59 protein-coding genes and 1 pseudogene (1 of these 60 running past the window's edge) are annotated in these 53768 nt (G+C 64.1%); 31 read left to right on the forward strand and 29 right to left on the reverse strand.

What is annotated here, in order from left to right; translation table 11 throughout:
* Positions 1 to 158: 158 nt before the first annotated feature.
* Complete coding sequence (locus NLM32_RS22815; RefSeq protein ID WP_254135397.1) at positions 159 to 755, forward strand: L,D-transpeptidase; 597 nt, start codon at positions 159 to 161, stop codon at positions 753 to 755.
* Positions 756 to 912: 157 nt separating this feature from the next.
* Positions 913 to 1134 carry a hypothetical protein gene (locus NLM32_RS22820; RefSeq protein WP_254131125.1) on the forward strand — a complete coding sequence of 74 codons (222 nt, stop codon included), beginning with the start codon at positions 913 to 915 and terminating at the stop codon, positions 1132 to 1134.
* On the opposite strand, the gene NLM32_RS22825 is transcribed toward NLM32_RS22820, so the two are convergent.
* Complete coding sequence (locus NLM32_RS22825) at positions 1131 to 1571, reverse strand: hypothetical protein (RefSeq protein WP_254131126.1); 441 nt, start codon at positions 1569 to 1571, stop codon at positions 1131 to 1133. The two genes, NLM32_RS22820 and NLM32_RS22825, sit on opposite strands and share 4 nt — an antisense overlap.
* Before the next feature lie 186 nt (positions 1572 to 1757).
* A complete protein-coding gene (locus tag NLM32_RS22830) occupies positions 1758 to 2216 on the reverse strand; it encodes a MarR family transcriptional regulator (protein WP_254131127.1) in 459 nt (152 codons plus the stop codon).
* A 103-nt stretch (positions 2217 to 2319) separates the two neighbouring features.
* Here NLM32_RS22830 and NLM32_RS22835 point away from each other — a divergent pair, with 103 nt between their 5' ends.
* The 5 genes from NLM32_RS22835 to NLM32_RS22855 all read left to right on the forward strand — a co-directional run bounded on the left by NLM32_RS22835 (position 2320) and on the right by NLM32_RS22855 (position 6708).
* Complete coding sequence (locus NLM32_RS22835) at positions 2320 to 4242, forward strand: FAD-binding monooxygenase (RefSeq protein ID WP_254131128.1); 1923 nt, start codon at positions 2320 to 2322, stop codon at positions 4240 to 4242.
* Positions 4243 to 4383: 141 nt separating this feature from the next.
* Positions 4384 to 5352 carry an SH3 domain-containing protein gene (locus NLM32_RS22840; protein ID WP_254131129.1) on the forward strand — a complete coding sequence of 323 codons (969 nt, stop codon included), beginning with the start codon at positions 4384 to 4386 and terminating at the stop codon, positions 5350 to 5352.
* A gap of 169 nt (positions 5353 to 5521) precedes the next feature.
* Positions 5522 to 5800 carry a hypothetical protein gene (locus NLM32_RS22845; RefSeq protein ID WP_254131130.1) on the forward strand — a complete coding sequence of 93 codons (279 nt, stop codon included), beginning with the start codon at positions 5522 to 5524 and terminating at the stop codon, positions 5798 to 5800.
* A 335-nt stretch (positions 5801 to 6135) separates the two neighbouring features.
* Entirely contained in the window at positions 6136 to 6303 is a 168-nt protein-coding gene (locus tag NLM32_RS22850) for a hypothetical protein (RefSeq protein ID WP_245305985.1), read from the forward strand.
* A gap of 87 nt (positions 6304 to 6390) precedes the next feature.
* Positions 6391 to 6708, forward strand: a complete 318-nt coding sequence (locus tag NLM32_RS22855; protein ID WP_254131131.1) for a hypothetical protein — start codon at positions 6391 to 6393, stop codon at positions 6706 to 6708.
* A 9-nt stretch (positions 6709 to 6717) separates the two neighbouring features.
* On the opposite strand, the gene NLM32_RS22860 is transcribed toward NLM32_RS22855, so the two are convergent.
* From NLM32_RS22860 to NLM32_RS22870, 3 genes are all read right to left on the reverse strand, one after another.
* Positions 6718 to 7287, reverse strand: coding sequence for a TetR/AcrR family transcriptional regulator (locus NLM32_RS22860; RefSeq protein ID WP_254131132.1), 570 nt, complete (start codon positions 7285 to 7287; stop codon positions 6718 to 6720).
* On the reverse strand, positions 7287 to 7631 hold the full coding sequence (locus NLM32_RS22865) for a multidrug efflux SMR transporter (RefSeq protein ID WP_254131133.1): 345 nt from the start codon (positions 7629 to 7631) through the stop codon (positions 7287 to 7289). The genes NLM32_RS22860 and NLM32_RS22865 overlap by 1 nt, the downstream gene beginning before the upstream one ends.
* 201 nt (positions 7632 to 7832) lie before the next feature.
* Positions 7833 to 8498 carry an O-methyltransferase gene (locus NLM32_RS22870; protein ID WP_254131134.1) on the reverse strand — a complete coding sequence of 222 codons (666 nt, stop codon included), beginning with the start codon at positions 8496 to 8498 and terminating at the stop codon, positions 7833 to 7835.
* A 98-nt stretch (positions 8499 to 8596) separates the two neighbouring features.
* On the opposite strand from NLM32_RS22870, the gene NLM32_RS22875 reads away from it, so the two are divergent.
* From NLM32_RS22875 to pdxY, 3 genes are all read left to right on the forward strand, one after another.
* Positions 8597 to 9241, forward strand: a complete 645-nt coding sequence (locus NLM32_RS22875; protein WP_254131135.1) for a TetR family transcriptional regulator — start codon at positions 8597 to 8599, stop codon at positions 9239 to 9241.
* Between the two features lie 90 nt (positions 9242 to 9331).
* Positions 9332 to 9973 carry an FMN-binding negative transcriptional regulator gene (locus tag NLM32_RS22880; RefSeq protein WP_254131136.1) on the forward strand — a complete coding sequence of 214 codons (642 nt, stop codon included), beginning with the start codon at positions 9332 to 9334 and terminating at the stop codon, positions 9971 to 9973.
* Positions 9974 to 10021: 48 nt separating this feature from the next.
* Entirely contained in the window at positions 10022 to 10834 is an 813-nt protein-coding gene (gene pdxY / locus NLM32_RS22885) for a pyridoxal kinase (RefSeq protein WP_254131137.1), read from the forward strand.
* Positions 10835 to 10842: 8 nt separating this feature from the next.
* Here the strand turns inward: pdxY and NLM32_RS22890 are convergent, their stop codons facing one another.
* Positions 10843 to 12258, reverse strand: a complete 1416-nt coding sequence (locus tag NLM32_RS22890; RefSeq protein ID WP_254131138.1) for a hypothetical protein — start codon at positions 12256 to 12258, stop codon at positions 10843 to 10845.
* An 89-nt stretch (positions 12259 to 12347) separates the two neighbouring features.
* On the opposite strand from NLM32_RS22890, the gene NLM32_RS22895 reads away from it, so the two are divergent.
* The 4 genes from NLM32_RS22895 to NLM32_RS22910 all read left to right on the forward strand — a co-directional run bounded on the left by NLM32_RS22895 (position 12348) and on the right by NLM32_RS22910 (position 13663).
* Positions 12348 to 12590 carry a hypothetical protein gene (locus tag NLM32_RS22895; protein WP_254135574.1) on the forward strand — a complete coding sequence of 81 codons (243 nt, stop codon included), beginning with the start codon at positions 12348 to 12350 and terminating at the stop codon, positions 12588 to 12590.
* A complete protein-coding gene (locus NLM32_RS22900) occupies positions 12571 to 12735 on the forward strand; it encodes a Flp family type IVb pilin (protein ID WP_254135398.1) in 165 nt (54 codons plus the stop codon). The genes NLM32_RS22895 and NLM32_RS22900 overlap by 20 nt, the downstream gene beginning before the upstream one ends.
* 207 nt (positions 12736 to 12942) lie before the next feature.
* Positions 12943 to 13191 (forward strand): hypothetical protein, encoded by a 249-nt coding sequence (locus NLM32_RS22905; protein WP_254131139.1) that lies wholly within the window; start codon positions 12943 to 12945, stop codon positions 13189 to 13191.
* A gap of 325 nt (positions 13192 to 13516) precedes the next feature.
* Positions 13517 to 13663, forward strand: coding sequence for a hypothetical protein (locus tag NLM32_RS22910; RefSeq protein WP_187437598.1), 147 nt, complete (start codon positions 13517 to 13519; stop codon positions 13661 to 13663).
* Positions 13664 to 13667: 4 nt separating this feature from the next.
* Here NLM32_RS22910 and NLM32_RS22915 read toward each other — a convergent pair whose 3' ends face one another.
* The gene (locus NLM32_RS22915) at positions 13668 to 14249 is read right to left on the reverse strand and encodes a bifunctional transcriptional activator/DNA repair enzyme AdaA (protein ID WP_254131140.1); all 582 of its coding nucleotides are present in this window, start codon (positions 14247 to 14249) and stop codon (positions 13668 to 13670) included.
* Between the two features lie 113 nt (positions 14250 to 14362).
* On the opposite strand from NLM32_RS22915, the gene NLM32_RS22920 reads away from it, so the two are divergent.
* Positions 14363 to 14782 (forward strand): nuclear transport factor 2 family protein, encoded by a 420-nt coding sequence (locus NLM32_RS22920; protein WP_254131141.1) that lies wholly within the window; start codon positions 14363 to 14365, stop codon positions 14780 to 14782.
* 73 nt (positions 14783 to 14855) lie between these two features.
* Positions 14856 to 15776 (forward strand): DMT family transporter, encoded by a 921-nt coding sequence (locus NLM32_RS22925; protein WP_254131142.1) that lies wholly within the window; start codon positions 14856 to 14858, stop codon positions 15774 to 15776.
* Positions 15777 to 15788: 12 nt separating this feature from the next.
* Here NLM32_RS22925 and NLM32_RS22930 read toward each other — a convergent pair whose 3' ends face one another.
* The 7 genes from NLM32_RS22930 to NLM32_RS22960 all read right to left on the reverse strand — a co-directional run bounded on the left by NLM32_RS22930 (position 15789) and on the right by NLM32_RS22960 (position 20264).
* Positions 15789 to 16637, reverse strand: a complete 849-nt coding sequence (locus tag NLM32_RS22930) for an outer membrane protein (protein WP_254131143.1) — start codon at positions 16635 to 16637, stop codon at positions 15789 to 15791.
* A gap of 178 nt (positions 16638 to 16815) precedes the next feature.
* The gene (locus NLM32_RS22935; RefSeq protein WP_254131144.1) at positions 16816 to 17103 is read right to left on the reverse strand and encodes a hypothetical protein; all 288 of its coding nucleotides are present in this window, start codon (positions 17101 to 17103) and stop codon (positions 16816 to 16818) included.
* A gap of 97 nt (positions 17104 to 17200) precedes the next feature.
* Positions 17201 to 17443: a hypothetical protein gene (locus NLM32_RS22940; RefSeq protein ID WP_254131145.1), complete on the reverse strand. Its 243-nt coding sequence runs from the start codon at positions 17441 to 17443 to the stop codon at positions 17201 to 17203.
* A gap of 133 nt (positions 17444 to 17576) precedes the next feature.
* Positions 17577 to 17927: a zinc ribbon domain-containing protein YjdM gene (locus NLM32_RS22945; protein WP_254131146.1), complete on the reverse strand. Its 351-nt coding sequence runs from the start codon at positions 17925 to 17927 to the stop codon at positions 17577 to 17579.
* Between the two features lie 199 nt (positions 17928 to 18126).
* Positions 18127 to 18963 (reverse strand): PhzF family phenazine biosynthesis protein, encoded by an 837-nt coding sequence (locus tag NLM32_RS22950; protein WP_254131147.1) that lies wholly within the window; start codon positions 18961 to 18963, stop codon positions 18127 to 18129.
* 63 nt (positions 18964 to 19026) lie between these two features.
* Positions 19027 to 19680 carry a hypothetical protein gene (locus NLM32_RS22955; RefSeq protein WP_254131148.1) on the reverse strand — a complete coding sequence of 218 codons (654 nt, stop codon included), beginning with the start codon at positions 19678 to 19680 and terminating at the stop codon, positions 19027 to 19029.
* A 155-nt stretch (positions 19681 to 19835) separates the two neighbouring features.
* Positions 19836 to 20264: a hypothetical protein gene (locus tag NLM32_RS22960; protein WP_254131149.1), complete on the reverse strand. Its 429-nt coding sequence runs from the start codon at positions 20262 to 20264 to the stop codon at positions 19836 to 19838.
* 381 nt (positions 20265 to 20645) lie between these two features.
* Here NLM32_RS22960 and NLM32_RS22965 point away from each other — a divergent pair, with 381 nt between their 5' ends.
* From NLM32_RS22965 to NLM32_RS22990, 6 genes and pseudogenes are all read left to right on the forward strand, one after another.
* Positions 20646 to 21452 carry an FkbM family methyltransferase gene (locus NLM32_RS22965; protein WP_254131150.1) on the forward strand — a complete coding sequence of 269 codons (807 nt, stop codon included), beginning with the start codon at positions 20646 to 20648 and terminating at the stop codon, positions 21450 to 21452.
* 306 nt (positions 21453 to 21758) lie between these two features.
* Positions 21759 to 22040, forward strand: coding sequence for a hypothetical protein (locus tag NLM32_RS22970; protein WP_254131151.1), 282 nt, complete (start codon positions 21759 to 21761; stop codon positions 22038 to 22040).
* Between the two features lie 262 nt (positions 22041 to 22302).
* A complete protein-coding gene (locus NLM32_RS22975) occupies positions 22303 to 23301 on the forward strand; it encodes an acyl-CoA desaturase (protein WP_254131152.1) in 999 nt (332 codons plus the stop codon).
* Positions 23302 to 23526: 225 nt separating this feature from the next.
* Positions 23527 to 24036 carry a GDSL-type esterase/lipase family protein gene (locus NLM32_RS22980; RefSeq protein WP_254131153.1) on the forward strand — a complete coding sequence of 170 codons (510 nt, stop codon included), beginning with the start codon at positions 23527 to 23529 and terminating at the stop codon, positions 24034 to 24036.
* 175 nt (positions 24037 to 24211) lie between these two features.
* Positions 24212 to 24640: a MerR family transcriptional regulator gene (locus tag NLM32_RS22985; RefSeq protein ID WP_254131154.1), complete on the forward strand. Its 429-nt coding sequence runs from the start codon at positions 24212 to 24214 to the stop codon at positions 24638 to 24640.
* Positions 24576 to 24982, forward strand: a pseudogene (locus NLM32_RS22990) (carboxymuconolactone decarboxylase family protein). The gene NLM32_RS22985 and the pseudogene NLM32_RS22990 overlap by 65 nt, the downstream one beginning before the upstream one ends.
* A gap of 170 nt (positions 24983 to 25152) precedes the next feature.
* Here the strand turns inward: NLM32_RS22990 and NLM32_RS22995 are convergent.
* From NLM32_RS22995 to NLM32_RS23005, 3 genes are all read right to left on the reverse strand, one after another.
* Positions 25153 to 25947 (reverse strand): transglycosylase SLT domain-containing protein, encoded by a 795-nt coding sequence (locus NLM32_RS22995; RefSeq protein ID WP_254131155.1) that lies wholly within the window; start codon positions 25945 to 25947, stop codon positions 25153 to 25155.
* A 47-nt stretch (positions 25948 to 25994) separates the two neighbouring features.
* On the reverse strand, positions 25995 to 27071 hold the full coding sequence (locus NLM32_RS23000) for a hypothetical protein (RefSeq protein ID WP_254131156.1): 1077 nt from the start codon (positions 27069 to 27071) through the stop codon (positions 25995 to 25997).
* Between the two features lie 127 nt (positions 27072 to 27198).
* Entirely contained in the window at positions 27199 to 27714 is a 516-nt protein-coding gene (locus tag NLM32_RS23005) for a ParB N-terminal domain-containing protein (RefSeq protein ID WP_254131157.1), read from the reverse strand.
* A gap of 340 nt (positions 27715 to 28054) precedes the next feature.
* Here NLM32_RS23005 and NLM32_RS23010 point away from each other — a divergent pair, with 340 nt between their 5' ends.
* A complete protein-coding gene (locus tag NLM32_RS23010) occupies positions 28055 to 28576 on the forward strand; it encodes a hypothetical protein (RefSeq protein WP_375143567.1) in 522 nt (173 codons plus the stop codon).
* Between the two features lie 858 nt (positions 28577 to 29434).
* Here NLM32_RS23010 and NLM32_RS23015 read toward each other — a convergent pair.
* The gene (locus tag NLM32_RS23015) at positions 29435 to 33202 is read right to left on the reverse strand and encodes a vitamin B12-dependent ribonucleotide reductase (protein ID WP_254131158.1); all 3768 of its coding nucleotides are present in this window, start codon (positions 33200 to 33202) and stop codon (positions 29435 to 29437) included.
* Between the two features lie 765 nt (positions 33203 to 33967).
* On the opposite strand from NLM32_RS23015, the gene NLM32_RS23020 reads away from it, so the two are divergent.
* The 4 genes from NLM32_RS23020 (at position 33968) to NLM32_RS23035 (ending at position 37583) form a co-directional block, all read left to right on the forward strand.
* The gene (locus tag NLM32_RS23020) at positions 33968 to 34864 is read left to right on the forward strand and encodes a DMT family transporter (protein ID WP_254131159.1); all 897 of its coding nucleotides are present in this window, start codon (positions 33968 to 33970) and stop codon (positions 34862 to 34864) included.
* 92 nt (positions 34865 to 34956) lie between these two features.
* Positions 34957 to 35703, forward strand: a complete 747-nt coding sequence (locus tag NLM32_RS23025) for a response regulator (protein WP_254131160.1) — start codon at positions 34957 to 34959, stop codon at positions 35701 to 35703.
* A 119-nt stretch (positions 35704 to 35822) separates the two neighbouring features.
* Positions 35823 to 37094 carry a hypothetical protein gene (locus tag NLM32_RS23030; RefSeq protein ID WP_254131161.1) on the forward strand — a complete coding sequence of 424 codons (1272 nt, stop codon included), beginning with the start codon at positions 35823 to 35825 and terminating at the stop codon, positions 37092 to 37094.
* An 84-nt stretch (positions 37095 to 37178) separates the two neighbouring features.
* Positions 37179 to 37583, forward strand: coding sequence for a hypothetical protein (locus tag NLM32_RS23035; RefSeq protein ID WP_254131162.1), 405 nt, complete (start codon positions 37179 to 37181; stop codon positions 37581 to 37583).
* A 91-nt stretch (positions 37584 to 37674) separates the two neighbouring features.
* Here NLM32_RS23035 and NLM32_RS23040 read toward each other — a convergent pair whose 3' ends face one another.
* From NLM32_RS23040 to NLM32_RS23060, 5 genes are all read right to left on the reverse strand, one after another.
* A complete protein-coding gene (locus tag NLM32_RS23040) occupies positions 37675 to 39474 on the reverse strand; it encodes an adenylate/guanylate cyclase domain-containing protein (protein WP_254131163.1) in 1800 nt (599 codons plus the stop codon).
* A gap of 8 nt (positions 39475 to 39482) precedes the next feature.
* Positions 39483 to 40454 (reverse strand): ABC transporter substrate-binding protein, encoded by a 972-nt coding sequence (locus NLM32_RS23045; protein WP_254131164.1) that lies wholly within the window; start codon positions 40452 to 40454, stop codon positions 39483 to 39485.
* Between the two features lie 382 nt (positions 40455 to 40836).
* Positions 40837 to 43095: a CHASE3 domain-containing protein gene (locus NLM32_RS23050; protein WP_254131165.1), complete on the reverse strand. Its 2259-nt coding sequence runs from the start codon at positions 43093 to 43095 to the stop codon at positions 40837 to 40839.
* Positions 43092 to 43505, reverse strand: a complete 414-nt coding sequence (locus NLM32_RS23055; RefSeq protein WP_027530880.1) for a response regulator — start codon at positions 43503 to 43505, stop codon at positions 43092 to 43094. The genes NLM32_RS23050 and NLM32_RS23055 overlap by 4 nt, the downstream gene beginning before the upstream one ends.
* 583 nt (positions 43506 to 44088) lie before the next feature.
* The gene (locus NLM32_RS23060; protein ID WP_254131166.1) at positions 44089 to 44694 is read right to left on the reverse strand and encodes a BA14K family protein; all 606 of its coding nucleotides are present in this window, start codon (positions 44692 to 44694) and stop codon (positions 44089 to 44091) included.
* Positions 44695 to 44942: 248 nt separating this feature from the next.
* On the opposite strand from NLM32_RS23060, the gene NLM32_RS23065 reads away from it, so the two are divergent.
* Complete coding sequence (locus NLM32_RS23065; protein ID WP_254131167.1) at positions 44943 to 45350, forward strand: NADH:ubiquinone oxidoreductase subunit NDUFA12; 408 nt, start codon at positions 44943 to 44945, stop codon at positions 45348 to 45350.
* A 420-nt stretch (positions 45351 to 45770) separates the two neighbouring features.
* On the opposite strand, the gene NLM32_RS23070 is transcribed toward NLM32_RS23065, so the two are convergent.
* A complete protein-coding gene (locus NLM32_RS23070; RefSeq protein ID WP_254131168.1) occupies positions 45771 to 46457 on the reverse strand; it encodes a DJ-1/PfpI family protein in 687 nt (228 codons plus the stop codon).
* Positions 46458 to 46548: 91 nt separating this feature from the next.
* Between NLM32_RS23070 and NLM32_RS23075 the strand changes: the two genes are divergently transcribed.
* Positions 46549 to 47487 (forward strand): GlxA family transcriptional regulator, encoded by a 939-nt coding sequence (locus tag NLM32_RS23075; RefSeq protein ID WP_254131169.1) that lies wholly within the window; start codon positions 46549 to 46551, stop codon positions 47485 to 47487.
* A 35-nt stretch (positions 47488 to 47522) separates the two neighbouring features.
* The gene (locus NLM32_RS23080) at positions 47523 to 48317 is read left to right on the forward strand and encodes a methyltransferase domain-containing protein (protein ID WP_254131170.1); all 795 of its coding nucleotides are present in this window, start codon (positions 47523 to 47525) and stop codon (positions 48315 to 48317) included.
* A 7-nt stretch (positions 48318 to 48324) separates the two neighbouring features.
* On the opposite strand, the gene NLM32_RS23085 is transcribed toward NLM32_RS23080, so the two are convergent.
* Together NLM32_RS23085 and NLM32_RS23090 are read right to left on the reverse strand one after the other, a co-directional pair.
* Positions 48325 to 49329: a Na+-dependent transporter gene (locus NLM32_RS23085; RefSeq protein ID WP_254131171.1), complete on the reverse strand. Its 1005-nt coding sequence runs from the start codon at positions 49327 to 49329 to the stop codon at positions 48325 to 48327.
* A 16-nt stretch (positions 49330 to 49345) separates the two neighbouring features.
* The gene (locus NLM32_RS23090) at positions 49346 to 50293 is read right to left on the reverse strand and encodes an alpha/beta hydrolase (protein ID WP_254131172.1); all 948 of its coding nucleotides are present in this window, start codon (positions 50291 to 50293) and stop codon (positions 49346 to 49348) included.
* A 205-nt stretch (positions 50294 to 50498) separates the two neighbouring features.
* Between NLM32_RS23090 and NLM32_RS23095 the strand changes: the two genes are divergently transcribed.
* The gene (locus tag NLM32_RS23095) at positions 50499 to 51563 is read left to right on the forward strand and encodes a DUF2155 domain-containing protein (RefSeq protein WP_254131173.1); all 1065 of its coding nucleotides are present in this window, start codon (positions 50499 to 50501) and stop codon (positions 51561 to 51563) included.
* A gap of 7 nt (positions 51564 to 51570) precedes the next feature.
* Here the strand turns inward: NLM32_RS23095 and aat are convergent, their stop codons facing one another.
* The 3 genes from aat to NLM32_RS23110 all read right to left on the reverse strand — a co-directional run.
* Positions 51571 to 52251 (reverse strand): leucyl/phenylalanyl-tRNA--protein transferase, encoded by a 681-nt coding sequence (gene aat, locus NLM32_RS23100; RefSeq protein ID WP_254131174.1) that lies wholly within the window; start codon positions 52249 to 52251, stop codon positions 51571 to 51573.
* Between the two features lie 62 nt (positions 52252 to 52313).
* Complete coding sequence (locus NLM32_RS23105) at positions 52314 to 53420, reverse strand: sensor histidine kinase (protein WP_254131175.1); 1107 nt, start codon at positions 53418 to 53420, stop codon at positions 52314 to 52316.
* Positions 53417 to 53768 carry the 3' portion of a response regulator gene (locus NLM32_RS23110; protein ID WP_254131176.1) on the reverse strand. Its footprint extends 89 nt past the window's final position, so 352 of the gene's 441 nt are visible here — the last part of the coding sequence; the start codon falls outside the window, past its right edge — the gene reads right to left on this strand; its stop codon occupies positions 53417 to 53419. The genes NLM32_RS23105 and NLM32_RS23110 overlap by 4 nt, the downstream gene beginning before the upstream one ends.

Genomic DNA, 53768 nt, shown 5'->3' on the forward strand with positions numbered 1-53768 from the left:
CCGAACACGGGCACGTGTTCCGCATTGCCTTGTTTTCAGCACGATTTGGGCAGCATTCTTACTGCGCTGGGGGCGCTGCTATCCGCTATCGGGGGCCGGCGGTGCCAAAATCTCTATTCGCTTTATTCGTTCTCGCCCTGCTGCCGCTCGGTGGCTGCATGCAGACGACGCTCTCGCCATCGACGGATGCGAGCATGACGCCGCGCGACCGTCAGTTGCTGGCGCACACGCCGTACGCCCAGGCGAACGTGCCTGAGCAATATCTCCGCCACATCGTCGATTATCCGCGCAAGGAGCAGCCGGGCACGATCCTGGTCGATACCGATGCGCGCTATCTCTATTACGTACTGCCCGACGGCAAGGCGATCCGCTACGGCGTCGCGGTCGGCGAAGAGGCGATGGCCTTCTCGGGCGTCGCGCGTGTCGGTCGTCTGGCGGAATGGCCAGACTGGGTGCCGACGGCAGAGATCCAGGCGCGACTCGGGCCGTATCCGTCGCGCGTGGCCGGTGGTCCCGCCAATCCGCTGGGTGCGCGGGGCATCTATCTCTATACCGGCAACAAGGACACGCTCTACCGCATCCACGGCACCAATCAGCCGGAATATATCGGGCAGGCGATCTCGTCGGGCTGCATCCGGATGCGCAATGAGGACGTGATCGATCTGTTCGATCGGGTGAAGCTCAACGCAACCGTCGTGGTGCTACCGCCTGGACAAAGTGCGCAGATGAATGCAGGGCCGAACTGGCGCGGGTGAGACAGCTGATCTGACCTGTCACGTCAGCCGCATCACCGAAGCTTGAAGGTCGTGACTGCGTCGAGCGACGACCGGGCGGTTGCAAAGGTGAACTGCTTCACAGGCGCCAGGCGCCGGTTGCGCTATGTCTCAATGGCTCGTTGCCATTGGAGGCATCATGCAAAAATTTCTTGATCAATTGAATGAGGGCGACCGTCGCATTGTCCGCAACTGGCGCTTGGTTGCCGTTGGCTTCTACGGATCGATCTTCGCCGGACTGGTCGCGTACTCGGTGCTGCACTGGAATCCGGAGGTGAACTACGCCTCGGCCGATTCCGCGGCCCATGCGAAGCTTGTGGGCACTTCAGGCACTGATGGGCGTGCGCCGTTCGCGCCTTAATCCTCGGGCCGGGCGACGCGCCATTGCAACGTCGTGGCGGTGCCATTGGCTTCGCCCGGCGCCTTGTCGGCCACCGACGTGTAGAGCGGACGGTAGCGGAACGCCCACATCTTGCTGCCGTCATTGCGGGTGATCGGTGTGAAGTCGCCGGTCGCCTGGGCATTCGCGGGAGCAGCCAGCGGAATCCAGGCCTCTGCGCATTTGCCGTTACAGCTCGATGTCTTGCCGCTGGTGTCGCGCTCATAGAAGTAGAGCGTCATGCCCTTGAGGTCGACGAGCTTCGGGCCCTGCTTGGTCAGCACGTAGCGCGCAGGTGCGGGCACCGCCTCGACTTTCGGCGCGGCCGGGGCTTCGCCGCCGCCACCGCCATGCCCATTCGCGAACGCATGCCCGGCGGACAGCGCGATGACCGTGGCGGCAATGACGACCCTGAACATCCGAAGCTCCAAACCGGCAAAGTTAATCGCGCGTTAAGCGCAGAATTGACGCCGACCGTAACAGCCGAAGGTTAGCTCCAGGTTTCGCGAGTCTGCGACAAATACGTACAAAACTACGGGGGTATTGGCTTTTTGTCTGTCGCGTTTTCTTGGCGCGAACCGGTACCCACTTCGCTCGAAAACGCTTTACGCATCACGCAGCGGCGCACGGCTGAGCTCGTTGCCGGCGGCGATGGCCTTGCGTAGCAGCCGCATCAAATCCTCGCCTTCCTTGGCGTTGAGGCCGCGCAGCATGATCGCTTGCGCAGATTCGACCGCGGGCGTGATCTTGCGCAGCGTGCGGCGGCCCTCGTCGGTGATCTCGAGCTCGCGGGCGCGGCGGTCGCGGCTGCTGGCGCGCCGCTCAGTCAGGCCTTTCTGCACGAGGCGATCGACCACGCCGGTGATGGTGGTGCGGTCATAGGCGATCAGTCCCGCGAGCGTGACCTGGTCGAGCCCCGGATTGGCCTTGATGGTCGCAAGAGCCGCGTATTGCACCGGGGTGAGGTCGAAACCGGCTTCGCCGACCTCGGCCAGAAACACGGCGACCGCGATCTGCTGGAACCGGCGCGCCAGATGGCCGGGCATGTCGTTGTTGTCTTTCACCGAATTCTCCGTGCGGGCAGGGACGGTGGATGATTATTGACAAGTATACTGATAGTCAGCATACTGAGCAATATCCAACAAGACGTCAACGGGAGAGGTGCTCATGCAATTCCATCTCAATGGATTCCAGCCGGGCGACCCCGAGATCGCCGATCCCGCCGAGCGCATCCAGGCCTCGGGCGCTGTCGGCGCCGTGCCTGATGAAGTCGATGTCCTGATCGTCGGCTGTGGCCCGGCGGGCCTGACGCTCGCGGCCCAGCTCGCACAATTCCCTGATATCAAGACCTGCATCGTCGAGCAGAAGCCGGGCCGGCTCGCGGTCGGCCAGGCCGACGGCATCGCCTGCCGCACCCTGGAGATGTTCCACGCCTACGGTTTCAGCGAGCGCGTGCTGAAGGAGGCCTATTGGGTCAACGAGACGACGTTCTGGAAGCCGGACGGGCAGGCGCCGGAGAAGATCGTCCGCAGCGGCCGGGTGCAGGACGTCGAGGACGGGCTGTCGGAATTCCCGCACGTGATCCTCAACCAGGCACGCATCCATGACGGTTTCCTCGACGTGATGCGAAAGTCGCCGGCCAAGCTCGAGCCCCATTACGGAAGGCGTCTGCTCGACCTCCAGGTCGATCCAGCCGCTGGGCCGTCCGACCATGCCGTGACGGTGCGCCTCGAACGCGTCGATGCCGCGAACGAAGGCAAGGTCGAGATGATCAAGGCGCGCTACGTCGTCGGTTGCGACGGCGCGCGCAGCACGGTGCGCAAGTCGATCGGCCGCGAACTGCATGGCGATTCCGCCAACCATGCCTGGGGCGTGATGGACGTGCTGGCGGTGACCGATTTTCCCGACATCCGTTTCAAAGTGCTGATCCAGTCGGCCAAGGACGGCAGCCTTCTCATCATTCCGCGCGAGGGCGGCTACATGGTCCGCCTCTATGTCGAGCTGGCAAAGCTCGACATCGGCGAGCGCGTTGCCAACCGCAACATCACGGCCGAAGACGTGATTGCCAAAGCGCAGCGGATCCTGAAGCCGCATACGCTCGAGGTGAAGGAGATCGCCTGGTGGTCGGTCTACGAGATCGGCCAGCGCCTGACCGACAAGTTCGACGACGTGCCGGAAACCGAGATCGACACGCGGCTGCCGCGCATCTTCATCGCCGGCGATGCCTGTCACACCCACAGCCCGAAAGCCGGGCAGGGCATGAACGTCTCGATGCAGGACGCGTTCAACCTCGGCTGGAAGCTCGCCGCCGTGCTGCGGAAGCAGAGTACGCCGAGCCTGCTTCATTCCTATTCGGCCGAGCGGCAGGCGGTCGCGAAGGAGCTGATCGATTTCGATCGTGAATGGTCCGGGATTCTCGCCTCCGCGGCGAAAGCCGGCGGTGGCGATGCGGCGAAGACGCAGGACTATTTCGTCAGGCACGGCCGCTACACCGCGGGCACGGCGACGCACTACACGCCGTCACTCCTCACCGGCGCAGCCTCGCATCAGCATCTCGCGCGGGGCCTCGTCATCGGCAAACGCTTCCATTCGGCGCCGGTCATACGGCTTGGAGACGCCAAGCCCGTGCATCTCGGCCACGCGGCGCAGGCGGATGGTCGTTTCCGGATCTATGCGTTCTCCGGTGCCGAAGATCCGGCCGCGCCCGGCTCCGCCATTCGCGCGCTGTGCAGTTTCCTCGCGGAGGCCAGGGAATCGCCGCTCAGGCGGTACACGCCGGCCGGTGCCGACATCGATGCCGTGATCGATCTGCGCGCGGTGTTTCAGCAGGATCATCGCGCGCTCGCCATCGAGGCGATGCCGACGCTGCTGCTGCCGCGGAAAGGGCGCTACGGCTTGCTCGACTACGAAAAGATGTTTTGTCCGGACCTCAAGAGCGGACAAGACGTGTTCGATATGCGCGGCATCGATCGGACGTCCGGCTGCATGGTCGTGGTGCGGCCCGATCAATACGTTGCACAGGTGCTGCCGCTCGATGATTTTGCGGCGCTCGCGGCGTATTTCGATGGCTTCATGTTGCAGGTGAACTGACACGTTGCTGCGCCGATGAATGGCGGATGAATATTGAACCGCGGGCGCAGCGCGCCTCTCAATCTTTTGGCTGATACGGCGTCGGCGCACGGAACGCTTCATTCCGCTCGCGCGTTCCGCCTCTCAGAGGAGGACTTCGCCATGAGACTGAGAACCGCTTTAGTTGCTGCATTGCTGCTCGCGCCGACGGCCGCATTGGCCGCGCCGGGAATCGTCACCGTCTCGACCGGTCTGCGCGCCGGCCCGGGTGCGGGCTTTCCGCTTGTCGATCGCGTCCCCGAGGGCGCCCGCGTCAACATCCACGGTTGCCTGCGCGGCAATGCCTGGTGCGATGTGAGCTTCTCCGACGACCGCGGCTGGGTGTCGTCGCAATATCTCGAATATCTCTACCGCAATCACTACGTCTATCTGCCCGACTATGCCGACGAGGTTGACGTGCCCGTCGTCCCGTTCGTGCTGAGCTCGTACTGGTCGAGCTATTACGAGGGCCGCCCCTGGTATCGCCGCCACGCCTACTGGAATAACTACTGGACGTCGCATGAGCGCTTTGCGACGCGGATGACGATCGATCCGCACGCCGCTCGGATCGGACGCGCCGCGACGCGTGACGCTGCGGTTGCGCTCGGCCGCGACGCGCATGGCAAGGGCAATGTTGCGGTCTCCGGCCGTGATGCCGCGACGGCGCGGCATGATGCGACGATCGCCAAGCGCGACGCTGCAATCGGCGTCGATCGGAATCGCGCCGAACGGAGCCAGCGTTTCGTCAACGAGCGGACGGCGGTGCAGGGCCGCAATCCCCGTGACGCGCAGGCGCGGATGATGCACGAACAGGCGGCAAGCCGCGCTGCGATACGCGCGCAGCCGATGGCGCGTGCACATGAAGCGCCGCGTGTGTCGGCCGCGCCGGCGCCCCGGCCCGCGATGCCGCACGTCGCTCAGCCGAATATCAGCCATGGCGCGCCGATGAACGCCCACGCGCAGATGCCGGCACCGCGTGCGGCTGCACCTGCGCCTGCGATGCCGCATCCCGGTGGCGGCGGCGGTGCGCCGCACGTCAACGCCGCGCCGCATGGCGGCGGGCCCGGCGGTGGTCCGCAGAAGCACCAGTGACATTGGAAAGAAAAGCCCGGCCTTCGCGCCGGGCTTTTTGCTTGGGTTGTTCGGGTTCCGTGCGCGTACAATTTAAGAAAGTTCTTCGCGGGCAGATTTCATCGATCGTAATATGTGTACTCAAAGGTGTAAGCATCCACTCGGGGCAGCGGGGCACGGGAGGATGTAGATGAGACAGAGCCAGGCGGACTCGCGCCGCCAAAATGTCGCGAAGCGGTCGATGACCAAGGAGGCGAGGCAATTGGCCAGCTTGATTGCGGGCTTGCGCAAATCTCTCGATGGCATCCACAAGGAGCGGACGAGCACAAAGCTCTCCGGCGCCGAGATGGGGCTGCTCGACGAGCGCCGCAACAATCTGTTGCTCACCATAGCTGCCCTGGACGACCGTCTATCGGCTGTGCAGGGTCTGATCGATCTCGGCCGTCCACACGTGATCCGCGTTCACTGAGCGGATCGGCTCGGCATTATCGGTTCCGTCGCGGCGGCGATGGGCCGGCGCCGGCTGGCGGCTCTGCACCGCATAGGGGTTGTACAGCACTCGGCCGTCGCGGATCCAGGTCTGCGCGGTTGCGCGGCATGGCCGCGAACAAGCCCCCGGCAAGCAGAATCTCATTGATGATGCGGCGTATGGACCTTCGTCGCGCTGTTGGAACCGGTGCCGGCGCACAATGCTGCCGCGGACGGCACCAAATTGCCACGCTCCCGGCGAATTGCCGCCAAAGCCCGCTGCCACGACGGAACGGGTGCAGGGCAACCGCAAGGGGACAAGCATTGGCCTATAAAATGGTCGCAGAACGCGACAATGAGAAGTACAGTTTTGCCCGTGAAAGCCGGTTGCTCATCGTGGCGAAGGCGAAGGTTTGGGCGAGCGAAGGGTGGCGGGTCGTCATCACCGATCAGGACGGCAAGGCCTACGCGCCGCCGGAGTTCGATCAGTTGCTGGCGGCGTGATCGCAAGGCGCGGGCTGGGGGACGACATTGAGATCGCACATTCGACCGGGGCGCGAAGTCATTGCGCCTCTGGTGATTCTTGGGACCGTGGCCGCAGCTGCGATCGCGCTGACGGCGCCGTTTGCCTTCGCGCAAAATCTCGACGCCGGCAAATCGGCTGAAAAGCTGTTCGCCGACGGTTGCACGGCCTGCCACCGCAGTCCGCGGGGGCTCGCGAAAGGGCGCTACACCCTGACGCTGTCCTGGTTCCTGCAGGACCATTATTCGGCCGGTCCCGACTCGGCCAAGGCGCTCGCAGCCTATCTGGTGTCGGTCGACACGCCGCCTCCCGTTGCTCCGGCGAAGCCTGGGGCAAAGTCACCCCGATCCAAGCCGCATCCGCCGAAGCCGGCGCAGAGCCAGTAGTCGGCTGGACTAGACGCGCCGATAGGTCTGCGCGATCAGGCGGTCGTGCACGGCGCGCAGATCGGCGTTCATGCGGGTCTGTCCCGTCGTGACAAAGGACAGCCAGGCGCCGTCTGCGGCCAGGCGCACGATCTGCAGCTCAGGCGTCGCATCGGTGGCGCGGTGGCGTTTGAGGCGCGCCTTCATCCAGTCGTTCCAGAGCTTGCGCAGTGAGGGGTCGGTGACGACCACCATGCTCAATGCCGCCCAGGGCGTGGCGAAGCCGAACGCCTTGCCGGTGAACACCGCATTGACATAGGCGCGCGTAAAACTGCCGCGCGGCTTTGGATCCGCCTCGATGGCGGCGTCGATCTCGGTATCGACGCGGGCGAGCAGATCGGCGAACAGGCCCTCGATCAGCGCCTGCTTGCTTCCGAAGTGATGGAACAGCCCGCCTTTGGTGACGCCGGCCGCCGCTGCCACCGCCTGCACCGTGACGCCGGAGACGCCGTGGTCCATGGCGATCGCTGCGGCGTGGTCCAGCAGGGCGCGCCGCACCTGCTCGGGCTGCTTGGCGCGGGTATAGGCGCTCGCCGGCATCAATGCGCTGTCGTCTGCGAGAACAGGTTGATCACCACGACCCCCGAGACGATCAGTCCGATGCCGACGAAGGCTGCGGCGTCCAGCATCTGGCGGAACAGCACGAAGGAGACGGTGGCAGTCAGGATGATGCCGATCCCGCCCCAGATCGCGTAGGCGATGCTCAGGGGGATGACACGGATCGCGACCGACAGCGCGTAGAACGAGGCCACGTAGAACAGCACCATCGCCAGCGTCGGCCAGGGCCGCGTGAACTGCGCGGACTGCTGCAGGAAGGCGGACGCCGTCACCTCGAACACGATGGCGAGGGCAAGCGCGGCATAGGAGGTGAAAGCGGACGTCATGACGATCTCGGGCCTGGCGCGCGAAAGATACCGCGCGGTAGGTATGTTTAGCACGCGTAATCTGGCTTTTGTCGGGAGCGGATATCACGTGTGAGTGACGAGCCTGCGACAGGGAGCGATGAGCCCGGGGCTACGACGGGAAGCCGCCGCGCGGCAAATCGCGCAGCGGCTTCAAGCCGTCGTGAGCCGTTCGATGCGGTGCTAGTTGATCCGCACGGTGAGTTCGACGTCCCCGGCGAAGGGCGTGGACATGTAGCCGTTGCCCGGATGGCGGACGCGGGCGAGATAGTCCGGGCTGAAATCGGCGTTGTCGGCGACGATGATCGCGCCGGGCTTCAGACGGTCTTCGACCAGATCGAGGATCTCCGGATAGAGCGCCTTGGCGCCATCGAGCAGCACGAGATCAATCTGATCGGGCAAATCCTTGCCGAGCGTCTTCAGTGCATCGCCTTCGCGGATTTCGACGAGATCGATCAGCCCGCCGTCTTTCAGGTTTTCCCGCGCCCGCGCCGCCTTGGACGGCTCGAATTCGCTGGTAATGAGCCTTCCCCCGCCATTGTCGCGCAACCCTGCGGCCAGATGCAGGGTCGAGATGCCGAACGAGGTGCCGAACTCGACGATCATCTTCGCGCGCGAGCTGCGCGCCAGCATGTAGAGCAGGCTGCCCGTCTCGCGCGAGACGGCGAGCGGCGCGTCCCTCAGGCGTGCGTAGAGGTCGCGGTAATCGGTCTTGCTCTGCATCATCCGCGCGCGGTCGGCGTCGGTCACGTCGGCGAAGGCGGCTCGTGTCGCGCCGCGTGCGGCTTCGTCCTGGTCGAACAGGCGATCCAGCAGCGGCGCGAGCGAGGTGATGGTCGAGGTGGTCATTCGGTGTCTCCAGAGTTCGCGGCAAGGCGTGGGCTTGCGTGCGGATTGAAATACGACTAATTCGTCACATTTCCTATTCGCATTCCCCCGGGTGGACCGTGGCCGATCGTCGAAGTCGTTCAGTTTCCTCACGAAAACAGCCGCAGCAGACCCGCTCCAACGAGCTGGTCGCGGCCATCCTCGATGCCGCCGTTCAGGTTCTGGCGAAGGAAGGGGCGCAGCGTTTCACCACCGCGCGGGTGGCTGATCGGGCCGGGGTGAGCGTCGGATCGCTTTACCAATATTTTCCGAACAAGGCGGCGATCCTGTTCCGCCTGCAGAGCGACGAGTGGCGAAGCACGAGCGAACTCCTGCGCGGCATTTTGGCGGACCAGACGAAGCCGCCCTTCGTGCGTCTGCGCGCGCTGGTGCACGCCTTCATACGTTCCGAATGCGAGGAGGCGGCGATCCGCGGCGCGCTGAGCGATGCCGCGCCGCTCTATCGCGATGCGCCCGAGGCCGAGGCGGCGCGCGCGGCCGGCGAGGGCATCGTCGCAGCCTTCATGCGCGAGGCGCTGCCACAGGCCTCGGAGGCGACGCGCGAGCTAGCCGGGGAGCTGATCAAGACGACGCTGGCGGAAGTCGGCAAGCGGTTCTCGGAAACGCCGCGCAGCGAGGCCGAGATCGCGCGCCACGCCGACGGTCTTGCCGACATGTTCTGCGCCTACCTCGATCAGCTTGCGGGCCGCGAAAGTCATTCCTGACATCTGCGTTTGCGGCCCAATATCGTTTCGGATTTCGTGGGATCATGGGTTAGCTTTCCATCGCCCGTCGTCCAGCCCGAGTGCCGCGCCATGCATGTCCTTCGGCCCCAGTTCCGCATCGAGGAGCAGCGCGCACTGGAATTTGCGTCAAGGCGCGGCTTCGGCGTGATCGTGGCGGCGGATGCGAACGGCCCGCGCGCCTCGCATGTGCCGTTCGTGCTGGTCGAGCGCGATGGGCGCGCGATCGTGCAGATCCATTTCACGGCAAAAAACCCGCTGGTCGAGCTGGCCGACGGCGTCAGGCGCTTCCTGCTGATCGTTGCCGGCGACGATGCCTACATCTCCAACGATTGGTACGCCTCGCCCGACAATGTCTCGACCTGGCTTTACGAGGCGGTGCATCTGTCGGGTGTGATGCATCTGCGCGGACACGATGAAATCCGTGGTCATGGCGATGCGCTGCTGGCGGTTGCCGAGGCGCGGCTGCCGAAACAGCCCTGGGACCTCCAGCAGATGGATCCGGGCAAGCGTGAGAGCATGCTGGCTGCGATCCGCGTCGTCGATCTCGTGGTCGATCAAATCGAAGGGCAGGCCAAGCTCAACCAGCATAAAAGCGACGCGGACCATGTCGCGGTCGCCGATCAATTGGGGCGGTCGGAGGAGACCGGGCACCGGAGGCTGGCGCGGAAGATGCAAGCGCTACGGCCGGGGCTCGGGTACGAATTTTCGTGATCCGGGCGACGCTTGCCACATCGCACTTTTGACCCTACGGACCTCTGCATGCTCGTCATCTCGATTCAAAGCCAGGTGGTCCACGGCCATGTCGGCAACAGCGCGGCGGTCCACGCGATGCAGGCGGAGGGCGTCAACGTCGCTGCGGTGCCGACGACGCTGCTGTCGAACCATCCGCGCTATCCGACCGTGCGAGGGCGGGTGCTCGACGCCGAGCTGGTCGCCGATCTGCTGCTAGGTGTCGAGGAGCGGGACCTCGTCGATGAGGCGGCCGTGCTCGTCACCGGCTATCTCGGCTCGCCCGACAACGCTGTCGTCATCGCCGATTTCGTCGAGCGAGCGCTGTCGCGCAATTCGAAGCTCGTCTATCTCTGCGATCCCGTGATCGGCGACGACGGCCGTGTCTATGTCGCCGATGGCATTTTGGACGTGGTGCGGCATCGCTTGTTGCCGGCCGCACATTTGATCACGCCGAACCAGTTCGAGCTCGAGCTGCTCTCTGGCGTCAAGATTGCAGACACGGATAGCCTGCGTGCGGCAGCGGCCGCCCTGGCGGGACAACGCCGGATCGACGTCGTTGCCACCGGCTGCACGCTCGCCGACACGCCCAAGGGGCAGGTCGAGACAATCCTGTGTGCTGACGGACAATTGTCGCGCTTTGCGACGCCGCGCCTGCCGATCCGCCCCTATGGCACCGGCGATCTCCTCACCGGCCTGATCGCGGCGCACCTGGCCAAGGGGACGGCAATCGAGGCGGCAGTGCGGCTTGCGGTCGAGACCATCTTCGCTGTGCTCGTTCGCACCGAGCAGGCAGGATCGGCCGAGATGCGTGTCGTGCCGTTGCCGGCCTCAGGGAACTGAGCGACGGCTCAGGTCGTTCGCTTCGCGGCGGACTGTGCCGATTTCTGCGACCTTGACGAGCTCTTCTGCTCCCGCGCGGCCTGGGCCTTCGGCGGCCTCGCGCTGGCTACCGCGCGCGCTTTCTTCGATCTGGTGTTGGCGGCTTCCTTGCGGTCGGTCGAACCGCCGCGCTTCGAGATATATTCCTGACCGTCGATCGGGCCGACATGCGGCGGATCGCGACCGAGATAGGGCCGGCCGATGCCGAGCGCCTTGCCGTTGGCATCCACCCACTTCCACAACACTTCGGTCGAGACCCAGCGCTGCGCGCGGTTGTTGCCGGCGGTCGAGACGATGTCGGCCGCCATGCCGTGGCCGTAGCCGCCGCGAAGACTGCCGCCGTGATAGGAGCGGTTGGAGGCTGCCTTCAGGCCGCTTGCAATCTCCTGGCGATAATCGTCACGGAACGCGCTGGTGATCCCCGGCGAGAGGCCGGCGGCTTCGGCCGCGAGCAGCATGCGAAACAGCTTCTGCTTGAAGCTCTTGTCCATACCGCCGATGACGTAATCCATCAGTGCCATCTTGGCGCGGTCGGCCGCCTTTGGATCCTTCCAGGCAAAATCCTCGTCGACGAGCTTCGTGAAACTGCGCATCACCGTGACCATCTTGCCCCTGCGTTTGATGGTGACGGCGCGGCGGTCCTCGACCTTGATCGAGTCTTCCTTTGGCGTGCGCTGATAAAGCGCCCAGAGATAGCGGTCGATGCAGGCATCCATGGCGAAGCATTCATCGAGCACGGCCACCGTATCGGCGGGCGGCGACGACTTGCTTTCGGTCACGGGCCCGCTCGCGATCGCCGCGGGCGACAGCGTTTCCTGCGGCACAACGTCACCGGGATCGGCGGATGCAAGCTTGATGGTGGGCGCGGGCGCGGGCTCAACTTCAGCCTTGTCCGCAGCCTTGGCCTCTTCAGCCTTGGCCTCAACTTCAGCCTTTGTATCAACTTCAACCCTGGCTTCGCTGGCGACGGGAGCGGCTTCGCTGATGACAGCGGCAGCCTCGCTGGCGGCGGCCGCGGGCTCAGGTGCGACTTGAGGCGCGGGCGAAGCCGCAGGCACGATGTCGGTCGGATCGGCCGAGGCGAGCTGGACGGCGGGGGCGGGTGTCTCGGGCGGTGGTGCTTCGACCAGTGCCACGCTGGGTGTAGCAGCCGCGGCGGCGGCGATGTCGGCGGTCAGGGCGATGCCATCGTCGATCGTCGCCGCGCGCGGGATGTCGGCAAGTTCGAGACGGGTGAGATCTTTGGCGCGGGAGACGGCGGCTGCGTTGGCGCCGCTGTTCTCGATCAAAGCAGGGGCATAGGCGGAGAGGGACAGCGCCAGCCAGCCGACCATCACGGCCGAGGGGCACGAGACCGCCACAAGAAGAGACCGCCGATCATTCATGATCCCTGCCTCCAAGGTTCGTGAGCGAACCAGATTGCACAGCCAAGCACGCGGCGCGTCAATTGTTCGGGGGGCGATGTGGCGGTGCAATGGCGCAAAACCCCTGGAAAGGGCTTTTCGCGCGAGTGTTGCCCGATTGCAACTTTGGTTCCCGTGCGGTTCCAGCAGCTTTGCAGTGGGAGAAGCACGCAAAATCGGCTCCGAATGCCGATCAAATTGAATTATCCGGATTTACTCAATCTTGGATTGTGATGCTGCATTGCTCGCGTGCCGGCAACGTCCGGCAGATCTGGGAAGGATATGCTTGTGAAATTGAAATGCTTGTTGGCTGAATTCGTGGCCGATGAATCCGGTGCCACAGCGATCGAATACGGCCTGATTGCAGCGGGCATTGCGCTCGCGATCATTGAAGTCATTTATGCGCTCGGCACCAATCTCGTCGCAAAATTGCAAGCATTGGCGACTGCCTTGAAATAGGGCGTTGTCGCCTCCCTTTTGCGGGCTAAGCGAAGCAATCCAGCATTACTTCCGTATAGGCCCTCGCAGCGAGGCGATTCGCCCAAGGCGTCCGGCGCGTTAAACATATCGCCATGCGCGACGCGCGATATTGCGTTGCAGCAATGCATGTCGCAATGCAGCAAATCAGCCTTACATGTGCTCCGAACTTCTCTTTGGAGCATCACCATGAACAAGAAGACTTTGTCGATCGCAGCCGCTGTCCTCGCTCTTGCGGGCACGACTGCCACCTTCGCCGCCGAGCTGCCGGCCTATGAGGCCAACGGCATTCCGGCCTCGCCCGTGCAGGTTCGCGTGCTCGGCGCTGCCCATGTCGAGCAGCAGGTGACGGCGCCCGCCACCAGCGTGACGGCGCTTCAGGCCGCCGTGCTGACGCCGCGCAAGCTGAAGACTGCGACCGTGGGCTCCGCCCGGTAAGACCGACATTGCACCCGGCCGAGAGGCTGGTGACAGAACCTTCACGACGTCATGGCCGGGCTAGTCCCGGCCATTTTTTGTTCGCGGCCGTAATGCCTGTCGTCGCGATGAAGTGATTGCTCACTTTAGACGCGTTCCATCTCTGGCCGCGCGTTGATGCGCTGACTGAGAATCTTTCGGCAGAAAAATTCCTCGCAACGCGCGACTTGTCTACCGGCGTTCAAAACGAGTGTGATCTCCTTAATACTTGTTTTGCAGATCGCGGCGCTTGATGCGGACGCCGCATATTGGCGGCCAAGAATCGTTTTTCATAATGGAGTCCGTCATGCCTGTTGCGCAGAAAGCCGTTGTTGTCGCCAATTCGCCGCGCGAATTCATCGTCCGGCACGTCGCAATGTTCGCAGCCGCCGCGCTGTTCGTGTTCGTGCTGAGCCTGACTTATGGCCTCGATCTCAGCCCCGGCTTCTTCTGAGCGATCACACTCTCCGTACTGCGCGCAAGCTCGATGGCGAACGGCCATAGAGCTCGGCGAAGGCGGCGTTGAAGCGCCGCAGGCTGCCGAAGCCGGACTGGAACGCGATGTCCGTCATGGTGTGCTCGCCGGCATCGAGCAGGCGCTTGGCGCGCTGGACGCGAAGCGTCTTGGCAAGCTGCTGTGGCGTCGCGCCGACGTGGCGCTCGAACAGCCGCGCCAGATGACGCGATGAGATGCCGAGCCGCGTCGCAAGCGTCACCACCGAGGCCGCGTCGAGCGCACCTTCATTGATGAGCTTCATGGCGCGCGCGACCGTCGAACGCGTGCCGTTCCAGGCCGGACAGAACGGCGCGGTCTCGGGACGGCAACGCAGGCAGGGCCGAAAGCCGGCAGCCTCCGCCGCCGCTGCGGTCGGGTAGTAGGTCACGTTGCGTGTCAGCGGGTGCTTGGCGGGGCAGACCGGCCGGCAATAGATCCCCGTTGTCTTCACCGCCGTGAAGAACCGGCCGTCATAGCGGGGATCGCGGCGCAGCCGCGCGGCGTTGCAGGTCTCGAAGCTCAGCATCGGTGGATGATAGCGCATGCCGGCGCTGACGAAAGTGCCGCGGGATGACCGAGTCCGATTGTGGCGAGCCGCGGACCTTCTCGCGGCCTACAAGGCGCATCCTCACATCAACGCAAGCGAGGGAGCGCGCCGTGACCAGCCCGAAGGACATCGTGATCGCCGCCTGGAAAACCTTTTCGTCGCGCGACATCGAGCGCATCGCGACGCTGTTCACGGAGGATGCCGAGTGGATCGCGCCAAAGGGCAACGCCACGGCCATCGCGCTCGACCACACCGACCACATGGTCGGCGCCGAGCAGATCGCGCGCTTCATCGCGCAGGAGATGCACAAGATGTTCTCCGGGATCGATATCGCCTTTCGCGGCGTCTATGCCGACGGTGACACCGTCATCGTGGAGGAACGGATGCGTGCGACGCTCGCCGGCGGCAAGGCTTACGAGAACGACTACTGCTTCGTGTTCATTTTGGCCGGCGATCGCATCCGCGAGGTCAGGGAATATATGGATACGCGCAAGGGATGGCGCATGGTCTTTGGTGAGGAGGCACGATGATTGGATCATCGCGTGCCAGCCCTGCAGCCGCGTGGGTTGAGCCGATCTGCGCACTGACATAAGGCTTGGGCCCATGGATCAGCGAACGAGCGGCGCTGACGCTCTCACTCAAACGAACGATGCGACGCAAGCGCTAATCGGCGTCGTCTGCGGGCTGTCGGCTGCGCTGTTCTGGGCGCTCGGCTTTGCCGGCACGCGGCACGGGCTGAAGGTCGGCTTCACGCCGGTCGATCTCCTGGTGCATCGCTACGTCTGGTCGGGCATCGCCTTCCTGCCGCTGGTGCTGCGCGCCGGCGTCTCCGATCTCTGCGGCATCGGCTGGGCGAGGGGGCTGGCGCTGATGGTGCTCGGCGGCCCCGTGATGTCGCTGATCTCCTACACGGGGTTCCTGTTCGTGCCGCTCGGCCATGGCAGTGTGATCCAGCCGTCCTGCGCGACGCTCGGTGGCCTGTTGCTGGCTGCGCTGTTCCTGAAGGAGCGGATCTCCGCCTCGCGATTGGCCGGTGCGATCGTGATCGTCGGCGGGCTCGGTGTGATCGGCGCGGAATCGATCGGCCATATCGGCATCGACGGCGTGCAGGGCGATCTGATCTTCGTGCTGACCGGCCTGATGTTCGCAGGCTTCGGCGCGCTGCTGCGCCACTGGCGTGTCTCGGCGGTGTCGGCCGCGCTCGTCATCAACGTGCTGTCGCTGCTGCTGCTGCCGATCTACATCGCGACCGTCGGTCTCGCCCACGTCGCCGCGATCGGCATCACCGAGAACGCGATCCAGGCGCTGGCGCAGGGCGTGCTCGCCGGTCCTGCCGCGCTCTATCTGTTTGCGGTCTCGGTGCAGCGCCTCGGTGTCGCGCGGGCGGCGGTGTTTCCGGCCTGTGTGCCGGCGCTGACGCTGCTCACCGGATGGTTGCTGCTCGGCGAGCCGCCGACGGCGCTGCAGGCCGCCGGCCTCGTCACGGTGCTGTGCGGGTTCTATCTGGCGCAGCGGCAGAGCTGAGACGCAGCCGGCTCAGTATTTGGCGACGAGCGGCGTGCTGCCGAACTTGTAGTTGAGCGTCAGACGTGCCGTGTCGACGACAAAGCGCTGGCCTTGCGTGATTGTCGTCGTGGGCGCGAGGCCGGTCGTGTCAACAGCCGTGACCGACGAGCGCCCGAGATCGACATGAAGGTACTCGAGCCCGACGTTCCAGTTTCCGAAGGCTTTCGAGACGCCCGCACCGGCGCTCCAGCCCACGCGGGTCTCGGTAGCGCTCCCGACGAAATTGATGCCGGCGCAAGCAACGCCGCCCGGGGTACACGCAAATCCAATGCTGCTTTCCGTCCGGCCGTAGGCAAGGCCGCCGGTGCCGTAGAACAGCCAATCATTGGCGGCGTAGCCGACCTTCCCGCGCAACGTGCCGAACCAGTTGATCTTGGCCGACAGGCTTTCGTCGACGTTCGCGGCCGTGGTCACCGCCGAAGTTGTCACCAGGCGACTGGCGCGAAAATCCGCGGCTTGAATGTCCGTGACGGCGCCGACCACCCATTGGCCGAACTGCTTGTCGTAACCGAACTGAAGCCCGCCAAACACGCCATTCGGGTTGAGGTTCGGGAATTGATTTCCGCTGACGAAGCCCGGAAAGCCGGTGGTCAGAAACGTCGTGATGTTTCCTGCGTTGCCGGGATTGACGAGGCTGAGACGGGGGTCGGTATTTTCACCCCAGCCATAACCGACATTGCCGCCGACATAGAATCCGGTCCAGTCGTAGACCGCAGCGATCGGCGGAGCCTTGACATAGGGCCGGGCAGCCAGATCGGCCGCCTGGGCGCCGGTCAGTCCAATGATCGTCAGGCCAGCGGCGAGCGTCAGTCTTTTCATGAGGCAATTCCAACTTCCGGATCAAAACACCTGCGAAAATACCTCAGGTTGTCTCGGCCGAATGTAGTGAATTTGACACACCGGCAAGGAAACGGCATTCGCCGGCGCGGCTGTAGGGCGCGCGCCGGTGCTGTGCGAATTCCATCTCGCGTCACGGGAGAGATAGAGGGCGCCGCGACTAGCCGCTCTTCGCCGGTGGGCTGCAGGTGACGGTGCAGCTGTTGAAATCGCAGACCAGCAGTTGGGATTTCGCCGGGCATGCCTTCAGGCTGCGGATCGGCTTGGGCTCGCCGCCGGGGACGACCATTTCGAGCGTGGTGCAGTTGCCATAGCGGGAGCAAGCGCCGCTCGGGAAGACGATGTCGGTGCAGCGACAGGTCTGTGCGGCGTTCGCCGGTGCGCTGCCGACGAATGCGATCGGGGCCACGACGAGCGACGCGGCCAGGATGAACCGACGGAAATACATGACGACCTCCCTATGGTTGTAAAGTATGCGGCAAGTTACCACAGGGGAGGTGCGGCGCTTGTGAAGCGCCTCACAAGGCCGCGCGTGCGAAGCTACTCTAATCGCCGACCTGGACCAGCCGCGATCCCTTGACCGGGGATTTCGGCAGCTTGCCGGGCTTCTTCTTTGCTTTTTTGACGGTCGCCTTCGCCAGCGCCGGTGACTTCTCGAGCCGGTGCAGGATGTGCTTGATCAGCCCCTCGCGATCGGACTTCTTGTCCAGGGCGTAGTGCTTGATCGTGATCTCGAGCCGATCCTTTTTCGGATGATAGTCGTGGTCGAGTGACGGCTTCTTCGACATGGACGGAACCCCCTCATGATGCAGCCGGGCTGCGTGCCCTTGCGTGTCATCCTAGCTGCATCGGGTGGGTTCGCCTATCGCGGTGTGCGTTCAGCGCGCAGGGGTATGACGCGTTGCCGAGCGGTGGGGCGGGTTAGGCCTTCTTTACGAACTCCGACTTCAGGTTCATGGCGCCGATGCCGTCGATCTTGCAGGCGATGTTGTGGCCGTCGGTGGCGTCCTGGAGACGGATGTTGCGGACCTTGGTGCCGCCCTTGACGACCGAAGACGAGCCCTTGACCTTGAGGTCCTTCATCACGATGACGCTGTCGCCATCGCTGAGCGCATTGCCATGGGCGTCGCGCACGCCGCCTTCATCAGGTGCAGCCGCTTCCGCACCCGCCGCGGCGCTCCATTCATGACCGCACTCCGGGCAGATCCAGAGATCGCGATCCTGATAGGCGTGCTCCGACTGGCAGGCGGGACAATGTGTGGAATCATTCATGCTGGTCTCGATCCTGGAAGGGAAACGCCTCGGCGGTCTTGATGCAGATCAATTTTCACGAAAACAACCCCATGCACAGTAGAAATGCTCGCGGGTTTTGAATTTCGGCGAATCGGAATAACATTTGACCCGTCGGGCAAAACAGGTGCATCATGGCAGGGTGGGCAACTGCGATGGTTGAGGGCTGCGCCCCGACGCACTACCCCTCCATGAACCGCGCCGTGCCCGACACCCGGATCGAGCTGCCCTTGGCCGCGCCGATCTCCGCGCGGATCAGCGAGCGCGCGCCCATGTCTTCGCCCTGGACGATGTCGATGGCGCCGCCGTGCGGCCAGCCGATGTCGCGCAGATAACCTGCGAACGCTGCGGCAGCCGCACCCGTCGCGGGATCCTCGACCACGCCGCCGGCGGCAAAGACATTGCGAACATGAAACAGCCGCGGCGTTTCCACCGTCACCAGGGCGATGGTGACCAGGCCCGCTTGCTCCATCAGCGCGCGGCCCCGTTCGAACTCATAATTCATGCGCGCGAGCGCCTCGCGCGATCGCAACGCCAGCAGGGCATGATCGGCGCCGCCGTGAATTTTCGCGGGGGGCAGTTTCGGGTCGAGATCGCCGCTGGCGTAACCGAACAGATCCAGCAACGCATCCCGCAGCGACGCATCGAGCGGCGTGCTGCGTGTCGGCGGCGACTGCAGCGCGGCTGCGATGGTGGTGCCGTCGCGCTGCCCCGAGACGGAAATGTCGGCATCGTTCAGATGCAGCCCAAAGCTGCGATCGCCGTAGCGATGCGCGAGCGCCGCACCGAGCGCGATGGTGGCATGGCCGCAGAACGGCACCTCCATCGCCGGCGAAAAGTATCGCACGCGCCAGGCCTCGCCCTCGGGTGCGGCAAAGGCCGTCTCCGAAAAGCCGACCTCGGCTGCGATTGCCTGCATCGCCGCTGCATCCGGCAACACCTCGCCGATCCAGACGCCGGCGGGATTGCCGCCGGTGTTGCCGTCGGAGAAGGCCGCGATACGGAGGACATCGGTCATAAGGGGGATCCTGTTGGCCGCCAGGCCCGGCGGCCATTGGCGATGTGATGCGCGAAGGCGAGGCTATTGTTGGCGGGCGTTCCGCGTAAAGTAGTCGTGAATCCTGACGGCTTGCCGAACAGGCCAACTGGGCTTCTGCCCGGTGAGCTGACGAGATAGCGCGTCTCGCTGCGCATGCAAGTCGAAATGCAGACCTGCCCAACCAAATGCGGCAGCGATGAAAATGAGACCGGGAATAAAGTCGGCAATTTCGACGGGCTGGTGAGTGACAAGCTTGGCAAACGGCGTCGCGCTGCGAATGCCCGCTAGAGCGGCAATGAACTTGATCAAACTCCAGACGACGAATTGCTCGATTTGCCAGACGAACTTCGGGGCGATCGCGGCCCCGGATATCCCGGCAAGTACATATGTCAGCAATTGGGGACCGACAAAGACGCCGACGATGGCGCCGATGAAAATCACCTCGTCCCTGGCGTTCGTGAGGTAATCGACAATCGCTGCGCATGTCGCTTCGTAGGGTTTACAAACCGCTGCAAGGTGGGCGCTGTTCTTTGCCGCGACGATTTCCAATGCAAAGAAAAGCAAAAAGAAAAACGAGTTGATGTACCAGATCAAATAGAGCTCGCCGGCGTGCTGCTTTCTCAAGCGGCCTGCCACGTAAAATACCGCGACGGTCGCGACGATCACGAAAACGAGGTGCCAGCCCCAGCCCGCCATTTCAAGATTTCCCGCAGCAAGAACAGGGATGCGGAGCGTATTTGAGCACAAGAATTCGGGGCTGACCGCGGTCTGGCGCCTTCAAAACTGCCGACGATGCGGACAATCGTCGGCGGTTTGAGCCTGCGCCCGAAGTCTTAGGCTTGTCTCAATTTTCATTTTCCGCGTTGTCCGGGGCAGGTGCCCGACAACAGGCAGTAGGTCCCGGTACCTGTAATGGAACCACCAATCAGGGGCCCGGCCTTGCTGGTTTTGTCGGCCGAGGCAGTGGAATCCTGGGCTGGCGCAGCAAGAGTGAGATCTTGCTTGGGAATGGCAAGTTGCCGGACGAACTCATCCGGTTGGCGGAAGTTCTGCGTTTCGTATGGATTGTGATAATTGCCTAGCGGCCGCGTCAACGGCGCGGTCTCCAGCCTCTGCACAGTCGGTGAGAGCTTCAGCTCTGTAGCCGCACGCCCGAACCACCGTGCGGCCATTTCTTCCAGGACGACCAGAAACGTTCGGGGAGGAGGCCCGGCGTGGGCCGCGGTGCCGGACGCGCAAACAACTAAAAATACAAAAGCAGCAAGCATTTTCGCACGCATGGTGATCCCTCCATGAGCAAATGACTTTGACTGCAAACGCTCTAAATAATCAGCCAGCTCGGATGGACGCCCGCTGTTGGGCTACCAATGTCTGCAATGTTGCTTCTGCAATCTCGGGGCGGAACGCCCTGGAGAAGCAATATGTCCACCTGCATCTGTGGCGTGTGAGGGGCCCGATCGGTTCACAACGCCGTTTGAATTGGTCTTCACGGTTGCGCGATCATTCGAAAATGGACGTCGGCCACGCGGTTGTTGCGCTGCGTAATTCTGCGGGGATGCCGCGGTGAACGGGTAGCTGCGTTCGTGTCCAATGTCGGGGCAAGCTTCGCACAAGCAGGTATTGGGATAGAGTGGCATCGAATCATTGGGGGAGATTCTGCAATGCCGATCGCGGGGCAAAAGCTGGCCTTTGTCATGGCTTCGACCAGCCATGGGACGATGATCGTCAATCGATTCGACTATCGCATGGTCGCCCCTGACCGCGGCTACGGTGTCGGGTTTCAGCTCCTCGAGGGCGCCGCCTTCGATCCCGGCGAAGTCAAGGTCGCGCTCGAGCTGCTGGCCTTGCGGCGCAAGCACCACGGCGACGGCGTGATCGCGATCGACTGCGGCGCCAATATCGGCGTGCACACGATCGAATGGGCGTCCGCAATGACCGGCTGGGGCTCGGTGATCGCGATCGAGGCGCAGGAGCGGATCTACTATGCGCTCGCCGGCAACATCGCCATCAACAATTGCTTCAATGCGCTGGCCGTGCACGCGGCCGTATCGTCCGAAGCCGGTACGCTGCAAATCCCGAATCCGGACTATTTTACGCCGTCCAGCTTCGGCAGCCTGGAATTGCAGGAGCGTCCGAACAATGAGTTCATCGGCCAGCAGATCAACTATACCGACAACACCGTTCTGGTCCGGAAGATGACGCTGGACGAGCTCAATCTGCCGCGCGTCGATTTCATCAAGATCGATATCGAGGGCATGGAGATGGAGGCGCTGAGCGGCGCCCGGGAGACCATCAACAAATATCACCCCGTGCTGCTGATCGAGAAGATCAAGACGGACATCCCGCAACTCGAGCGATGGCTCGCCGACAACGGCTACAAGCCGTTCGGGCTCGGCATCAACATTCTCGCAGTCCATCAGGGCGACGCGAGCCTGAAGGACATCAACGCGCCGCAACGGGCGGGGTAGGCGGGGCGCGCGGCCTCACGGAAGCAAATGTCTCGTAGGGTGGGCAAAGCGAAAGCGTGCCCACGGACTTTTTGTGACGGAGAGAGGTGGTGGGCATGGCGCAAGTGCGCCTTTGCCCACCCTACGGCGTCGTCGCCGCGTAGGATGGGTAGAGCGGAGCGAAACCCATCAAGTGTCGTCGTGGAATGATGGGTTTCGCTGACGCTCTACCCATCCTACGGGCTGCGCCGCTACCAAGTCGTGATCGAAATTCGCTTGCCTTGCTTTGCGTCCTTTTGCACTCTTGCCGGGCAAGGAGACCAACGCATGAAGATCAAGACTGTCGCGTGTGCGCTCGGAACGGCCGTGGTGCTGTGCAGCCTCGGAATGTCAGGTGCTGAGGCCAAGACGCGGAAGGCCGTCGTCGTTCGCGCACCGCAAGAGAGGCTCATCGTCACGGCGCCCGTGCTGCGGCCAACGCCGTGGGATTACAATGTCGTTCCGCGCTATCGTTATCGACCCGAAGACGACCGCGTCGATCCCTATGGCCCGCCGATCGTGCCGTCATATGTTCGTTACGAGGGATGGCGCTGGCCGTATTGGTGGTAGTGCGCAGCAATTCTTGGCTCTCGTAGGGTGGGCAAAGCGGAGCGTGCCCACCTGTTCTATCCGCATCAATGAGATCGTGGGGACGGCGCTTTGCGCCTTTGCCCACCCAACGGCATCGACGCTGACGCGCCATCCCGGCCACACCTGCTAACCACGTCCGATTCGGGTTCCGGCTCCGCGCTCCCCCGGCCTTGCCTGACATTCCCCCCGTCTATACCTTGCGTTGCGAAAGCGACGATTTTCTAGGAATGGATCGGCTGGAATGACCGTAATTGAGCGCGTGGCATCGGAGCAATCCGCGGCCCCGAAAATGCCGCCCGGCGTGCTGGTCGATGGCCCGGTGGTCGACGCGAAATTTCGCGATTCCTACATCTCGTTCGCCCTGATGATCGGAGGCTCGATCGGCGCGCTGATCTGGGCCTTCACGTATGGGATCGGCCGGGTGGAGATTTCGGTCTTCGCCGGCATGTTCATGCTGACCACGATGGGGATCGGTTTCATGCACCGCTACTTCGTGCATCGAAGTTATCGGGCGGGTCCGGTGATGCGGGCGATCCTCGCCGCGATCGCCACGATGGCGGTGCAGGGCTCGATCCTCAAATGGGTGAGCAACCACCGGCGGCACCACCTTCACTCCGACAAGCCCGGCGACGTCCACAGCCCCTATTATGACGGCGACGGTTATCGCATCGCCTCCTTCGCCAAGGGGATGGGGCACGCGCAAGGCAATTGGGTGTGGGACCGCGCCACCACCGATGCCGAATACTATGCCCGCGATATCCTGGCCGACCCGATCGCGATGTTCTTCACCAGGACGCGCTGGTACTGGTACGCGCTGTCGGCGCTGATCATTCCCGGCGGCATCGGCTATGCCTTCGGCGGCGTGCACACGATGATCGGCTGCGTGCTGTTCTCCGGCCTGTTCCGCAGCTACCTCATGACCATGGCGACGTCGCTGGTCAACTCGGTCTGCCATAGCGATGGCCGCTGGGGCTATCGCCGCTATGAGCTCAACGACGGCACCACCAACGAGCTGGTGACGACGATCCTCACCTTCGGCGAAGGTCTGCACAACAACCATCATCGCTTTCCGCGCGATGCCTATCTCTCGCACGCCTGGTACGAGATCGACATCAACGGCCTGATCATTTTGGGACTCGGGAAGCTCGGTCTGGTGCACGACATCTTCATGGCCGGAAGCCGGCAGCGAGCCTCGGACGGCGGGAAGGGGTCCGTGCCGGATACGGAGGCGACGGTCTGATCGGCACGCGTAGAAGCCGTAGGATGGGTAGAGCGAAGCGAAACCCATCAACAGTCGTCGCGGAATGATGGGTTTCGCAAGAGCTCTACCCATCCTACGGGCCGCGGTTCTCCGGAATGGAGAGTTGCCAAACGCGCGCGGACTGGCGAACATGGGTTGCTGATCTCGTCGGGGCATTCATTCGGCCCCGATCGACGCTATTTTGAAAAATCATTGGAGGGCGCCATGAATCGTTCGAGTTTCCGAATGTTCTTCCTTGCCGTTGCGGCCATCGTCGTTGCCTCGGTCAATCCTGCGTCCGCGCAGATCGTGGCGCTCGGCCACAGCGCGGTCCACGGCAACGTCTCCGAATCCGAGATGTGGCCGGCCGTGCTGGAAGGCTTGCTGCGCGCCAAGGGATCTCAGGTTCATGTCGTCAATGCCGGCGTGTGGGGCGAGACCACCGATCAGACGCTTGCCCGTACGCCGAGCGCCGTTCCGGCAGGGACCAAGCTCGTCATCCTCTGCGACAACCCCGCCAATGACGTCAGGCACAATATGAGCCCGGTCAAAGCCATGGAGAACATCGCGGCCATCAAGAGCCAGTTGAAGGCCCGCGGCATCCGCGTCGTCGACGTCTGGGGAACCTACATGTCGGTCTGGCGGCAGCCGGGCAGCGTCGGTCCCGACGGCCGTCATCTCAGCGTCGAGGGCAACAGGAAGATGGCGGCGGCGGTGGTCGGCGTGGCGAGGTAGCCGACAGCAAAAGCGAAACCCATCAAGCGCCGCCGTGATTGATGGGTTTCGCACGTGCTCTACCCATCCTAGGACATTGGAGCTGGTGCCTCGCGACCGGCGCATTTTTCCCTATTGACTTAGAGTGCGCTCTAACGGGTAGCTTCCCGTGCGTCGTGACGAAAGAAGGGCGTTCATGAAGATTGGTGGACTGGCAAAACGTTCGGGACTGTCGACCCACACCATCCGATACTATGAGCGGATCGGGTTGCTTCCCCACGCTGAGCGGGACCAATCGGGCCAACGCGAGTACGACGCATCGATCCTGACCTGGATAGAATTTCTCGGCCGTCTCAAGACAACCGGAATGCCTATTCGGGACATGCTGCATTATGCAGCCTTGCGGGAGCGTGGCGTCGGCACGGAAGCGGAACGCTGCGCCTTGCTCGAACAGCATCGCGAAAAAGTTCGCGCCCAAGTGGTCGATCTGCAAGCCTGCCTTTTCGTCCTCGACACCAAAATCGCCGGATACACCGGCGAGGACAAGAGGATGAGAGAATATGAAGCATCAATCCCCGAGCGTCGGCGAAAGCCGGCTGGAACGCGGCAAGCGGGCGCTCGCTGACATCGACGGCGAAGCTGGCCACAACGTCATTGCTGCGCTGGCGGATATCGCTCCCGATTTCGCAAACTATATTTTCGAGTTTCCGTTTGGCAACATTTATTGCCGCCCCGGCCTCGACCTGCGCGCCCGCGAAGTCGCAACCATAGCAGCGCTGACGGCGATGGGTACCGCGACACCTCAACTGAAAGTCCATATCGCGGCGGGGCTGAATGTCGGGCTGACCAAGGACGAAATCACCGAGGTCATCATGCAGATGGCTATGCGGGCTTTCCTGCAGCGCTCAACGGCCTGTTCGCCGCCAAGGAGGTCTTTGCTGCTCGGCGTCCGGGCCAGAACGGGTAACAGGACGATGGTGGTAGGCGTGGCGAGGTAGGCGGGCGTGCAGGGTGGATAAGCACAGCGCACCTTTGTATCCGCGGAGGCTGTCCGTAGGATGGGTAGAGCGAAAGCGAAACCCATCAAGTGCCGTCGTGGAATGATGGGTTTCGCAAGAGCTCTACCCATCCTGCGCGTCAATTGTCGTCATCCGCCGCAAGCCGCTGAAACTGCCGCTTCATCGCGTTGACCTTCGCGACATAGCTTGCGACGAGATGATCGCCGCAGCGCTCAGTGGCGATCATCTGAAAGTGGCGGCGCGCATAGGCCGTGGCGGGACCTCCGCCGCAAAGATGGATGAAGGCGGCGAGGTCCTGTTTTTGCTGCGCCGTGGCCTTCACATCGCCGGCGCGGGCGAGGACGTCAGCCACCTGGCGATCCAGATACACCGAGGCGAGCTCGATCGCGTGGCTCGGGATCGCGCGGGTGTAGAGGAAGGTCGAACCGCAGCCGTTGTCAGTCACCAAATTGCCGCGCACACAGAACCGCGCGGCGTCGCTCAGCGCCGGATCGGTCATCTGGTAGAGGCCGACGGCGGAGGAGGCGGGCCGGTAGATCGCGAGCGGATTGATGCTCCATCGCCAGCGCCAATAGGTGCGCGCCACCGGATTGCCCGAACTCTCGACCTGCGCAAGGGCCGCCAGCAATTCGGGCGTGATCGTCGCGGTGGAGTAGGTGCGAAACAGCGGGCCGTATTGGCGCCAGTTTTCGGCCGGCTCCTTGTCGAGGGAATTGCCGATGAGGACGAACAGCTCTGTCGGCTTGCGGATGACGTGATAGGCGAGGTTCAGGAGCGCTGCGGCCGCAAGCAGGATCGCTGCCGTGCTTGCGATCCGAACCATTCGCGGCGCTCGCGCGAACGTCTTTCGCACCCACCGGGTACCCCGCCGGACGCTGAGGCGAGGGAGGAGGCGCTTGCTTTTGCTTGGCATGGGGCGTGTGTAGCATAGCACCAGGGCTGATGGCCGTGAACGCGAGCTCACCAATCCGCATCGCCGTAAGGATCCATCATATAGGGCGGGGGCATCCAGTGTCCTCGCGACGGAGGCTTGGGCCGGCGGGGTGGTGCGGCCGCCTGCACGTGCGGCCGTGCCGGTGCAGCCGTGTCGTTGCTCACCACGCTCCGCACGACGGGTTTCGCGGATGCAGATGCGGGAGCAGACGCGGGTGCAGCCGTCAGTTGCGTTTGCAGCGCCTGGACCTGCGCGGCGAGGCGCGCATTGTCCGCCGCATCCTTCTCCTGCGCCGCCTTGAGCTGCTGAATGGTGTCGGCCTGCTCGCGCAGCGTCTGCTCGCTGCGGCTTTTCAGTTGCTCGAGCTTTCCGTTGATGCTCGCAAGCTCGCTGGTGATGGTCTTGAGCGATTGCGCAAGATCGGAAGATGATGTGTCGGGTGCCTGGGCGCCGGTTCTTGGCGCGTCCGTTTTTGGCGCGTCAGCTTTTGCGGCGTCAGGTCTTGAAGCGTCAGCTTTTGGAGCGATTTCCGGTTCCTTGCCGGGCGGCGGCGCCGGCACGGGCGTTGGCCCATCCGCGGCAGCCAGTTGCACGGCCGGCGGTTGCGCCGGACTTTCGACCGCGGACGCGCGTGGCGGTTGACCGGCGGCGGGCGGCGCCCATCGCGCCATGATCGACTTGCTGAACGATTTGGCCTCATCGCGATATTGCGAAGCGAAGGCGGCACCGAGAAGGCCGATCGCGAGCACGAGGATAACCAAAGCACGCAGCATGGGCCGATCTCCCCTCAGGCCTTGATTGCGGACCGTGCTAGCCGGTGCCGGCACGATGTCCCTGCGAGTCTTGTCCTCGGGAGGCTTGTTCTCGAGAGTCTTGGCCGCCTTCGCACCGCCGCTTGCTTGCGAGGCCCGCGAGCTTTCGCCGCCGCGTTCCATTCCGGAAACCAGCCGGTCCAGCCGCGCAAGGTCTTCCTCTGCGCTCTTGATCTGGTCAAGGGCCCGCGCCAGCCCGCCATCGGCGCGCCCCTCGTTCGGCTTGGGGGCCTCAGGCTTTTGGGGATCGGGTTTGGGGTCGTCTGCTTCAGGCACCGATGCACGCTCCATCCAGTCGGGCGCTAACGGCAGTCCGATCGCAGGAAGGATAGGCCTCACCGTTGTCCAACACAACGCGCGTGCGAAGGAGAAATTGTGGCGGGCTCGGTGCACTGTCACCGGAATTGGTAGCCGGCAATCAATAGCGGCCGCCGCTGCCCTTTTGCTGCGTGATCCAGGCCGACAATGATTTCGGTGGTGATTTCGCAGTCCGGCCCGGTGATGCCTTCGGATTGTCGCGGGCGCCTTGCGTCGAACGGGTGCGCGGCGCTTCCGTTGCGTTGACGCGCTTCGCGGCAGCCGTCGATGCCTCTGCGGCTTCCCTCTCGAGGCGCAATTGTTTCAATCGCGCCATCTTGAGGCGCTCCGCCTCCACTTCGGGTCCGTCGGACAGCAGGGCCTTGTGTTGAGCAAGGTCGGCCGGGACCAGGACACCGAGAATGGTTGTCTCGCCGAGCGCCTTGCAGGCTTCGAGCCGATGCAGTCCCTCGACCAGAACGAGGCGGTCTCCGTCGAGCCGAACGGAAATGGGGGCCTGTTGTCCGATGTCCAGAATGCTTTCCGCGATCTCCGCGACGCTCTCGGGCTTGATTGTCTTCTTCTGCTTCGTGGGAACGAAGATCTTCTCGATCGGGAAGCTTTCCGGTTTGGGCATAACTCGACTCCGCTTCTACCGGGCCCATCGGAACCCATGCCGGTAGGTTCGGAGTTTAGCTCGTAGGATGGGTAGAGCGAAGCGAAACCCATCAATGTCCGTCGTGGAATGATGGGTTTCGCAAGTGCTCTACCCATCCTACGGGCTGTCACCGCAATTCCCATCATCTTCGCGAACCGCAAATACGGGTGGTTGAACGCTTGTGACACCCATCATCCCCGCGTGCCGCGTTGGCAGGCGGAGAAAAATGGCAAAGTTGAGACTGTCAACGACAGATTGGATTAGTAATGCCACTTATCCACGTCATACACTGAGTGTCGTTTGGGGTGCGGGGTGCGTATTGGGAGGGTCGATCATGGCAAGTGTCGGACAATTGCGCAGGCACGAAGGAGTGAACCTGGTTCAACTCGAGGCGGACATTTCATCGATCCGCCACGGAAGCTCGATCGCTTCAGTTGCTCTGCCTGATTACGTCGAGCACACCGAGGGCGTCACGCGCGTCGGCGCGCTCAGTGCAGAGGCGGTCATTCGCGACTATGAATCCGCTGCAAGAGAGATCGAGGCCATGGGCACCGAGTTGATCGACGCCGCGCAAAAATGCGAGGTGCTGACGGCCCAGGTCCATGATGCGATTGCCTTCATGCGCGAAACGGCCGCAGGCTATCGTGCAGAGGGACGCAAGATATTCAAGCGCATCGAAGAATGCGCGCTCTTCACGGAGGACGTCCGCAAGACATGTGAAGAGGTCAAACGCAGAATGACGGAAATCTCGGTCGGCGAGTCCCCCAATGAGGAGATTGCGGCGCCAGTACGCGAGCTGAGCGGAATCGCGGCCAACGTGTCGATGTCCGAGATGCCGTGATGCGGGAGCGGTAGTAGCTCGTAGGATGGATAGAGCGAAGCGAAACCCATCAATGTTCGTCGTGGAATGATGGGTTTCGCAGGTGCTCTACCCATCCTACGGGCTGGCCGACTGTGCGAATGTCTGGCCGCCGCAGCGGTCGGGCCAAATCGCACAGCGCCCAAAAAAAGTCGTACCGCAATTGTGAATTGGTCCACAGACGGCGGCCGTCCTGTCTGTTTATCTGCGGCCAAACGGCCCCTCGTGCGCACGCTTGGTATTGCGCACTTGGCGCCTCCGCATTCCGCAACGATTGGGTTATCGCTATGGGCGTTTTTCATCGCACGGCCATGCTTTGCAACTGGATCATCGAGTCCACCATGAGCGGGTGTACCGAGAGATTTCGCGTGCGCTGAACAAGGCGTGCAGGAGTTGTCTTGAGGCCCCGCCGGTGAGGACGGGGCCTTTCTTATGTTCGCAATCTGCCCACTCCAGCCCGGCGGAGCCTTCGTGAGAAGGAGGCAGGGTCATGTGGGAGTATTTTGGACCCGATTTCGCTTTCGACGTGGTCAAAGGGGTGGTCGCTGGAATCGCCTCATTGGCAGTTCAGGTCATCGCACCGCGGACCTTTCGTGCCGCGACACAGTTTCGCGCGCGCTGGGTTGCGAGAAGGGCGGCGAGGCAAGCTGCACGACAAGCGCGTCGAAATGCAGTGGCGAACGATGAGCGGTGAAGAGCGAATGGCCCGGGTGGAGCATACGCGACATCCGGGCGACACGGCGCTCCCGCCGCCGTGCGCAAATAGAGAAGGGCGGCCTCTCGGCCGCCCTTCGTCCGGGATAAGCCCGGGTCTAACGATCGTCGTGAAGAGCTATCCCCTCACGAACATCCCGTCGTGCTGCCGCAAGTATCGCACTTCATGCAGGTGCCGTTCCGCACCAGCGTGAAGTTGCCGCACTCCGAGCACATCTCGCCTTCGTAGCCCTTGGCCTTGGCTTCCGCGCGGCGCTCGGCCTTGCTGGGGGCTGCGGTCGTGGCCGCGCTGCCGGCCTTGCTCCACTGCAGGGCCTCGAGCTTCTCGGTGGGTGAGAGGTCGTGCGCCACTTCCTGCTTCAGCGCGACCGCGCCTTCCAGGACATCGCCGACCCGGGCGCTCGCGCCGTGCCCGGCAAGCGCGGTGACCTTGCTGCCGCCGGCGGGCGCGTTGTCACTGCCGGAGGCGACCGCGGCCGAGCCGCCGCGCATCACCACGAGATTGTCGGTGCGGGAGCGGGTGAGGCCGCGCGACACCAGCTTGGTGGCGTGATGGGTCTCGTCCGGCTCCTTGCCTTCCTCCACGCCCTTGCCGAGCGCGTCGAAATTCGACTCGGTCGGATCGACATGGGCGAGATCGAAGCGCGACATGTAGCTCACCGCGAGCTCGCGGAAGACGTAGTCGAGGATCGAGGTCGCGTACTTGATGCTGTCGTTGCCCTGCACGGGGCCTGCCGGCTCGAAGCGGGTGAAGGTGAAGGCGTCGACATATTCGTCGAGCGGCACGCCGTATTGCAGACCGAGCGACACGGCGATGGCGAAGTTGTTGATGAAGGAGCGGAGTGCCGCGCCTTCCTTGTGCATGTCGATGAAGATCTCGCCGAGACGGCCGTCGTCATATTCGCCGGTCCGGAGATAGACCTTGTGGCCGCCGACGACCGCCTTCTGGGTGTAGCCCTTGCGGCGATCCGGCATCTTCTCGCGCTCGCGCATCACGATGATGCGCTCGACCAGCTTCTCGACGATCTTTTCCGAGACTTGGGTGGCACGTGCCGCCATCGGCTTCTCGTAGAGCGTCTCGACCGCATCGTCCTCGTCCTCATCATCGCTGATGAGCTGCGAGTTGAGCGGCTGGCTGAGCTTGGAGCCGTCGCGATAGAGCGCGTTGGCCTTCAGCGCCAGCTTCCACGACAACATGTAGGCGGACTTGCAGTCCTCTACAGTTGCGTCGTTCGGCATGTTGATGGTCTTGGAGATCGCACCCGAGATGAAGGGCTGCGCTGCCGCCATCATGCGGATGTGGCTCTCGACCGACAGGTAGCGCTTGCCGATCTTGCCGCAGGGATTGGCGCAGTCGAACACCGAGTAGTGCTCGGCCTTCAGGTGCGGCGCACCTTCCACCGTCATCGCGCCGCAGATGTGGACGTTGGCCGCCTCGATCTCGCGCTTGGTGAAGCCCACGGCCTGGAGCAGGTCGAAGCCCGGAGCCGCAATGGCTTCAGCGCCAATGCCGAGCTGGTCGCGGATGAAATCCTCGCCAAAGGTCCACTTGTTGAAGGCGAACTTGATGTCGAAGGCGGTCGGAAGCGCCTTTTCGACCTTGGCGATGGCTTCATCGGTAAAGCCCTTGGCCTTCAGCGTCGAGGCGTTGATGCCGGGCGCGTTGGACAGCGAGCCGTGGCCGACGGCGTAGGCTTCGATCTCCGCGATCTCGCTCTCGCGATAGCCGAGCGCGCGCAGCGCGGCGGGCACCGCGCGGTTGATGATCTTGAAGTAGCCGCCGCCGGCGAGCTTCTTGAACTTCACCAGGGCGAAGTCGGGTTCGATGCCGGTGGTGTCGCAATCCATCACCAGGCCGATCGTGCCGGTCGGCGCGATCACCGTGGTCTGTGCGTTGCGATAGCCGTGCTTCTCGCCGAGCTCGAGCGCCGCATCCCAGGCCGCCCTCGCGTGCGCGATGATGTCCTGTTGCGGGCAGGAGGCGTGGTCGAGCGGCACCGGGTTGACGGAGAGGGCCTCGTAGCCGGAGGCCTCACCATGCGCGGCGCGACGGTGGTTGCGGATGACGCGCAGCATGTGCGCGGCGTTCTTCTTGTAACCGGGGAAGGTGCCGAGCTCGGCCGCGATTTCGGCCGAGGTCTTGTAGGTGATGCCGGTCATCACGGCGGTCAGCGCGCCGCAGAGCGCACGGCCTTCCTTGGAGTCGTAAGAGAGGCCCATGGTCATCAGCAGGCCGCCGATGTTGGCATAGCCGAGGCCGAGCGTGCGGAACTCGTAGGAGAGCTCGGCGATCGCGCGCGACGGGAACTGCGCCATCATCACCGAGATTTCGAGCACGATGGTCCAGAGCTGGCAGAGATGCTCATAACCCCTGACGTCGAACTGCTTGGTCTCGGTGTTGTAGAAGGTGAGCAGGTTGGCGGACGCCAGATTACAGGCCGTGTCGTCCAGGAACATGTATTCCGAGCACGGGTTCGACGCGCGGATGTCGCCGGACGCCTTGCAGGTGTGCCAGTCGTTCATGGTGGTGTTGAAGTGCAGGCCCGGGTCGGCCGACGCCCAGGCGGCGTAGCCGATCTTCTCCCAGAGGTCGCGCGCCTTCAGCGTCTTCGTCACCTTCTTGGAGGTGCGGGCGTTCAGGTTCCAGTCGCCATCGGTTTCGACAGCGCGCAGGAAGTCGTCCTTCAGCGAGACCGAGTTGTTGGAGTTCTGGCCGGACACCGTGAGGTAGGCTTCGCTATCCCAGTCGGTGTCGTAGACGTCGAACTGGATGTCCTTGTAGCCCTGTTTTGCAAATTGGATGACGCGCTTGATGTAGTTATCGGGAACAAGCGAGCGACGAGCCAGCTTGATTTCCCGGCGCAGGGCAGGGTTCTTCTCGGGGTCGAAGCAATCGTCGCCCGAGCCTTCGCAGTTGACGCAGGCCTTCAGCACCAGCTTGAGGTGCTTCTGGTTGATCTTGGAGCCGGTGACGAGAGCGGCAACCTTCTGCTCCTCCTTCACCTTCCAGTCGATATAGGTCTCGATATCGGGGTGATCGACGTCGACGACGACCATCTTGGCGGCACGGCGCGTGGTGCCGCCCGACTTGATCGCGCCGGCAGCGCGGTCGCCGATCTTGAGGAAGCTCATCAGGCCGGACGAGCGGCCGCCACCCGACAGCTTCTCGCCTTCGCCGCGCAGGCGCGAGAAGTTGGAGCCGGTGCCGGAGCCGTATTTGAACAGGCGGGCCTCGCGGACCCAGAGGTCCATGATGCCGCCTTCGTTGACGAGGTCGTCACCGACGCCCTGGATGAAGCAGGCGTGCGGCTGCGGGTGCTCATAGGCCGACTTGGACTTGGTCAGCTTGCCGGTGAAGGGGTCGACGTAATAGTGGCCCTGGCCGGGGCCGTCGATGCCATAGGCCCAGTGCAGGCCGGTGTTGAACCATTGCGGCGAGTTCGGCGCGACCATCTGCATCGCGAGCATGTAGCGGAGCTCGTCGTAGAACGTCTGGGCGTCTTCGTCCGACGTGAAGTAGCCGCCCTTCCAGCCCCAATAGGTCCAGCAGCCGGCGAGACGATCGAACACCTGCTTGGACGAGAGCTCGCTGACATAGCGCTCCTTCTCGGGCAAAGCGGCAAGGGCCTCGGTGTCGGGCACGGAGCGCCACAGGAAGGAGGGGACGGACTCTTCCTCGACCTTCTTCAGGCGCGCGGCGACGCCGGCCTTGCGGAAATACTTCTGGGCGAGCACGTCGGAGGCGACCTGCGACCATTCGGTCGGGACCTCGACGCCGTCCATTTTGAACACGACCGAACCGTCGGGATTCCTGATCTCCGACGTGGTCAGGCGGAATTCGATTCCCGCATAAGGTGACTGTCCCGAAGTGGTGTGGCGCCGCTCAATCCGCATGGTCTTGCCCCGTCCTTATCTTTGACCGGATCCGCCTCTCGTTGAAGGCGTCCGGGTCGCTATTTCGTTTCGCGTTTCCACCCAGGCCAGATCGGCCCTTGGGCACCGCAGTTCAGCCGGTGGATCCGGCCCAGTTTCTCCCGGGGATGTCGGGTGCATGCACCTCTCATCCGCCGGCATGTCCAGACACATCCGCCCCCAAGGGGATGAGCCCGGCATGCGTTCAAACGCCCCACATCGTCACAACGTCTACTGATGCCTTCCGAGCCTGTTGCCGGCCCGTTCTGGCGCCCGAAAAGTCCGCTTATCGCGGGCAGACAAGCCCTTTCCCGCTGCCTTTGGCTGGCTGGCGGAGTGGCGATTTGCGAGACCCTTTGGGGGAGTGCCGGCGGGACGCAAACTCACTCGCGCCGAACGGACCGAAAGCTAGGACTCTCCGTTGCGCCCGTCAAGAACTAGTGCGAGTTCCTGAATCAAATACTAAATATGGTGGATTGCGGGGGATAACAGGGGGCAAGCCATCACCTGTTGTTGAGCCAAGTATCAGTGAGTCCTCAGGGATTCCCAACCGAAAAAATTTGCATCCAGTGACGATACGGACCCTTCATCCCGCTGTTCACAGGGCAGGTATATTTTTGGGCAACGGGATTGCGTCAGCGGGACTCACGTAGTGGTACGGAAGGAGAGGGCAGGCATGCCCGCCGAGGCGGTGGTCGCGCCTGCGAATCCGCGCCAAGCTGACCTCGATTTTGCCGGACTGCCCACATGCTTGATTCGACCCGTCGGGATGCGCGACCGCGCATCGCCCCGGCCGGCCTGATGTTCCTCGCGATCACCTCGATCGGCTGGGGCTTCAACTGGCCGGTGACAAAGTTCCTGCTTGGCGAACTGCCGCCGCTCACCTTGCGCGGCGTCACCGGCGTGCTCGGCGCGGTGCTGCTGGCCGCGCTCGCCCTGGTCCGCGGCGACAGCCTGAAGGTCGCGCCCCAGATCTGGCCGCGGCTGGTCACCGCTGCCACCCTCAACGTCACCGGCTGGATGGTGCTGATGGGGCTGGCGCTGCTGTGGCTGCCGGCGAGCGAGGCGGCGCTGATCGCCTACACCATGCCGGTCTGGGCCTCGCTGATTGCCTGGCCCGTGCTGGGAGAGCGGCCGACCTTGCTGCGCACGCTCGGGCTGGTGATGGCCTTTGCCGGCCTCGCCTCGATCATGGGCGGCAACGGCATCGCCGCCAGCGCCGAGAAGGCGCCCGGCATCATCATGGCGCTGTGCGGCGCGATCGGCTTTGCCGTCGGCACGGTCTTCTCCAAGAAGTACCCGATCCATCTGCCGCCGATCACGGCCGCGGCCTGGCAGATCGGGATCGGCTGCCTGCCGATCTCGATCGTCGGCCTCCTGATCGAGACCTCGCATCTGGACAAGGTGACACCAATCGGCTGGCTGCTGCTGGTCTATTCGACCGTGGTGCAGTTCTGCATCGCCTATGTCAGCTGGTTTGCGGCGCTGGCCCGCCTGCCGGCCTCGGTCGCGGCGATCGGGACGATGGCCGTGCCGGTCATCGGCGTGGTGGCGTCCGCGCTGGCGCTGCACGAGCCGCTAGGGGCAGGGCAGATCGCCGGGCTGATCTTTACGCTCGCCGCGGTGGTGCTGGCGACGCGGTAAGTGGTCTGCGAGGCCGCGGGCGCCGTAAACGGCTCCATAAAAACCGACCGGTCGACTTGTTTTTAAGGCCCCGATCTGCTACCAGCCGGGTGATGGAAGCTGCCACCGCGCCCGATTGCACCGACTATGCGGTGCCGGCCAGGATCCTCCTCGTCGAGGACGACCGGGACATCGCGCGCATGCTGGCCGAGCTGCTCACCGAGGCGAACCTCGTTGCCTTCGTCGTCGGATCTGGCGCGGAGATGGATCACGTCCTGCGGCGCGGCGACTTCGATCTGATCGTCCTGGACGGGATGCTACCGGGGGAAGACGGCTTCAGCATCTGCCGCCGGCTGCGTTCGACCGGAACGGTTCCAATGATGATGCTGACGGCACTCAGCGACGATGTCGATCGCATCGTCGGCCTGGAGCTCGGTGCCGATGACTACGTCACCAAGCCGTTCAGCTCGCGCGAGTTTCTGGCGCGCATCAAGAGTCTCCTGCGCCGGGCCTCCTACGGCAACCGCGTTGCCCGGCAGCCTGCAAGCATGACCTTCGCAGGCTGGAGGGTCGATCCGGTGCAGCGCAAGCTTCACGATCCCGACAGTGTCGAGATGCCCATGACCACGGCGGAGTTCGACATCCTGCTTGCCTTCTGTGCCAACCCGGGTCGTGTGCTGAAGCGCGAAGAACTCCTTTCGCTGACGCACGCCGGTTTGGCGGGGCCATTCCTGCGCAGCATCGACGTTCACGTCAGCCGCGTTCGTCAGAAGATCGAGCCGAACGTGCGAGAGCCGACGCTGATCAAGACCATTCGCCTCGGCGGCTATCTCTTCACGCCGACCGTTACAGCCGCCTGAGGTTGGAGCGGCTTGTTTACGCCGTGGGAAGGTCGCTGAGCGGGTCGCTAATATCTCTACACATACCGCCACGGCGCGGACAAATTTCGACAGAAAAGACGCCGCAGCTTCGACCCCAAATGCTGCCATTACGTTCAGCTCAGCGCGTCAGTCGAGGCGAGATTATGCACAATACGGAGTCAGTCATCCCAGAGGTCGCGCCGGGCCGGCGCTGGTGGCTTCCCATCTTCAGGGCGCTCGGGCATCTCCTTGGCTCAGGACGCGCCCGCGACCAGCGTCCCGTCGATGGGAGCGGCGTCACCGTGTCGAATGACGACGAGTTTGGCGATCCGAGCCGTGTGCATGCGCTTCTCGCGTCCATTGAATCCAAGCCTGAATCTGAGCCGCGCGAGCTGCTCGCTGCTCCCGCGGCCATGTCGGAAGTGACCGTGCCGGAAGTGGTCTTGCTGGAAGTGGTCTTGCCGGATGCATCTCACACGCCGCCGGACGCCGATCTCGACATGCCTGCGGTGCAGGAGAACGCGAGCCGTTCGCTGGTTCGACCGGCCGCAGCCGGGCCGCGTGCGCGCGTGCCGGCCTTCAGGTACGTTCCGCGCAGGCTCGCCTTTGAGATGCCGAGGTTTCGCAGGTCTCGTTTTCGTTTCCTGGACGCATTGCTCCTGCTTGCGATCGTCGGCGGCTTGTCCATGTCGCGCGGAGAGCCGGCGGCATCCAGCCCCGATGTGGCAGCGGTCAGTCAGGACATTCGCCGTGATCCAGCTGATGGAGCCGAAGCAGAGTCCACCGCGCAGCCGCGTGCGACAACCATATCCACCGAAGGCAATCAGCCGGTCGACGAAGCCACGTCCCCGCCCGGCACGCGTGCGGCCGAACCCGAGACTGGTGTCTCGGAAGCGCGCGATATCCTGACGACGACGGCGACGGAGCCGAAGGCCGAGAAGGCATCTGCGGAGCCGGCACGTGAGAGCTCGAACCGCGACGTCGATGCCAACCGGACGCCGGCGAAGGTCGCGGGCATCCCGGCTGAACAGAAAAAGGAAGCAAAGGCCAAGGTCGAACCCGCCGGGCGCCAGAGGTTGGTGCGCCTCGCTTCCACGGCGCCGGCCGAGAAGCCCAAATTGCTCGGCCAGCTACGGGGCGACGTCGACTATCGGAATTGGAGATCGAGTGCGGCCGACGTGACCCCTTCCTGGGTCGGACCCCCGCCGGTGATCTACGGCCCGGCGCCAGCTCCGAATGTTGCCGTCGCCGAGCCGGCCAACGCGACCAAGCGACAGGATAGGCTGTCTTATGCCAGGCCCGGGGTTCTGGAGCGCGTGATGGATGCACCTGGAGCGGTGCTGAGCGGAGGCCGGCAGGCCCTGTCCAACATCCTCGATGCGGTCTGGTGACCAGGATCATTGCCGAGCCGGGTGATCTGACTCAGACGCCCGGCTCGCGATCCCGCCAGTCGCCCATTTCAACTCGACAGAGCCATGTTGTTGCGTAACTACTCTCGACCTGCGACCGGCAACTGCACCTTGGTACAGGGGCAGGCCGGTCGTCTGCCGGCCGCGCTTGGCATGCGCGGTATCTTGCGGTTTGTTGTGCTGCCGATCGTCATCGGATTGGGGCTTGGAGGTTGCGCGACGACCCCGGGTGGCGCCGCTGGCCTACGCAATCCGCTCGATGCACAGGCATCCCTCGCCGAGGGTGGGAAAGCGACCGACAAGAGCGGTTATCTTGCAGTCCACGATTTGCCGCCGGCGCGCAAGGCGCCGCTCATGGACGTCGCCGAGCAGCAACGGATCAAGGCCGCACTGATCGCCGCTCGCGGGCGTCAGACAGTCGTGCCAACCAAGGCCTCCTCAGCGGCGCCGGCGGTTCACGATAGCAAATGACCTCGATCAGCGACGCGTCAGCCCGCCGCCATCCCGCCGACGTTCAACGCCTTCCGGATCATTTCGCGCTAGCCGTCCGGACGCCGGGGTATCAGTGGTCCTGAGGCTCTTTCTCTCGGCGGCGTTGTCCCGAGGCCGGCGGTTTCAACGGCAGGTCGGCAGGTGCGACAGCAAAGACTTCGAGGGGCTGGTCGTAGCCTTTGATGTGTCGCTGTCCGAGCGATGCCAACGGAACGCTATCCTTTACCCTTCCAGCGATCGTGGGATCAGCCAGGATCTGCGCGTCCTTCGCGAGATTGCAGAGCCGCGACGCCAAATTCACCACGGCTCCCATCGCCGTGTAGTCCAGCCGACCGTTATAACCAACCGTTCCTACCGTTGCCGGTCCCATCGCAACGCCCACGCCAAAGCCGATCGCGTGGCCGGCGTCGCACCATTTGCCGGCAAGGGATTGTACCGTCGTTTGCAGGTCGATCGCGAGTCGGACCGCTTGGGTTGCCGGCTGTTCGCATGCGACCGGGGCATTGACGAGGAGCATGACTCCGTCCCCATCAAAGCCGATGAGCGTTGCCTCGTGACGAGTCGTCACGGCGCCAACGGCCTCGTAGTACTCGCGCATGACGGCCATGATGACATCAGGTTCATTGCGCGTGGAGAACGCCGTGAAGCCGCGCAAGTCGCCAAAAATGACGGCGACTTCACGTCGCTGTCCTTCGAGCAGTTCATGAGAATGCTCGACCAATTCGGCCACCTGCGATGGCAGGAACTGCTTCAGCCGTTCGATCCGCGCAGATTTCTGTTGCGAGATCGCCAGTTCAGAAGCCATTTCATTGAAGCGCAACGCCAGTTGCTGCAACTCGTCACCGCTGAAGATCCTGATGCGATGCTCGAATTGTCCGGTTCTGATCCGCTCCACGCCCTCTTCCAGTTGCTTGATCGGGCCGGACATTCTGTGCGCGCGCCAATAGGCGAGCGCCAGCGCGACAAGAACACCAAAGGCAATCAGAATTGACGAGCGCCACAACGCCGCGTGAATTGATGCAAAAGCTTCCGAGACCGGCTGCATCGCGATCACTGTCCATCCCACATCGGCGGCTAGAACGGACAGCGCAACCACCGGCTTGCCTTGGTCCCCGGTTATCACCGCCGCTCCGCTCGACGCGCCAACGAGATGCTTGATCCGGCCGAAACTGCCCGAGCTGGCGCGGCCGCGCAGAACCAGACTGATGTCGGGATGGGCGATCAGATGACCGGAGTCATCGACAACAATGGCGTAGCCGGTCTCGCCAATTCGAATGGCGGCGATGACATCCCAGATCAGCTTCAGATTGACTTCGGCGATCACGACCCCCGCAGCCGGCAGGCTCCCGGCAACCGCGATCCTCATATAGGGCTCTGAATCTCGCTGGTACTGAACCGGTCCGTACCAGACCTTGTTGGCGCGCGCGCCCAGAACAGCGGGATCAGCAGACATATCAATGCCGCGCCCGGTCCTGTTCAGATGCAGCCTGGAAACAAAAATCCGTTCAGTGCCGGCCTCATCCAGAAGCGAAACCGAAACGATTGCAGGCACCTGCTGGAGAAGGCGCAAGGCGTCGATCTTATGTTGCGCATCGTCCCCGGCAGACCAGGGAAGCTGCACCATCCAACCCAGCTGATCCCGGATGCCGTCGGTGAACGCCTCGATCCTGTCGGACGCCGCGCGAGCATCGGCCTGCAGCACCGCGCTGATCTGGCGGCGCTGGTCTCGGTAACCGAACGACGCCTCGACGGCCGCGCCGAGTATCAAAGGCACGACGGCAGCGACAAACAACGTCGCGAAATACTTGCAGAACAGCGAGCGACGCGGGGGCATCGTACACGAAGAGGACTGCGCAGCACCGTCGGTCATCAATGCTCTCAGGAGATCACCTTGCTGGCCCGAAACAGGATCGACGACACGTCCAGGTCGATGCCCAGAAGCCTGGCTGTCTTCAGATTGACTGCCAGCTCGAACTTCTCGGGGCGCATCACCGGAAGATCTGACGGATTTTCACCGCGCAGGATGCGATCGGCATAAGTGGCAAGCCGAAAGTAGGTCGTGCGCTGGTTTGCGCCGTAACTCAGGAGTCCTCCAGCGTCACAATATTCAGACCAGCCAAACATCGAAGGCAGCCGGTGCGCGATTGCAAGCTCCGCAATCTTCGCACGATGCACCAGCGTCACAACATCGGGAAAAACGAGGAGAGCATCCGCGTCCACTTTGCCGGCAGCCGCTAACCCATTCTCGATTTCGCGAGCGCCACAGAACGGAACGTAGACTGCCTCGATGCCGAGATTCCGGCACGACTCCAAAGTCGCACGCCATTCCAGTGGCTCTCCCGGATGATCCGTGTTCGAGAAGACCGCCAGTTTTCGCAGCTTTGGATAAATGTCCTTGAGCAGCTCAACGCGCTTTCCTGCCAGCTCGAGCGACAGGAATGTGCTGCCGGTGAAATTGGTGCCGGGGTGAGCAAGGCTCTTCACCACACCCAAAGCGACGGGGTCACCGCTCAACGCAAACAGCACGGGCACGTCGGTGACCCCAGTCATGACGCGTGTCGCCGGACCGCTCGAGACCACAAGGTCGATATCCTTCCGCTGCAAATCGGAGACGATCTTGCGCAGTGCCTGCGGATTTCCAGGGGCATAGTGCGTCTCGAAGGTTACGGTCTTGCCCTCGACGTATCCCAGCGCGCGCATTCCATCGCGAAAGCCGTCCAGGAAGGGATCCGGTTCGGACTCGGTCGAGACCCAGAAGATGCGATGCAGCTTGGCTCCGTCCTGCGCCCGCGCGATCGCGGGCCAGACCAGCCCTCCACCAATCAACGAGATGAACTCGCGTCTTTTCATCCGAGCACCTTTGGAAAGCTGTGCCGTCAGTTCCGGCCGCAGACCAGGATCCTAGCTGTGCATCTGGTGACTGCGATCGGTATCGCGCTCCGCAAGCGGACTGTCGCGACGCCGGCTCCAACATTTGTCGCCGGGAGCATGCTCGGAGATGGGGGTGGTGAGACGATTTGTCCTTGAGATGCGCTTGATTTTTGCTTGAGACCGGCCCGATCGGAATCAAAACGGCCTTACTCGTTGCAGCGCGCGGTTTCGGAACACCTCCGGCGCGGATCCGGGCGAGCCACGACGTCTCAAGAGGACAACCGGAACTCACATCCTGAGCAGTGCGCTCGGCCTTATATATATATGCGAGACCGCAGCGCGCCTTCGGCAGTCCACGCGCTCAGCCCGTCCGCATCCCGCCGCCACTCAACGCCCTCCGGATCATCTCGGCGAGCTGGTTGCGGCGGTACGGTTTGGTGAGCAGCATCACGCCGTCGTCGAGCTTGCCGTGGTGGACGATGGCGTTGTCGGTGTAGCCGGAGGTGTAGAGCACTTTGACGCCCGGGCGGCGCTTCGCCACTTCGTCGGCGAGCTCGCGGCCGCTCATGCCGCCGGGGATGACGACGTCGGTGAAGAGCAGATCGAAGGCCTGGCCGGCCTCGATCAGTTGCAGCGCGGCGCGGCTGTCGCCGGCGGCCACCGTCCTGTAGCCGAGGCTCTGCAGCTGCGCGGTGACGAAATTGCGCACCAGCACGTCGTCCTCGACGACGAAGATGGTCTCGGCGCCGCCTTCGGCCTGCGGGGCGATTGCTGCGGCCACTTCCGTCGTGCCTTCGCCGGGCGGCAGATAGAGCTTGATCGTGGTGCCGTGACCTTGCTCGCTGTAGATCTTGATGTGGCCGCCGGACTGCTTGACGAAGCCGTAGACCATGGAGAGCCCGAGGCCCGATCCCTTGCCGACCTCCTTGGTGGTGAAGAACGGCTCGAACGCCATGTCCTGCACGCTCTGCGGCATGCCCGTGCCGGTGTCGCTGACGGCGAGCATGACATAGGGGCCGGGCCGCACGTCGGCATTGGCCTGCGCGTAAGCCTCGTCCAGCACGACGCGGTGGGTCTCGAGCAGGAGCTTGCCGCCGTTCGGCATGGCGTCGCGGGCGTTGATCGCCATGTTGAGCACGGCATTGGTCAGGCGCGACGGATCGATGTGCGAGGTCATCGGTCCCTGTTCCAGCACGGTCTCGATCTGGATCTGCTCGCCGAGGGTGGGACGCAGCAGCTTTGCGATGTCGGTGATGGCGGCGTTGATCTCGACGTCGCGCGGCTGCAACGGCTGTTTTCGCGCGAAGGCCAGCAGATGCTGGATCAGCTCGGCGCAGCGCTCGGCGGCGTCGTCGATCAGGCGCGCGGTGCGCTGCAGCTCGGGCTGCTCCTTCAGGCTCGCCACCAGCGTCTCGGTATTGCCCGAGATCACGGTCAGCATGTTGTTGAAGTCGTGCGCGACGCCGCCGGTCAGCTTGCCGATCGAGTCGAGCTTTTGCGACTGGTGTAGCTGCCGCTCGGTTTCGCGCGAGGAGGTCGCATCGTGATAGACCAGCACGGCGCCGGAGATGTTGCCCTGTCCGTCCCGCATCGGCCGGCCGCTGACCATCAGATGGCGCGCGTTGTTGCCGCTGTGCGGGCGGACGATCATCTCCAGATTTTCGAACGCGTCGCCGCGCAGCACGCGCACGGACGGCAGTCCGTCGGACTCGAGCGGCGTGACGCCGTCGCCGTGGAAGACGTCGGACAGCGCGCGCAGATTGCGCAGGTTCGTGCCGGTGCGGTGCAGCAGTATGTGCTCCGCGGCCGGATTGGACAAAAGGACGTTGCCCTCGGTGTCGATCACCAGCACGGCCTCGGCCATGCTGCGGAACGTGCTCTGCAGCACGTTGACCGACAGGCGCAGCTCATCATGGGCGGTGACGAGGTGCTCGGTGCGCTCCGCCACGGCGGCCTCGAGTTGCTGATTGGCCGCGGTGGTTTCCAGCAGTGAGCTCTGGAGCTGCACGGTGGTACGCCGGCTCTCGCGCAAGAGGATGGTGACGAGCAGCAGGATCACCAGCGCGCCAATGACGTCGATGCCGAGCAGCACGATGCCGGTCCGGCGCGAGGCCGCTTCGCGAGTGGCGCGTAGCTTCTCTTCGCTCGCGGCCAGCCGATCCAGATTTCCCGTGAGCGTCTCCATCAGGCCGCGTCCCTCACCGCGGTCTCTCAGCGCGTTGGAGCCCTCAATGTCGCCATTGGTGCGCAGCCGAAGCGACTCGGCTGCGACCTCGATGCGCCGAAGGATGAGTGGCTCCGTAGCCTCCATCAGCGCCACCTGGTCGGCATTGTCGCGGATCGCGAGCTTGAGGTCGCCGAGCGCCGGTGCGATCTGGCCGCGGGCAGCCTGGAATTCGTCGATGAAGCCTGCCGTGCGGTAGATCTCATAGCCGCGTAGCGCGCTTTCCGCGCGGCGAACCAGCAGGTGCACGTCGGAGATCTTCTTCAGCACCTCGGCGGTGTGATTGACCCACGCAGCATCCGACCGCGACTTGACGTCGAGCCCGATCGAGGCGGCGGTGATGAGCAGGAGGATGGCAAGTCCAGCACCGAGAATGACGCGCTGCGAAGGGATCAAGGTGCTTCTTTCTGGTCCTTCGGCGGTGCGCTCTCGCCAAGGCATTCCCGGATGGTCGTCAACAGCGTCTCGGGCGTGAACGGCTTGCGCAGGCAGCGCGATGCGCCGAGCTCGAGCGCCATGCGGAGGAAGTCCGGAGAGGGCGAGGCGGATGAGGCGAAGGCGTAGCCCGACATGGCGATCAACGGAATCGCCGGCGCGCGCTCGTGAAAGATGCGGATCGATTCGAAGCCGCGCATATGCGGCATGAAGATATCAACCAGCATCACATCAAACGTCTGCGCTTCCAGCGCAGCAAGCCCCGTTTCGCCGCCGTCGGTGAGCGTGACGTCGAAGCCCTGGCGCAGGAGGAGGACCTCGATGGTCGCGCCGACCATCGGATCGTCATCGACCACGAGAATACGCGGCATGACCCTTCCTAGTAGATCGAAGTCCCCACAGTGATTGGTGATATAGGCGAATCGTGCGCCGGGTCAATTTTGGATTGGACCTACATAGGTATGCACGTCGCAATGCATAGCGCCTCTGCGGGTTCCGGGTGGCAGGCGAATTTCGTCGGATTTCAATGACAGGTTGAGGCAAATCCGCACGATCCGCGAAAGCTGCTCCGTCATTGAACCGTTCTGGAGAGGCGTGGCGCATATGTCACCCGACGGGATGATGACGCGTGTGAGCAGGTCGAATTACTGCAGAACCATGATCTGCGGAGGTTCTGCGATGACCCGGCTCGGGCTTGATGGACTGCGTTCGCGACAAGATGTGCAAGATCTGAGCGCGGATGATCGCAGGACGTATCGACGATGGGCGCGTCGCTCATGCGCAGTCTATGCAATCGTTCTCATCGTCCTGTTCGCCGGCTTCTGGTTTCACGACCGCAGCGTGATGGTCGCTCAATCCGTGCCAGAGACCGGAAACACGTCGAGAGGCGGCCAGCACAAATGAGAGCGGCGCCGTTGGTCGGCGCCGCTCAGGGATGATGCTCTTCAGGTCGTGTTACGGGCAGGGATGGCGCAGGCCGTCATAGCCGAGATAGGTGCCGGACGCCGGGTCGTAGGACCGGTAGCGCTGGGCACAATAGGCCGACGAATCGCCGCCGCTGTCGGGCACCACGGCGACGGTCGCACTGTCGTCATAGTAGCTGTTGTCGTAATAGCCATCGCCGTAATACGGGCCGTCGCCGTAATAGGCGTAGGACGAGCCCAGCGCGCCGATCGCCGCACCGGCTGCGACGCCCGGCCAGAAGCCGCCGTGACGACGCCAGCCGCCACCATGCCAGTTGCCGCCGCCGCCGTTCCATTGGCCTCCGGTCGCTGCGAAGTTGCGGCCGCCACCACCGCTAAAGGCGGGGCCCGCACTGGGGCGCACAGCCGCACCGGCCGCGAAATTGCCGCCGCCGCCACCGATCCGGGGGCCGCCGCCGGCAAAGCCGCCGCCGCCCATGCGGGCGCCTCCGCCGCCACCGCCGAAATGAGCACCGCCGCCACCACCGCCGACATGTCCGCCACCGTGGCCGCCGGGGCCCTGGGCGAAGCTCGGGGTCGCCATCGGAAGAACCAGTGCCAGCGCCGCGGCCGCACTCAAAACTCTCAGACTGTTCATGGTCAAAACTCCTTTCCCGGAAGCAAATCCCTTGAACGGGCTACGGTTCCTGGGATCACGCCGGTTTGCGTATGAAGGGCAGATTTTCACGGCGCCGCTGTACCCGGCATGAATGGATCGCGACCGATTTGCGGCAGGCAGGGCCGCCCTGTGTCACCGCGTTTGGGCTGGGCACGGCCGCACTGGGCGAACTGGACATTTGGCCGTCCGGATGGCATCAGGACCCCACGAAGCAGGGCCCTTGCCGCATGAAACAATTCTTCCTGAAGCTCTTCACCTGGTGGAACGGCCAGACCTTTGGCACCCAACTCTGGACCTCGCGGTTCGGGGAGCTGGTCGGTGAGGACGAGCAGGGCAACCGCTACTATCGGACGGCCGGTGGCAAGATCGACCCGACGCTCGGCTTCGAGCGGCGCTGGGTGATCTACAACGGCTATGCCGAAGCCAGCCGGATCCCGACGGGTTGGCATGGCTGGATGCATCACGTCGTCGACGTGCCGCCGACCGAAGAGAACTACCAGCCGCGCGAATGGCAGAAGCCGCACCAGCCGAATCCGACGGGGACGGCCAAGGCCTACCGTCCGTCCGGCTCGACGCTCGCCGGCGGCAAGCGCCCCAAGGCGACCGGCGACTACCAGCCCTGGACGCCTGGCTAGTCCCCAAGCGCTCTCAAATCATCGGTTTGGATGCATGCGCATCCGCATCACGCCGCTGTGGACAACGGGATCAGCGGGGATGCTGGCTGCGTGGCCGTTGCGCCTGCGCCAGCGATGCGGCTCAATGAACCCATCTTACGGAGATGGGAGACCATCGCGTTCGGTTCGGGCAACAGTTCGCGACTGTCCCGAGATGCAGCGGCCGCCGAGGAAGGACTCGATCGGGAGATAGGCCCCCGGTCTGGAAGTTCCGAAATCGCCCGATGAGAATGTGCGCCGCCGTGAGACAGGAAGGGCCGCTCGGGAAACCGGGCGGCCTTTTTCTGTTGGGCTAGGGTCCGCTTGCCGTGTCGCTGCTGGGTCCCGGCTCTGCGCAGCAGCGCAAGGGCGCTGCAGCGCGTCCGGGACACGAGAGCCGCGCTACATCATCCGGTCGGCTGCACGCTTGGCAGCCTCCAAGCGCCGCGCCTGGAATGGCGCGACCCGCTCCTTCATCAGCGCGAGCACGTCTGCCGGCGCAGTATCCGGCGAACCCGCATTGAAGGGCGGGGCGGGATTGTACTCGAGGCGAAGTTGAATGGCTTCCGCGGTGGTGCGATCGACCAGCAGCGACACCAGCGTTAAAGCGAAATCGATGCCTGCGGTGACACCGCCGCCGGTCACGCGATTTCGATCGATACAGACGCGCGTCTTCGTTGGCGTCGCGCCGAACACCGACAGCATCTCCATCGCGCTCCAATGGGTGGCGGCATTGTAGCCCTTCAAGAGCCCGGCCGCGCCCAGCACCAGCGATCCCGTGCAGACCGACGTGACGAATTTGGCGCCCTCAGCCTGCTTGCGCACGAAGTCGAGGGTCTCCTCGTCATTGAGGAGAGCGTCGGTGCCGAAGCCGCCGGGAATGCAGATCACGTCGAGTTGCGGGCAATCGGCGAATGTCACCGTCGGCGTCAGCATCAGCACGGAATCGCTTGGCACGGGATCCAGCGTCTTCCAGATCAGGTGCACGGTCGCGCCGGGGACGGATGAAAACACCTGCAATGGGCCGGTGAAGTCGAGCTGGGTGACGCGCGGGAACACCAAAAGGCCGATCTGAAGCGGTGCCGACATGAGAGCCTCCAATGAAGTGCTTGACGCCGGCAAATTGGCATGATGCCCTTCTGTCCAAAATGGCGTATTTCCCTCACTTTCGGACATGAGCATGATCGGCATCCTGATCTTCCCGGATTTTCAGCTGCTCGATGCGGCCGGCCCGATCTCGGTATTCGAGATCGCGGCACGCGCCGGCGACAAGCCGCTTGCGCTGCGCGTGCTGGCGATGACCGCGGGCCCGGTGCGCTCGTCCTCCGGCGTCGAGATGATGGCGCGCGATTTCAGATCGACGAATGCGATCACGACGCTGGTCGTGGCGGGTGGCGCGGGCGTGTCGGCGGCGGCGCGCTGTCCGACAACGCTCGCCTTCGTGCAGCGTCTGGCGAAGCGCGGCGTGCGGATCGCCAGCGTCTGCTCGGGCGCCTATGTGCTCGCGGAGGCCGGCCTGCTCGACGGCCGCCGCGCCACGACGCATTGGGGCCGCACGCGCGATTTCGTCGCGCGCTATCCCAAGATCAAGTTCGAGCCGGACCAGATCTTCACCCGCGACGGCCAGGTCTGGACGTCGGCGGGCATCAGCGCCGGCATCGATCTCGCGCTCGCGATGGTCACCGAGGACCATGGCGAGGAGATCGCGCAGGCGACCGCGCGCCAGCTCGTGCTGTATCATCGCCGCAGCGGCGGCCAGTCGCAGTTCTCGTCGCTGCTGGAATTGAAGACGCCGAACGGCCGGTTCGGTGCCCTGCTGTCGTGGGCGCGGGAAAATCTCGACACCCCGCTGACGGTCGAAAACCTCGCCGACCGCGCCGGCATGAGCGCGCGGCATTTCGCCCGCGCCTTTGCCGCCGAGACAGGCACAACGCCGTCGAAGGCGATCGAGCGGCTGCGGATCGAGGTTGCGCGCGAGCGCGTGCAGTCCTCGCGCGAGGCGATCGAGCTCGTGGCAGAGTCGACCGGCTTCGGCGATCCCGAGCGCATGCGCCGTGCCTTCATCCGCGCCTTCGGACAGCCACCGCAAGCGCTGCGGCGCGCGGCGCGGGCGGGGTAGCGACTCTCACTTGCCACGCGACCGAGGAGGCAACGATGAGCGGGATGGAGTACAGCAATGAGAACGCGAAACGGCTCCAGAGAATCTATCTCACCGACGATGTGAAGGCCCAGCGCGCGGACACAATCCGGCACCTCAATCTCTCTGCCGGCGAGCGCGTTCTCGATATCGGATGCGGTCCGGGCTATCTCTGCGAAAGCATGGCGCAGATCGTTGGGCTTCACGGCGCTGTCGTCGGTATCGATGTGTCGACCGACCTGATCGCCGTCTGCAACCGGCAGAAGGCTTCGGACTGGATTTCATATGCCATCGGCAACGCGACGGAGTTGGGCCAGCCCGATGCATCATTTGACGCCGTCGTTTGCACTCAGGTCGCCGAGTACGTCCCTGATGTCGACCGCGTGCTCAGGGAAGCGTTTCGCGTCCTGAAGCCGGGCGGCCGAACGGTTTTTGTCGCAACGGATTGGGACGCCGTGGTGTGGCATTCTGAGAACCGCAAGCGCATGGCCGCCGTCATGACATCATGGGAAGCACATTGTGCCCATCCGCGTCTCCCCAGATCGATGGCCTTCAGACTGATCAATGCCGGATTTCATCTCGACGGAGCATCCGTCTTTCCGATTCTGAATCTGCGGTTCGATGACGATAGCTATAGCAAGGGACTGGCCCAGGGGATCCGGGATTTCGTCAGCCGCACGAACGACGTTTCAGCCGACGATCTCAATGCATGGCACGGCGAATTCGAGCGCCTGACCGGGACGGGACAATATTTCTTCAGCACCAACCGCTATATTTTCAGGGCATCAAAGCCTGCCGGCGCACCGACATGAGAGCGCGCTAGCTGGTGCTGCCTGCGGCCGTCGCGGAAGTATCCGCTCTTGCCGCCAGCCGCCGCGCGATCGGCGTCAGCATGTACGGCGACAGATGGATCGGAAACTGCGTCATCGCGAAATAGAGCCAGGTCGTGGCCGGCAGCGCGCCGGCGGTCGCGGCGAGCATCAGGCCGAGATTGCGCTGTGACACCATCAGCCCGAGCGCCAGCGCGCGCTCATAGCCGATGCGGCGGAACAGCAAGGTCGTGACGGCGAGCAGGGTGAAATAGATCGCGAACGACAGGGCTGCGAGGCTGATCGTGAAGACCGGCCGCGCCATCAGGTCGCTCACGACATCGCCCATGATCGCGGACGCGAAGATCAGGAGGATGATGATGTTGAAGCCGTCGATCGGCTGCTTGTGGCGCTGGATCGCCTCGGCACCGAAGACCCATCGGATCATGGTGGCGCCCAGCAGCGATGCCGCGAGGATGCCGAGCAGTTTCAGTCCGAGCGTGAGCGGTGAGATGGCCAACATTCCGCCGAGAAAGAGGCTCGCGAACAGCGACGCGGTGAAGGGCACGATCGCGGTCGCGGCCACCAGCGTGATCAGCACCAGCGTGGCGTCGAGGCCCATCAGCGCGGCCAACGCCGGAGATGCCATCATCGGCGAGGCCATGCTCTGCAGCATCAGCGCCAGCGACAGGCCGGGCGCGCGCTCGGTGAGCCCGCTCGCATGCGCGATCAGTCCGACGATCAGCGGCACGCCGATCGTGGTCCACGCCGTGGCGGTTGCCACCAGCGCGGGCCGGCGCAGATGGCTGTAGAGCGCCGCGAGATCGACCCGCATGAAGGAGATGCAGAGCAGGACGAGGATCGCCTCGGTGACGTAGGGCCGCAGCAGCGCGCCGAGCGGCGGCACAGCGGCGGCGATGAACACGACGGCGGCCACCGCGCGCGTGCCCTGGCTGCCGAGCCAGGTCAGGCCGCGGACGGGAAGGGCAACGACGGTCTTGAGCGCGGACGACATTCGGATGACGCTGCTGTCAGCCCAAGGCTCTCAGCCACGCGCCGATCTCGCTGACGGCGAGATCGGCCTGTTGCAGCAATTTGCCCATGGTGAAGAAGCCGTGGAATTGGCCGGGGAAGTGCTTGTATGTGACGCCCACGCCGGCCTGCTTGAGGCGCGCGGCGTATTCGTCGCCCTCGTCGCGGAGGGGATCGGCGCCGGCCGTGAGCACATAGGCCGGCGGCAGTCCGGCCAAGGTCGCGGCGCGCGCGGGCGAGGCGCGCCAGTCGTGAATGTCGGCCGCGCCGTTGAGATAATGGTCGCGGAACCAGCGGATCACCGAATGCGTCAGCAGGACGCTGGTCTCGGGTTCGCGGTGCGAACCGTGCGTCATGGCGAAATCGACCGCCGGATAGATCAGCACCTGGCCGGCGAGTGCGGGGCCATCGCCGTCACGCGCGGCCAGCGCGACGACGGCTGCGAGATTGCCGCCGGCGCTGTCGCCGCCGATCGAGAGGCGCGAAGCATCGATGCCGAGCTCGCGCGCGTTCGCCGCAATCCATTTGGTCGCGGTGATCGCGTCGTCGGTGGCGGCGGGAAATTTGTGCTCGGGCGCGAGGCGGTAATCGACCGCGATCACGATCAGGGCGCCGGCATCAGCGAGCTGCCGGCAGACGACGTCATGGCTGTCGAGATCGCCGATCATCCAGCCGCCGCCATGGAAGAACACCAGGGCGGGCGCCAGCCCGTCCTTGAGGCGCGGCTCCGTCGGAACGTAGATGCGGGCGGGGATGGTCCCGTGCGGCGCCGGGATCGACAGCGGCGCGACCCGGGCAAGCTCCGGCGGCTCGGGGTTGGTGGCAAAGCGAGCCTGCGCGTAGTAGGCGCGCGCCTCCGCGGCGGTCAGCGTCTCGTAGGCGGGACGGCCGGCCTCCTGGAAAGCCTTGTAGACGGCGGCGGCATCGGGATCGAGCACAACGGGCATGGGCAGGTACCCCAGAGGTTCTGGTGATCGGGACGTCATTTTCGGGGGGCGATGCCCGCGTTCCGCCTCGGGGGGAGGCGGCCGACTATCCCATCCGGAGGCCGGGATGGCCAGCCGGCGGCGGGCAGGGCAGGGATGCCGCCCTTTCCCCGCCGTATTCGCCGTGTTAACCGGATGGCCTGCGAGCGGCGGTATCCCCTGTAGAATGTCGAATAAGCCCGATTCGCTGTTGAAGCCGCGCGAGATTATGTTTCGAACCATTACCCTGACAGGTCTTGCGGCGCTTTTGGCCGCTACCGCTTTGACGGTGGCGACGCCCGCGCAGGCGCAGATCGGCACGATCTTTTCCGATCCGCCACCATTGCGGCCGCCGGGGACCATCCCGCGCGGCGGACAGCCGCAACCGCAGCCGACCCCCGACGACGACGAAGAGGTGCCCGAGCTGCCGCCGCAGGGCCGCGTGCTGCCGTCGCGTCCGATGCCGCGCCAGGGCAATGCCATGCCGGGGCCGGTCGAGACCCAGCCGCTGGCGCCGCCGCCAGGCAGCCCCGTCGCCCCGCAGAACCAGCCGCCGGCCGTCGCTGTGGCGCCGCCGGGCGCGCCTGCTCAGCCGGGCGCAGCTGTTCCGGGAGCTCCCGGCCAGCGCCAGCCGCAGCAGAAGGGCGGGACCCAGCAGGGCGCCGTGCCTCAGGCGCCGGCAAGCCTCCAGCCGGGCGACGAGGTCGTCACCGAGCCGCCGGCGCAGAAGATCGTGAACAAGAAGGCGACGTTCTCCGGCCTCGACAAGATCACCGGGCGCATCATCAATTTCGACGAGGATATCGGCGAGACCGTGCAGTTCGGCGCGCTGCGGGTGAAGACCGACGCGTGCTACACGCGGCCCGCCACGGAAGCCGCCAACACCGACGCATTCGTCGAGGTCGACGAGATCACCTTGCAGGGCGAGGTGAAGCGGATCTTCTCCGGCTGGATGTATGCCGCAAGCCCCGGCCTGCACGGCGTCGAGCACCCGATCTACGACATCTGGCTCACCGACTGCAAAGAGCCGCAGCAGACCATTGCGACCGCAGCGCCCGATCCCGCGACCAAGCCTGCGCCGCCGCCACCGCCTCCGGCGCAGAAGAAGGCCGCGCCCAAGCAGGCCGTGCAGCAGCGTCCGCCGCAGCCTCTGCCGCCGATCCAGCAGCAGCAGCAGCCGGCGCCGCCGCCACCTCCGCCGCCGGAGCAGCGGCCGGGTCTGTTTGGCATTCCGGGGTTTGGTAGCCGATAAACCTGATTTATTGCCGCGAGGCGATGATCTCGAGCGCGCGTGCGCCCGGGATCGCATCCCCCGCAGACAGTTTCAGGAAATCGCCGGGCTCACCGGCGAGCGCCTTGTCGAGCAGCGCGGTGTAGCGCCGCCGCGAGATCTCGGCCGCGCCAAAGCTCTTGAGATGCTCGGTGACATATTGCGTGTCGAGCAGCTCGAAGCCGCCATGGATCAGACGCGCGACCAGATGCACCAGCGCGACCTTAGAGGCGTCGCGCGCGGTGTGAAACATGCTCTCGCCGAAGAATGCGCGCCCCAGGCTCACGCCATAGAGGCCGCCGACGAGGTCGTCGCCCTGCCAGGCCTCGACGCTGTGGCAATGGCCGAGCTCGTAGAGGCCGCCATAGAGGTCGCGGATGCGCTTGTTGATCCAGGTGTCCTCGCGCCCGGCCTGCGGCGCGGCGCAGCCGGCGATGGTCGCCTTGAACGCGGTGTTGACGGTGACGCGAAACGCATCCGAGCGGACCGTGCGCGCCAGTCGCGACGAGACGCGAAAGCCGTCGAGCGGGATCACACCGCGCATTTCCGGTTCGACCCAGAACAGGGTCGGGTCGTCGGCACTCTCGGCCATCGGGAAGATGCCGCAGGCATAGGCGCGCAGCAGCACGGCCGGCGTGATTTCAGACGAGGCGGAGTCGCGCGAAGTCATAGCGTCCGACCATAGCAGGATCGCGATGCGCGTGCGATGGGGGGCAATTCCGGATGGGCGGATCAGCCCGCCGCGGCGGTGTTCGCCTTGTTGGGGGGCGCGGGCGTGCGCTGGAACCGCAGGATGATGCGGGTTCCGGAATGGGCGGGATCGCGCTCGACGGTGGCATCGAGCTTGCTGGCCATCGCCGCGACGATGCGCTGGCCCATGCCGGTGGAGCGCGGATCGGCCTTGACGTTGTCGCCGACGCCGTCGTCGGTGATCGACAGCAGGAGATCGTCGCCTTGCGAGCTCAGCTCGACATGGATGGGCCCGGCGCCGTCGGGATAGGCGTATTTCACCGCGTTCATCACCAGCTCGTTGACGATGATGCCGACGGCGACGGCGCGGTCCGGGTCGATCTCGATGGCTTCCGCCTTCACCGTCAGGCGCGACATCCGGTTACCTTCGGCCGAGCGGCGGAGATCCTCGAGCAGGGAGTCCAGATACTGGTTGAGCACGACGCTCTTCAGGTCCTGCGAGGTGTAGAGGCGGCGGTGCACCTGGGCGACGGCGGCGACGCGACCCATCGCGTTGGTGAGCGCGGCCTTGACCTCGTCCTGCGCGGCGGAGCTCGCCTGCAGGTGCAACAGCGAGGCGATGATCTGGAGCGAATTGCCGACGCGGTGATTGACCTCGCGCAGCAACAGCTCGCGTTCGGCGGCAAGTGCGGCGTAGCGGTCGCGCGAGGCGTGGATCTCGGCTTCAGCCTCCTCGCGGGCGCGCTGCAACTCGGCCTGGCGCAGCGCGCCTTCGGCCGCGACATGCAGGAGCGGGATGAAGTCGCCCTTGACGTCCTTGACCAGATAGTCGGCCGCACCGGCCTTGAGCGCGGTCACCGCGATGCTGGAATCCTGCGAGGCCGTGACGAACACCACCGGCGGGGCATCCGGGATCGCCATGATCTGCTCGAGCGTCTCGAGCCCGTCGAGACCGGGCATGTACTGATCGAGCGCCACCACATCGATGCAGCCTTGACTGCTTGCGTTACGGATGCGCTCCAGGCCTTCCTCGCCGCTCGCGGCATGGATGACCTTGTAGCCGCGCCGCGTCAGGCCGCGATCGACCAGGCGCGCAAGCGCGTCGTCGTCATCGATGTAAAGCAGTGTAGGCGTGCGCTGTTGGTTCATGAGGCGGCGGGCGGGACCTGGATGACCGAGAAGAACAGGCCGAGCTGCCGGATGGCATTGGCGAAATTCTCGTAGTTGACGGGTTTGGTGATGTAGACGTTGCAGCCGAGCTCGTAGCAGCGCTTGATCTCATGGCTGTCGTCAGTCGTGGTCAGCACCACCACGGGCGAGGCCTTGAGATATTTGTTTTCCTTGATCTGCTTCAGGATGTCGATCCCGCTCATATCGGGCAGGTTGAGGTCGAGCAGGATCAGGAGCGCGTTGCCCTTCTGGACCAGCCCGCTGCCGTCGGCGCCGAACAGGTGCTTCATCGCCTCGGTGCCGTTGGCGAACGACACGATTTCATTA

The sequence above is a fragment of the Bradyrhizobium sp. CCGUVB14 genome (assembly GCF_024199935.1).
Lineage (GTDB): Bacteria > Pseudomonadota > Alphaproteobacteria > Rhizobiales > Xanthobacteraceae > Bradyrhizobium.

What these genes read in the sequence shown, in the direction of transcription:
- pdxY (WP_254131137.1), top strand. Translation starts at nt 10,022, where the DNA reads ATGCTCGTCATCTCGATTCAAAGCCAGGTGGTCCACGGCCATGTCGGC.
- NLM32_RS22865 (WP_254131133.1), bottom strand. Translation starts at nt 7,631, where the DNA reads ATGACGTCCGCTTTCACCTCCTATGCCGCGCTTGCCCTCGCCATCGTG.
- NLM32_RS22895 (WP_254135574.1), top strand. Translation starts at nt 12,348, where the DNA reads ATGGCGCAAAACCCCTGGAAAGGGCTTTTCGCGCGAGTGTTGCCCGAT.
- NLM32_RS22985 (WP_254131154.1), top strand. Translation starts at nt 24,212, where the DNA reads ATGAAGATTGGTGGACTGGCAAAACGTTCGGGACTGTCGACCCACACC.
- NLM32_RS23065 (WP_254131167.1), top strand. Translation starts at nt 44,943, where the DNA reads ATGAAACAATTCTTCCTGAAGCTCTTCACCTGGTGGAACGGCCAGACC.
- NLM32_RS23105 (WP_254131175.1), bottom strand. Translation starts at nt 53,420, where the DNA reads ATGAACCAACAGCGCACGCCTACACTGCTTTACATCGATGACGACGAC.
- NLM32_RS22970 (WP_254131151.1), top strand. Translation starts at nt 21,759, where the DNA reads ATGAAGATCAAGACTGTCGCGTGTGCGCTCGGAACGGCCGTGGTGCTG.
- NLM32_RS22860 (WP_254131132.1), bottom strand. Translation starts at nt 7,287, where the DNA reads ATGCCGGCGAGCGCCTATACCCGCGCCAAGCAGCCCGAGCAGGTGCGG.
- NLM32_RS23020 (WP_254131159.1), top strand. Translation starts at nt 33,968, where the DNA reads ATGCTTGATTCGACCCGTCGGGATGCGCGACCGCGCATCGCCCCGGCC.
- NLM32_RS22825 (WP_254131126.1), bottom strand. Translation starts at nt 1,571, where the DNA reads ATGTTCAGGGTCGTCATTGCCGCCACGGTCATCGCGCTGTCCGCCGGG.
- NLM32_RS22890 (WP_254131138.1), bottom strand. Translation starts at nt 12,258, where the DNA reads ATGAATGATCGGCGGTCTCTTCTTGTGGCGGTCTCGTGCCCCTCGGCC.
- NLM32_RS23055 (WP_027530880.1), bottom strand. Translation starts at nt 43,505, where the DNA reads ATGCCGCGTATTCTCGTGGTCGATGACGATCCGATGGTCGGCGCGACC.
- NLM32_RS22915 (WP_254131140.1), bottom strand. Translation starts at nt 14,249, where the DNA reads ATGCGCTATCATCCACCGATGCTGAGCTTCGAGACCTGCAACGCCGCG.
- NLM32_RS22995 (WP_254131155.1), bottom strand. Translation starts at nt 25,947, where the DNA reads ATGCCAAGCAAAAGCAAGCGCCTCCTCCCTCGCCTCAGCGTCCGGCGG.
- NLM32_RS23085 (WP_254131171.1), bottom strand. Translation starts at nt 49,329, where the DNA reads ATGTCGTCCGCGCTCAAGACCGTCGTTGCCCTTCCCGTCCGCGGCCTG.
- NLM32_RS23095 (WP_254131173.1), top strand. Translation starts at nt 50,499, where the DNA reads ATGTCGAATAAGCCCGATTCGCTGTTGAAGCCGCGCGAGATTATGTTT.
- NLM32_RS22940 (WP_254131145.1), bottom strand. Translation starts at nt 17,443, where the DNA reads ATGTCGAAGAAGCCGTCACTCGACCACGACTATCATCCGAAAAAGGAT.
- NLM32_RS22870 (WP_254131134.1), bottom strand. Translation starts at nt 8,498, where the DNA reads ATGACCACCTCGACCATCACCTCGCTCGCGCCGCTGCTGGATCGCCTG.
- NLM32_RS22945 (WP_254131146.1), bottom strand. Translation starts at nt 17,927, where the DNA reads ATGAATGATTCCACACATTGTCCCGCCTGCCAGTCGGAGCACGCCTAT.
- NLM32_RS23000 (WP_254131156.1), bottom strand. Translation starts at nt 27,071, where the DNA reads ATGGAGCGTGCATCGGTGCCTGAAGCAGACGACCCCAAACCCGATCCC.
- NLM32_RS22950 (WP_254131147.1), bottom strand. Translation starts at nt 18,963, where the DNA reads ATGACCGATGTCCTCCGTATCGCGGCCTTCTCCGACGGCAACACCGGC.
- NLM32_RS23035 (WP_254131162.1), top strand. Translation starts at nt 37,179, where the DNA reads ATGTTGTTGCGTAACTACTCTCGACCTGCGACCGGCAACTGCACCTTG.
- NLM32_RS23080 (WP_254131170.1), top strand. Translation starts at nt 47,523, where the DNA reads ATGAGCGGGATGGAGTACAGCAATGAGAACGCGAAACGGCTCCAGAGA.
- NLM32_RS23030 (WP_254131161.1), top strand. Translation starts at nt 35,823, where the DNA reads ATGCTGCCATTACGTTCAGCTCAGCGCGTCAGTCGAGGCGAGATTATG.
- NLM32_RS23075 (WP_254131169.1), top strand. Translation starts at nt 46,549, where the DNA reads ATGATCGGCATCCTGATCTTCCCGGATTTTCAGCTGCTCGATGCGGCC.
- NLM32_RS22910 (WP_187437598.1), top strand. Translation starts at nt 13,517, where the DNA reads ATGCCTGTTGCGCAGAAAGCCGTTGTTGTCGCCAATTCGCCGCGCGAA.
- NLM32_RS22960 (WP_254131149.1), bottom strand. Translation starts at nt 20,264, where the DNA reads ATGCGTGCGAAAATGCTTGCTGCTTTTGTATTTTTAGTTGTTTGCGCG.
- NLM32_RS22925 (WP_254131142.1), top strand. Translation starts at nt 14,856, where the DNA reads ATGGATCAGCGAACGAGCGGCGCTGACGCTCTCACTCAAACGAACGAT.
- NLM32_RS22905 (WP_254131139.1), top strand. Translation starts at nt 12,943, where the DNA reads ATGAACAAGAAGACTTTGTCGATCGCAGCCGCTGTCCTCGCTCTTGCG.
- NLM32_RS23015 (WP_254131158.1), bottom strand. Translation starts at nt 33,202, where the DNA reads ATGCGGATTGAGCGGCGCCACACCACTTCGGGACAGTCACCTTATGCG.
- NLM32_RS23040 (WP_254131163.1), bottom strand. Translation starts at nt 39,474, where the DNA reads ATGACCGACGGTGCTGCGCAGTCCTCTTCGTGTACGATGCCCCCGCGT.
- NLM32_RS22815 (WP_254135397.1), top strand. Translation starts at nt 159, where the DNA reads ATGCAGACGACGCTCTCGCCATCGACGGATGCGAGCATGACGCCGCGC.
- NLM32_RS23090 (WP_254131172.1), bottom strand. Translation starts at nt 50,293, where the DNA reads ATGCCCGTTGTGCTCGATCCCGATGCCGCCGCCGTCTACAAGGCTTTC.
- NLM32_RS22840 (WP_254131129.1), top strand. Translation starts at nt 4,384, where the DNA reads ATGAGACTGAGAACCGCTTTAGTTGCTGCATTGCTGCTCGCGCCGACG.
- NLM32_RS23060 (WP_254131166.1), bottom strand. Translation starts at nt 44,694, where the DNA reads ATGAACAGTCTGAGAGTTTTGAGTGCGGCCGCGGCGCTGGCACTGGTT.
- NLM32_RS22880 (WP_254131136.1), top strand. Translation starts at nt 9,332, where the DNA reads ATGCATGTCCTTCGGCCCCAGTTCCGCATCGAGGAGCAGCGCGCACTG.
- NLM32_RS23070 (WP_254131168.1), bottom strand. Translation starts at nt 46,457, where the DNA reads ATGTCGGCACCGCTTCAGATCGGCCTTTTGGTGTTCCCGCGCGTCACC.
- NLM32_RS23045 (WP_254131164.1), bottom strand. Translation starts at nt 40,454, where the DNA reads ATGAAAAGACGCGAGTTCATCTCGTTGATTGGTGGAGGGCTGGTCTGG.
- NLM32_RS22955 (WP_254131148.1), bottom strand. Translation starts at nt 19,680, where the DNA reads ATGGCGGGCTGGGGCTGGCACCTCGTTTTCGTGATCGTCGCGACCGTC.
- NLM32_RS22835 (WP_254131128.1), top strand. Translation starts at nt 2,320, where the DNA reads ATGCAATTCCATCTCAATGGATTCCAGCCGGGCGACCCCGAGATCGCC.
- aat (WP_254131174.1), bottom strand. Translation starts at nt 52,251, where the DNA reads ATGACTTCGCGCGACTCCGCCTCGTCTGAAATCACGCCGGCCGTGCTG.
- NLM32_RS22965 (WP_254131150.1), top strand. Translation starts at nt 20,646, where the DNA reads ATGCCGATCGCGGGGCAAAAGCTGGCCTTTGTCATGGCTTCGACCAGC.
- NLM32_RS22845 (WP_254131130.1), top strand. Translation starts at nt 5,522, where the DNA reads ATGAGACAGAGCCAGGCGGACTCGCGCCGCCAAAATGTCGCGAAGCGG.
- NLM32_RS22850 (WP_245305985.1), top strand. Translation starts at nt 6,136, where the DNA reads ATGGTCGCAGAACGCGACAATGAGAAGTACAGTTTTGCCCGTGAAAGC.
- NLM32_RS22975 (WP_254131152.1), top strand. Translation starts at nt 22,303, where the DNA reads ATGACCGTAATTGAGCGCGTGGCATCGGAGCAATCCGCGGCCCCGAAA.
- NLM32_RS22980 (WP_254131153.1), top strand. Translation starts at nt 23,527, where the DNA reads ATGAATCGTTCGAGTTTCCGAATGTTCTTCCTTGCCGTTGCGGCCATC.
- NLM32_RS23025 (WP_254131160.1), top strand. Translation starts at nt 34,957, where the DNA reads ATGGAAGCTGCCACCGCGCCCGATTGCACCGACTATGCGGTGCCGGCC.
- NLM32_RS22930 (WP_254131143.1), bottom strand. Translation starts at nt 16,637, where the DNA reads ATGAAAAGACTGACGCTCGCCGCTGGCCTGACGATCATTGGACTGACC.
- NLM32_RS22935 (WP_254131144.1), bottom strand. Translation starts at nt 17,103, where the DNA reads ATGTATTTCCGTCGGTTCATCCTGGCCGCGTCGCTCGTCGTGGCCCCG.
- NLM32_RS22820 (WP_254131125.1), top strand. Translation starts at nt 913, where the DNA reads ATGCAAAAATTTCTTGATCAATTGAATGAGGGCGACCGTCGCATTGTC.
- NLM32_RS23005 (WP_254131157.1), bottom strand. Translation starts at nt 27,714, where the DNA reads ATGCCCAAACCGGAAAGCTTCCCGATCGAGAAGATCTTCGTTCCCACG.